This is a genomic window from Pseudoalteromonas sp. S408 (assembly GCF_005886645.1).
GTDB lineage: Bacteria > Pseudomonadota > Gammaproteobacteria > Enterobacterales > Alteromonadaceae > Pseudoalteromonas.
In genome coordinates, this window is the sequence record NZ_PNDY01000016.1 from 1 (window position 1) to 57,671 (window position 57,671).

The following is a 57,671-nucleotide window of genomic DNA, read 5'->3' on the forward strand; positions in this document are numbered from 1 at the left end:
AAGTGTTTTGGCTATCGAATGGATTGGCCATGATAGTACCCCATTCCACTGTGACCTTCCAACGCGGTGAGCCCTATGGCATTGCAAAGCTCCAAATAAGAAAAACCCGTTACAACAATGTGATGGGTCTTTGGCTGTTTGGACTAAAGTAGATAGATTAAACCAAGCCATATTCGCTCATCTATTTCATCATAACTACTAAATACATAACATAATTAGATGTAGAGTATTGCCCTAGTTAACTCCATATTTCTCAATTGGACTAAATGCAGCAAGGTAATAACGTGTATGGTATTAAAAATAGAGCGCCTGTTTTAGATGCTCTAATTTAGATTTCAACACGTTCCTTATATCTATCATCGACTCTTAATAGTTATTGATTTAAGCTAATTAAAATTTAATCGTGCGTACTACGTTTTAAGAGTATGCCTAATATAAAAATAACAAAGGCTTCAATATGGACAATTATCCACAAGGTATTTTTTGCTGGTCAGAGCTATGTACACATAACTGGAAAGAGGGTAAGGCTTTTTATATGTCTTTATTTGACTGGGGTAATGATGATCAACCTATAGGCGATGATCTATTTTATACTATGTTACAAAAAGAGAATGACGACATTGCCGCTATGTACGAAATGCCAAAAGAGCAAATTCAAGAGGGTATTCCAAGCAGTTGGTTAACATATATTGCGGTAGACGATGTGGATGAATGCGCATTAAAAGCGAAACAATTTGGAGCTGAAATAATTGCGGGCCCGCACAATGTTATGAATGCTGGCCGGATGTTAATGCTTACTGATCCGGGTGGAGCAACAGTTGCTTTGTGGCAAGGTAGAGAACATAAAGGATGCAAGCGTCTCTCAGAGCTATCAACGCCTTATTGGCATGAGTTAGCTACACGCAACAGTAAAATTAGTAACGAGTTTTATTGTGCTTTACTGGGATGGAAAAGTGAAATAAAACCAATGGATGGTATGGAGTACACATTATTCATGCTGGATGGTAAGCCTGTTGCTGGAATGCTTGAAATGAATAATGAATGGCCTGAGGAGGTTCCTCCTCATTGGATGATTTATTTTTTAGTTGATAACTGCGATTCAACAGCCAACAAGGCACAGGAACTGGGAGCTCAATTATGTGTACCTTCTACTACAGTACCTGAAGTTGGTCGGTTTGCCGTTCTTTGCGATCCTCAAGGTGCTGTTTTTTCGGTGATCCAAACGAAAGATTAAAGCGTTTACAATATGTTGATAAGTGCATGAGAGGATTGTCTTGCACTTAGCTACTTTGGGTATTGGCATTAACGTTTTATTTTTTGTTATTTTGTTATAATGCCAGTTATATAAATTATGCATGTTGAGTAGACAATGGAATTTGAACAAGATAGCAATTTAACCCTTCCTTTATTTCTATTAAATGAGTCTTTAAGTGATAGAGATTTAGAACAGCCTGATTTTGAAATATTAATACCACTTGATGATGATTTACTTGCTCAAATTTGCCAAAACCCTTCAGAGGATAGCAGCATAGCTATTACAGTGACAGATTATGAATTATTGATTACAGACCCTGCTTATACTCCTGTGTTAGATCATCCGCACAGTGCGCAAATAACATTAATTCATGGTCCTGTTCTTAGTGTTGTACTCAATACTGAGAACCAAGATGTATTTATATCTCCGCAAATGGATATGATGCCGACCTTCGATCTGGGTGATGAAGACGAATGAACAAACTCATAGGTATCGTTATATTAGTTATTCTCAGTGGTTGTGCATACTTAGGTAATGCCCACTACAATGAGATATTTGGCAATGAACAATCTCAGCAGCGTATCGTATCTCATACTACTGGCGAAGGGGCTAATTTTTTACAGAATGTAAAACCTGTGCTCGATACTCGGTGTGTTGTTTGTCATGGTTGTTACGATGCACCTTGTCAGTTAAAGCTATCATCCCCTGAAGGAATAGATAGAGGGGTAAGCAAAGACCTTGTCTACGACGGAACTCGTTTACTTGCTACAACGCCGAGTAGATTGTTATTTGATGCTACAACGACAGAGCAATGGCGTGAAAAGAACTTCACCCCTGTTTTAAATGAGCGAGTACAAACTGAGGAAGCTAACTTAGCTGGTAGCGTCTTGTTTAATAGTTTAGTACTGAAACAAAGTCATGAATTACCTGCAAATGAAATATTAGGTGATGAGTTTGATTTTTCGCTGAGCCGCTCTCAAACCTGTGCCACTATGGGAGAGTTTGATCAATTAGCGAGTGAACAACCTCATGCTGGTATGCCTTATGGATTACCGGGTGTATCTCGTGATGAGTTTAATCATTTGCAGAAATGGCTCAAAGCAGGCGGAAAGATGGCGCACATTGACCCGCCAACTGAGTTTGAGCTTGAGCAGGTTAAGCGTTGGGAAGCTTTTTTAAACCAAGATGCTTTGAAGTATCAGTTATCGGCTCGCTATATATACGAGCATTGGTTTTTAGCTCACATATATTTTGACCAAAAGACCCCAGATAACTTTTTTAAGCTTGTTCGCTCGAGCACGCCACCCGGTGAAAAAATAAAATTAATAAGCACACGCCGACCTTATGACGATCCTAAGGTTAACCGTGTTTACTACCGATTACTGCATGATCGCAGCACTATTTTATCTAAAACTCACTTACCGCTTAAGCTAAATGATGAAAAGTTGGCCCGTTTATACCAACAGTTCATTGCACCAGAGTATACGGTTAAAAGCATGCCAAGCTACAAGGCAGAGTCTGCATCAAATCCGTTTAAAACGTTTGAAGTGATCCCTATTGATTCTAAATATCAATTTATGCTTGATGAAGCTGAGTTAATTATTATGGGCTTTATAAAAGGGCCAGTTTGCCGTGGTCAAATTGCGTTAAATGTGATTAACGACCACTTTTGGGTTGCTTTTGCTGATCCCAAAAAAGTAGCAACCCCAGCGGTTGGACAAATGATAATGCAGCATGAAGACGCACTTGAATTACCCGCCGCAGAGGAAAGTAATGCATTTCCCATTGCTAACTGGGTTAAATACTCAGCTCTGGAGCAAAAATATTTAAAAGCAAAGGTCAATTTAGCTAATGAGATGTTTAAAGGTGGCGAGCATTTAACAACAGATCTATTGTGGAAAGGAGATGGCCACAATAAAAATGCAGCATTGACTATATTTCGTCATTTTGACAGCGCCACCGTGGTGAAAGGTTTTATTGGCCAAGAGCCAAAAACAACTTGGATTTTGGATTATGCCTTATTTGAGCGAATTCATTATTTGCTGGTTGCTGGTTTTGATGTTTACGGCAATATTGGGCACCAACTGGTAACGCGTTTGTATATGGATTTTTTACGCTTAGAAGGAGAGCAAAACTTCTTAGCATTATTACCTGAAAGTAAACGAGATAAAATTAAAGGCCAGTGGTATCGAAAATCACCCCCAAGCCTTGCTGAGTTTTTTAAAAATAACCGTGAGTTTAGTCAGCCAAGCGGTATAACTTATAAAACAAACAATCCTCAAAAAGAGTTATATGCACTAATTAAAGAGGCGCTAAGCCCAGTGCTAAGCGAGCACTACGATTATAAACAAGTACCTAAACCACTAAGTGCCATTAATGCTATGCCTGCAAAAGCAGTAAACTTACTACCGCAGTTATCGTTTGTGTTAGTAAAGCAAGATGACGATAGCCATAAGGCTTATACGATTATTCATCATAACGCGCATTACAATATTTCGAGCTTATTAAATGAAGACGGTCAACGAGCTTTTGACGAAGACACGGCAACAATCGTCCCCGGTTTTATAGGTGACTACCCAGCTTCCATTTGGTATTTGAATAATGAACAACAGGTTGAGGCTTTTGCTGAACAGTTACCTATGATGCAAGTTGAAGCTGACTACGCAGCTTTAAAAACTAAGTTTGGTATTAGACGTTCTCATCCCCAGTTTTGGCAATACAGCGATATTTTGCACGCTACAGCAAAAAAATACCGTGGTATTGAATACGGGATGTTCGATTACAATCGTTTAGAAAATAGATAGTAAATCCTCTTATATAGCCCAGCTTTGAGTTGGGCTTTTTTATATTTATAGATTAAGCATAGATATTGATGTAATTGGACTACACTTAAACCAAAAAGTTAGGCTAACTATGTTTGAAGTTGTTGCAAATATTCGCCTACGTAATCGGTGGGCATTAATCGCTATTGCGCTATTAATTAGTGTTTCTGTATCACTAATGCAGTACTTTTTTTCAGTACAAAAAAATGATGCAAACATTATTAACATTGTTGGTAAACAGCGAATGCTGTCGCAAAAAATTGCATGGCATGGTGATAAGTTATTAACCTCGCAAGTCCCTAGTACTGATCATCAGCAGTCTTTAGATGCATCGCTCAGCCTATTTAAAGCAAACCATCAATATTTATTGTTAAAAAACGATAATGGTCAATATAAATATCTCAGCCCTGAGCTTATCAACTTATATATGCAATCACCTATTGAGCTAGATTTGCGCGTGCAAAAATTTATCCAACAGGTAGAAGGGCTACTGTATAAACAGGAAAAAATAGACCCCAATGTGTTTTCTGTTAAGCGCATGGAAGAGTTACTAAAGTATTTAGATCAAGCTGTTGGTTTATTTGAAAAAGAGTCCGTTAAAAAAGTGGCGTGGGTGTCTTCAGCCGAGCTATTTTTTTGGTTGCTAACTATGTTATTGCTTATTGGTGTATTACGCTTTGTGTTCATACCGATGGAAAAGCAGATCACTAAGGCGTTATCCAAGTATCAACAGCAAAAAGATTTTGCGCAGCAAGTGAGCAAAAATAAAGAACACTTTATAGCTCGAGCAAGTCATGAGTTTAGAACGCCACTACAAGGCTTTATTGCCTCGATTGATTCGTTAGAGGTCAGTAATAGCCAAAAATCGATTAAAACACAGGCCTCTTATTGCGCATCAAGAATAATAGCAATGCTTGACGAGCTACAAGATTTACAGGCACTTAGTTTAGGTCGTTGGGCATTGAAACCGTCAAATGAAAACTTACTTCAGTCATTCAATAAAGTGCTTTTAGGGTATGAATTTGGTTACAGCCAAAAAGGCATTACCTTAGTTACAACACTTGATTCGACAATTGATCAAGCTATAAAACTAGATCATCAACGCTTTCAGCAAGTGTTAGCTGAGTTAGTTGGCAACGCTTTAAAGTTTACAGAAGAGGGGGCTGTTACTGTTAAGGCTTGTGTTAGCAATAAGCAATTAACAGTAACAATCGCGGATACAGGTTCAGGGTTAACCAAGCCAGTCAGCAGGTTAACCTTTGATTCATCTAATCAAAATAATCACTTTCAAGGGTTAAGAACAGGCCTTGCAAGGGTGCAGTACATTGTTGATGCTTTTGACGGAAATATTGTGTTTGAAAATACATCGCCAAATGGGGTGCGCGTTACGCTGAAAATGCCCGTTGTGATTGATGAAAGTGCACCTTCGTTAAGTGCGCTGTTACCTAAAAATCTGCATTGTTTAGTTGTTGAAGATAACCCGTTAAACATGCACTTATTAACGCGAATTCTTTCACAACTTAACTACAGCTATGAATGTGCAGAAAACGGAAAGGTCGCCTGTGAGATGGCCACTAAAAACGAATACCAGGTTATTTTTATGGATTTAAATATGCCAATAATGGATGGCTTTAAAGCTATTAAAAAAATACGCATTTTTGACGCTAATACGCCTATTATTGTGGTTACCGCTAATACATCAGAAAGTGATATTGCAATTACTACTCAATTAGGTGCAAATGGGCATGTTTTTAAACCTATCAGCATGCAAGCGTTGGCTGAAGTGTTAATAGGTAGCTTAAACCCTAAATAATAAATTGATCATATAGCGTTATTTTCAGCGTTAATTTAGTAAAAATTATTTGCAATAGGTAATCTAAAACGCTCAATGGGTCTTTTTCAAAGAAAGGTTATATTTGAGAAAATGACATGTATTTTTTCTGTAAGTGGGATACTAATCCGCAATCATACTTAATCATCAAACGTGTCGCTATCTGCGTTATAAAACGCTTATTTAGAAAAATTAAACAACGAAAATTAAACTTGTTATCAACAATGTTTTTTAAATCAAAATCGATTTCTTAATTAGTATTTGTTGAACTTAGCGCATTGATTTACGCTTTTTAATAGAGTTTAGACTAATAGTATTAGCAACCCTTAGGGCAATTAATATCACCCTAAGTATAACAATGAGGTTAGAGTCGAGTAACACTAAAACCTTTGTCTTTTAGCTGCTTAATTAAGCCATGTTGCTCTGGTAAGTGCAGTGCACCTACCGCAATAAATAGTTTTTCGTTATTTAAGCGAGGCACTAATTGCTCAACCCAGTTATTATTGCGATTAACCAGCATGACTTGCTCGCTTATTTCACCGTAATTACTATCGTCAAAGCTCATATTGTAGTACTCGGTAAGCGTATCCATATCGCCATTTTTCCACGCGTTTACTAGCTTAATAAAGTAAGTATTAATGTCGGCAAGTTGCTCGAAGGTTTCTTCAATCATTTCGTTACTTAATAGCGCCATACCATCAAACATTTGTAACTGCTGCTCTAAGGTTTCTAGTTCGCTTATTTTTATATTTTGCTCTTTAGCGTAAGCAAGTACTTGCTTGTCTATGCCTGTTTGATCAGAAAATCCTGCATTTTGAAATTCAATTTGCATCATAGTTACCATTACAGCCCACGGTTTGAAGGTGTTAAACATGGCAATATCAATCGACTTTTTTGCAAAGTAATCTTTAAGCTTTTTGTAGTTTTGTTTTGATAGTTCTGTTTGTAATGTTTTGCCATTTTTTAGCATCATTAATGGCATAGAGCGCTGTTGCATCTCAAATGGAGTAAGTTTACTAATATCCACTTCCACAACCACTTCATTACTTTGTTCAATGGCTTGAGTTATATTTTCAGGCAAGCCTTTCATACTGGCATCACCTACGTGAACAGTGCCAAATAAATAAGATGTTGTGCCGTTTTTTTCTATTTTATATAAAGCTGGTGTTGCAAGGCTATTAAAGCTTAGTACTGTAAGCAGCACCATAATGAAAAAGTAACTAATACGAGGTATCGGTTTCATGATTTGTCCTTCAAATCCTGTTGTTGAGTTAAACAAATACTAACCTAAATTTGCCTATACAGCAGTGCTAAATTCAGTATTTATCAAACGTCTTTTGTGAGGGTATTGGTACTAATGTGCGCTGAGTGGAGTGTTTGTTCTATTTACGTTTTTTGATTTTGTACAGTCGCAAGCCATAATCATTAAAACTATTCGGAAGAGCTAAATACTATCTGTATAAAAAAATTAATTTAATTTTTACTAAAACTCAAAAATTAATCAAACCATAAATGGGGAATATAAGAATAGTGAATTTCTATACTTTAAATTAAAACATAAAAATTCCTTTATGGTTGTATTTAGTGAATTTTAAAACCACTTAATTTGGGTTTTAGTGCTTTTTTTGAATTGAGTTTGGTGTTGACTTAAGCCGCTCAGCGCGGTACTAATACATAACAGAGCGAAAGATGAACTTTCGCAACAGATTATTTAAATTTGGTGTTAATTACATGCTTACAACTGCACTTAAACTAGTCCTGATTATTATCGTGGTGATTATTCCCGCGAGGGCTTTGTAGTGCTGTAAACTTGAGCATTAAAAAGCCCTCCGCACTTAACAGTTCGGAGGGCTTTTTAGTTTTAAGGGTAAAAATTAATTAGGTTGTCACTGAAGAATGAGGATTTATTAATGACAGGCGCAGAACTCACAATCGACTTATTAGCCAAACACGGCGTAAAAGAGGTATTTGGCTACCCTGGTGGGGCCATTATGCCAATTTACGATGCGCTGTATGGTGCGCCAGTCAAGCATTACCTCACTCGCCACGAGCAAGGTGCTGGTTTTGCTGCTGTAGGTTATGCCCGCAGCACAGGTAAATTAGGCGTATGTTTAGCAACATCAGGCCCTGGGGCAACTAATTTAATAACAGCACTTGCCGATGCAATGATGGACTCAGTACCATTATTAGCAATTACTGGCCAAGTACCTACTGCAGCCATTGGCTCAGATGCATTTCAAGAAGTAGATGTACTAGGTATGTCACTTTCGTGCACAAAACACAGTTACATGGTAGAGCGTCCAGAAGATTTAGCCGAAATACTACAAGAGGCCATGCACTTAGCCCAAAGTGGTCGCCCTGGTCCTGTGCTTGTGGATATCCCCAAAGATATTCAAATGGCGCAAGTGCCTTTTAAGCCGTGGTTAGCCGCTGATGAATACTTACCGCAACTTGATTTAAACCAAGTTGCTATTGCAAATCAGTTATTAAGTGAAGCAAAGCAGCCAGTCGCATATGTTGGCGGCGGTGTGCAAGCGGCTGATGCGCAAAATGAGTTAATGCAGTTTTTAAATAAAACGCAGATGCCAGCAGTATCAACACTTAAGGCATTAGGCAGCGTATTACCAGATTATGAACATTACTTAGGTATGCTAGGCATGCACGGTACACAAGCCGCTAATATAGCAGTACAAGAGTGCGATGTATTAGTGTGTATAGGCGCTCGCTTTGATGACCGCGTAACGGGTAACTTAGCTAAATTTGCCGCTAAAGCAAAAGTAATTCACTTAGATATAGATGCGGCTGAAGTCGGTAAACGTAAACCAGCTAAGGCCTCATTAATTGCTGATTTAAAAACGTCATTACCGGCGCTTGAATGTGTTGTAACCCCTAAAGCATGGTGCGATACAAATAAGCAGTTAAGCGTAAAACATGCGTGGCGCTACGACTACCCAGGCGAAAAAGTATTTGCCCCGTATTTATTGAACCAATTAAGCCAGCGTATGCCAAAAACAGGCGTGGTGTGCTGCGATGTTGGTCAGCATCAAATGTGGGTAGCGCAACACATGAAGTTTAGCCACCCAAGCAACCATTTAAGTAGTGGTGGTGCAGGCACAATGGGCTTTGGTTTACCAGCAGCCATAGGTGCACAAGTAGCGCGCCCGGATGATTTTGTAATAACGGTCTCGGGTGATGGCTCAATCATGATGAACATTCAAGAGCTTGCGACTATTCGCCGTAACAACTTACCAGTAAAAATACTGATACTAGATAACCAACGCTTAGGTATGGTTCGTCAATGGCAGGAGCTATTTTTTGAAGGACGTTACTCTGAAACAAACCTTTCAGATAACCCTGATTTTGTTCAATTAGCCGCTGTATTTGGTATTCCTGGGCAAACAATTACACAAGCAAACGAAGTTGACGATGCAATAACTGCATTAGTTAACAGCAAAGGGCCGTACATATTACATGCCTGCATAGACGATAAAGAAAACGTATGGCCACTTGTACCACCAGGGGCTGCAAATGACGAAATGATTACGGAGAAAGCACAATGAAACACAGCCTAACTATTGCATTAAAGAGCCAAAGTATAGCGGTCGAGCGTTTTTTGCGTGTAGTGCGTCACCGTGGTTTTGATCTTACGCATTTTCAGCTCAATATGGATGATGGCCACTATAATGTAGCGATGACAGTTGATAGCGATAAGCCAATCCACTTGTTAACAAGCCAGTTAAATAAGCTGGTGGACGTTAAAGAAATCACTTTACAAAATTTACAGCAGCAAGCTGTGTAATTACTAACAACACCAATTTACGAGTAATTGAATAACAGTTACTCACCAATTTTTAGAATGAGGAATGCCCGCTTACAGAGCGGCAAAACAGAGGTAACTATGGCTAAATTAAGAAGTGCAACAACAACTGAAGGACGTAAACGCGCAGGTGCACGTGCATTGTGGCGCGCAACAGGCATGACCGACACAGACTTTGGTAAACCAATTATTGCTGTAGTTAACTCGTTTACGCAATTTGTACCAGGGCATGTTCACCTTAATCAGCTTAGTGAGCTAATGGCTGAAACAATAACTCAAGCGGGTGGTGTACCAAAAGAATTTAATACCATCGCTATTGATGACGGTATCGCTATGGGCCACGGTGGCATGCTTTACTCACTCCCATCACGCGACCTAATTGCCGACTCGGTTGAGTACATGGTTAACGGCCACTGCGCCGATGCGATGATCTGTATTTCTAACTGCGACAAAATTACTCCTGGGATGATGCTTGCAGCGCTACGCTTAAACATACCGGTTATTTTTGTATCGGGCGGACCAATGGAAGCGGGTAAAACAAAACTTGCTAACATTGATATTAAACTTGATTTAGTCGATGCCATGGTTAAAGGCGCTGATGAGTCAGTAAGTGATGCAGATTCAGAGCAAGTAGAGCGCTCTGCATGTCCTACTTGTGGGTCGTGTTCAGGCATGTTCACTGCAAACTCAATGAACTGCTTATTAGAGGCTATTGGCCTTGCACTACCGGGTAACGGTACAACGCTTGCAACTCATAAAGATCGTAAGCAACTATATATAGAAGCGGGTGCGCGTATTGTTGATTTATGCCGTGAGTACTACCAAAAAGATAACCAAGACGTACTGCCTCGCGCTATCGCTAACAAAACAGCGTTTATGAACTCTATGGTTGTTGATATTGCCATGGGTGGGTCATCTAATACGGTATTGCATTTATTAGCTGCGGCACAAGAAGCCGGCGTCGATTTTGACATGTCGCACATTGATGAGTTATCTCGTAAAACCCCATTTTTATGTAAAGTTGCTCCAGCAACAGCGCAGTACCACATTGAAGATGTGCATCGCGCTGGTGGCATGATGGCTATTATCCGTGAGTTGGGTAAAGCCGGTTTAGTCGATTTATCGGTAAACCACGTGGCGGGTATGACCATGGGGGAGCTTGTTAAAAAGTGGGATGCGACAGATCCAACAAACGAAGCCGCACAAAAGTTTTACCGCGCAGGCCCTGCTGGTATTCGTACTACAAAAGCAATGAGCCAAGAATGCCGTTGGGATGAAGGCGATAACGACCGTGAAAACGGTTGTATCCGCAGTGTTGAGCACGCTTTTCGTCAAGATGGCGGCTTAGCTGTGCTCTCAGGTAACTTAGCGGTTGACGGTTGTATTGTTAAAAGCGCAGGCGTAGTTGACGAAATGCTACATTTTGAAGGCACTGCAGTGGTGTACGAATCACAAGATGATTCAGTAGAAGGCATTTTAAACGACGAAGTAAAAGCCGGTGACATTGTTGTTATCCGTTACGAAGGCCCTAAAGGCGGCCCAGGTATGCAAGAAATGCTGTACCCAACGAGCTACTTAAAATCAAAAGGCTTAGCTGAAAAGTGTGCATTGATCACCGATGGACGTTTCTCAGGTGGTACATCAGGCTTATCTATTGGCCACGTATCGCCAGAAGCGGCAAGCGGCGGTGCCATTGCGTATGTTGAAAATGGCGACAAAATTATTATTGATATTGCAACGCGTGAGATTACGCTTGCATTAAGCGATGAAGAACTTGAAGCGCGTAAGCAAAAGCAACTAGCACGTGGCAAGCTGGCGTACAAACCGGTTGATCGTGAGCGCTATGTATCGTCGGCATTAAAAGCGTATGCATTACTTGCAACCAGTGCGGACAAGGGTGCAGTGCGTGACTTAGAAAAGTTGGAGGAGCTTAGCTAATTATGGTTTCTCAAGAGCTCGATTATTTTCGTGCAATTATTCAAGCAAATATGGAGCCCTTGGCTAAAGTCACTGAGGTCAGTAAAATGCCCGACCTCAGTGCGAAGTTAGGTAATCATGTTTGGTTAAAGCGTGAAGATCAGCAGCCGGTGTATTCGTTTAAACTACGGGGCGCTTTCAATAAACTTAATAAGTTGCCCAAAGGCTCGGTTGTCATTACGGCATCGGCGGGTAACCATGCTCAGGGTGTTGCATTAAGCGCTTCGCATTTAGGGCACAAGGCAACGATTGTGATGCCTGTTACAACGCCAGAGATAAAAGTTAACGCCGTACGTGCTTTAGGCGCAGAGGTGGTATTACATGGTCATCAGTTTGATGTAGCTAAAGCTCATGCGCTTGAACTTACAGAGCAGCGTAATGGCATTTTTGTTCCACCATTTGACGACCCCGACGTGATTGTTGGCCAAGGCACTGTAGCACGAGAGTTAATGCAACAACTCAACGAGCTTGATGCGGTATTTATACCTGTTGGCGGTGGTGGTTTACTTGCTGGTATGGCTGTTTATATCAAGTCGTTACGCCCTGATATCAAAGTCATTGGCGTTGAAGCCGATGAGAGCGCATGTTTACAAGCTGCACTTAAAGCAGGAGAGCCGGTAGAGCTTGACCGAGTTGGCAGTTTTGCCGATGGTGTTGCGGTAAAAATTATCGGCAGTGAAACATTTCGCTTAGCGCAAAAATTTTGTGACGAAGTAATCACTGTGAGTAGCGATGAAATTTGTGCTGCTATGCAAGATATTTTTGTCTCTACCCGCGCAATTGCAGAGCCCTCTGGTGCCCTTGCAACGGCAGGGCTTAAAAAGTGGAGCCAACAATCGGGCTTAAAGGGGCTTCATTTAGCGGCTGTGCTTTCGGGTGCTAATTTAAACTTTGATCGTCTTCGTTATGTAGCAGAGCGCACTGCGCTAGGTGAAAAAAACGAAGCGTTATTAGCGGTTACCATTAAAGAAGAGAAGGGTAGTTTTAAGCAGTTTTGTGCGTCTTTAGGTGGCCGTGCTATTACTGAGTTTAACTACCGCTACGCAGGCCCAGGTGAAGCGCAAATATTTGTAGGTATTGCACTGCGTCAAGGAGAGCAGGAACTCAATGAGCTTAAACAAGATCTAACTAAAAATGATTACGCATTCTGCGACTTATCAGACAATGAACTCGCTAAATTGCACGTACGGTATATGGTTGGTGGTAAAGCACCTGAAAAACTGCATGAACGTTTGTTACGTTTTGAGTTTCCCGAATATCCCGGTGCATTAGCGCGTTTTTTAGATACACTTGGTAACGATTGGAATATCACGTTATTTCATTATCGGAGTCAAGGAGGCTCAATGGGCTATGTTTTAGCTGGCTTTGCTATTGAGCCTAATCAATTTGAGACCTTTAACGAGCATCTAAATGACTTAGGCTATAGCGTGCAAGATGAAACGCATAACCCGTGTTTTACACAATTTTTAACGACGCAATCTCTCTCAGACAAAACCGCAAAGCTCGCTTCAGTTTAACAGCGACTCACCAGTAAGCCCCTTACAAGGGGGCTTGCTTTATCATTTGTTTTACATATAGTTACAGGTAACCACTATATTTTTGAGGAAACTTGGTTGCTACTTAAAGGATTAATACTTGGATTGTGTTGTTTTTGTGGCCAAATCGCGGCGCAAGAATCGGTCACTTTACAATTAAAATGGACACATCAGTTTCAGTTTGCTGGTTACTACATGGCCAAAGAAAAAGGGTTTTATAAAGATGTGGGTCTTGATGTAACCATAAAGCCCGCAGATCTAACAATACCTGATGCGTTTAGTGCTGTGGCTAATGGCAAAGCAGAGTTTGGTGTAGGTCACTCGGGTATTTTAAAAGAACGTATAAACGGCCAACCTTTCGTAGCAATGGCGCCTATCTTGCAATATTCACCTTATTGTTGGATGGTAAGAGACACTTCTGATATTTTTCATCCTCGTGATTTTGTAAATAAGCGCATTAGTAAAGTGAGCCACAACGATAGCAATGAGTTAATGGCTATGCTTACTCGCAGCGGAGTAAATACGCGCTTGCTTAGCGTATATAACGGTGACAACCCAAGCCAAGCCTGGATTGAAAATAGGCTTGATGCAATGCAAGTTTATTTATCTACTGAGCCCTACAATATGACTCAGAGAGGTATATCACATCGCCTAATATGTCCTCAGCGTTACGGCATAGACGTCTATGCAGATATCTTATACACCACCAGGAAAATGTTAAACACATCCCCAGAAACGGTCGAAAGATTTTATCAAGCCAGCCTAAAGGGGTGGCGCTACGCAATGATGAATATGGACGAGGCCATTGCGGTAACCCAAATACTTTACGCACCTAACAAAAGTTTCCATGAATTAGCATACGAGGCTGAAATGCTAAAAGAGTATATTATGCCAGCAACAACCAGTTTGGGGCATATGTCTATTCCAAAGTGGCGCCTAATTGCAGACTTGTACGGTATTCACCAAACTGAGTTTGACAAGGTTAAAGCCAGTTTTATTTATAAATATCAGCGGCCGGAACAAATGGAGCTATCATGGATGTTAATTGCAGCGATGATTGTGAGTGTTATTTCTATACCTCTGTATTTGCGTTTAATGTTTAGTAAAAAAATAACCGTTTAATGGCTGTTAATGTTACTGATACAATTGGCCGCCTTTTAATAAATTAAGCTGTTATGACGTTAGCCGAGCAATTTACTTCACTTGATTCTATTTTAAAGCGGACTCGCGCCTATTGGCAGTGCACCGCTTTTGACTTTGATGCGATCCCTTGGCCTGAACTGCAAGGCATATTAAACAGCCTAACCGATGAGCAAGTAGCGACACTTGATACCAAGCAGAATGAATTAATAGATTTTTTTAATCCGCATATTAAGTTACTTGATGAATTACAGCTATTATGTGAATTACCCCAAGCAGATACCCGCCGATATGATTACCCTTTTTGGATTAGTAATGGCATAAAAGGGCGTAAGTTCGAACAACTTCAAGACTTTGTGTCTGCGTTGCCAAACACAAAATTACCGGTATTAGAATGGTGTGCGGGTAAAGGGCATTTAGGTCGCATGCTGGCATTCAACGGTGCTATACATATTAATAGCCTTGAGCTGCAGGCAAATTTATGCGAACAGGGTCAAAAAAGCGCAAAGCAACAAGGCTTGGCGATACAATTTAGCCAAGTGGATGTATTACATGATGACACTACATTATTCTTTAATACTGATATGCATGCTGTGGCGCTTCATGCATGCGGCGCTTTACATCAAGCTATGATACACAAAGCAATAGCTGCAAACGTACAGCAAATTAGCTTCTCACCGTGTTGCTATCATTTATTCACACCGAACGATTACTTGCCAATGAGCGAGCTTGCCAAGCAAAGTCAGCTTAGGTTAACTCACCGTGATTTAAAACTGGCTCTGCAAGAAACAGTAACAGCACCATCTCGAGTTGATAAAATACGAAAAACAGAACTTGAGTGGCGATTGGGCTTTGATGCGCTGAGGAGGTCAATTACCAATGAGCCGTACTACGTTAGTGTCCCCTCAGTTAATAAGGCGGTGTTCTCAGGTTCATTTAAATCATTTTGTGAGTGGGCGGGGGATAAAAAAGCATTAAAAATACCGCAAACCATTGATTATGTTCGCTTTTTATCTGAAGGCGTCGCTCGAAAAAAGGTGACTGACAGAATTGAACTGGTTCGACATGTGTTCAGAAGAGCAATTGAGGTTTGGCTTGTGCTCGATCGTGCTTTATATTTGCAACAGCATGGCTATCAAGTAAGTCTTAAAACCTTTTGTGAAAAGCAGTTAACGCCTCGGAATATTTTAATTCTTGCCAATAATAACCCTTCCACCCAATAAATAGTCGTTTTGGCTTAATAAGAGATGCAATGAGAAAATTAAAAAATTTGTTCGATAATAATAAAAATTGGGCTGCGCGGACAAGCGAAGCGAACCCAGAGTTTTTTAAAATTTTGTCTATGCAGCAAAACCCAGAGTACTTATGGATTGGTTGTTCAGACTCTCGTGTACCAGCTAATCAAATAGTTGATTTATTACCGGGTGAGCTATTTGTACACCGCAATGTCGCCAATGTAGTTGTACATACTGACCACAATTGCTTATCAGTGATGCAATACGCAGTCGAAGTTTTAAAAGTTAAACACATTATGGTCGTTGGTCATTATGGGTGTGGTGGTGTTCAAGCGGTCCTGAACGATGCAAAGTTTGGCTTTATTGATAATTGGCTTCGTCATGTTGGCGATGTAAAAGAAAAGCACATAGAGCAACTCAACAGTATAAATGAAGAACAGCGATTAAGCCGCTTGATAGAACTTAACGTAATAGAGCAAGTTCGTAATGTATGTCGAACCAATATTGTGCAAGATGCATGGGAGCGAGGCCAAGACTTAACGATTCATGGATGGGTTTATGGTTTAGAAAACGGCCATTTACATGACTTAGAAGCGGTTGTAACGTGTGCAGAGGAAGAGTCAGACAGTTACAAACGTGCAATCCAACATGTATTTAAAAAAGCAGGTTGTGAGTAAATAAATGACGAAAACGGCGGTTGTTATTGGCGCAACAGGTTTAGTAGGATCTGAGCTTTTGACGGCATTACTCAGCTGTGCTGAGTATAGTAAAGTTGTTGCTATAACACGCCGAGCGTTACCACTTTCCGATAAAAAGTTAACTAACCATATTATTGATTTTGAAAAGCTGACTCAATACAGTGAGTTATTTAAAGGTGATGTGTTTTTTTCATGTTTAGGTACGACACTTAAACAAGCAGGCTCTGTTGAGGCACAGCGTAAAGTCGACTTTGATTATCAATTTATTGCCGCGCAACTTGCTTCATGTAATGGTATGAAACACTATTGCTTAGTGTCATCAAGTGGTGCAAATGCAAACAGCAGCAGTGCTTATTTAAAAATGAAGGGGCAGTTAGAGCAAGCGGTTATGCCTTTGGCGTTTAATAAAACGAGTGTTTTTCAACCGTCACTGTTATTAGGGGCGCGGGATCACTTTAGGCTAGCTGAAAAAATAGGCAGTGTTATTTTACCATTGCTTACAAAAGTTGGCGTTTTAAAGCGTTATAAACCCATAACAGGCAAGCAAGTTGCTGTAAAAATGTTATTGGTGAGTTTAAAGCAAGAAGAGGCGCATAAATATTATGTGCTTGATGAGCTATTTGAATAGATATTAATTTCATGTATACATAATAATGTAAAAAAAGCAGCTTAGGCTGCTTTTTTATGCGTTAAATTAATTATTCAACGTCTGTTTTTTCGCTTAGTTGCTGTTCAAGAACTGCCACTTTAGCTTCTAGCTCAGTTAGTTTTTCGCGTGTACGGATAAGTACTTGGCTTTGGATATCAAATTCTTCTCGGCTAACAAAGTCCATCTCAGCAAGCTTGTTTTGTAAAACTTGCTTTGTTTTACCTTCTAGCGTGTTTGCTAAATTTTTTACACCTTGTGGCATATTACTCGTAATTTGCTTAGCAATTTCTTCTAGTTTTGCTGGGTTGATCATAATTGTCCCTTCGGCATTGCCTAAAATGATAATGACTAATATTACCTTATACCCACTTCATTTAACACATGATCATGTTTGCGTAATTAATTATGGCAATCGCTATGCCTGTAGTAATGGTTACGTTAAAATTGCGCGTCTTTTAAATCATTCTGGTCGTTATGAAACTTAATCCAAAACAAGATGAAGCGGTAAAATATATCAGTGGCCCATGCTTAGTTCTTGCTGGTGCTGGCTCTGGAAAAACCCGCGTTATTACAAATAAAATTGCTTATTTGGTACAAAAGTGCGAGTACAAAGCACGTAATATTGCGGCTGTTACCTTTACTAATAAAGCGGCTAAAGAAATGCGTGAGCGCGTATTACAAACGCTTAGTAAGCAAGAGGCTAAAGGGTTATGGGTATCGACGTTTCATACACTGGGTTTAGAAATAATAAAAAAAGAATTGAGCACACTCGGCTTTAAACCTGGTTTTTCGTTATTTGACGATCAAGATACCAATCAGCTGTTATCGGAACTCACCGAAGATGAATTAAAAAAAGACAAAGATTTACTTAAGCTGCTAAAGATGGAAATTGGTAGCTGGAAAAACGAGCTAGTGCTGCCAGAGCAAGCAATACGTGAAGCGCGTGACGCGCAAAAAGCGTTATTTGCACAGCTTTATGCCCGTTATCAAACCCAATTGCGTGCCTATAATGCATTAGATTTTGACGATCTGATTATGATCCCCACATTACTACTGACTAGTAACGCAACATCTCGTGAGCGCTGGCAGCAACGCTTTAAATACTTGCTGGTGGATGAATATCAAGATACCAATACCAGCCAGTATCAGCTTGTAAAGCTACTCGTGGGCGAGAGAGCGCGTTTTACTGTGGTGGGCGATGATGATCAATCTATTTACTCTTGGCGTGGTGCGCGTCCGCAAAATCTTGTTCTTTTAAGTAAAGATTACCCCGGACTTAGGCTTATAAAACTTGAACAAAACTACCGAAGTGCACAGCGAATACTTAAATCTGCCAATATACTCATTGCCAATAACCCGCACGATATAGAAAAAAAGCTATTTAGTGAGTTAGGTTATGGTGAGCCGATAAAAGTGATTGGTTGTCGCGACGAAGAGCATGAGTCAGAGCGTGTAGTTGCTGAAATTATTTCGCATAAATTTATGAAGCGCACAAGCTACAAAGACTACGCTATTTTGTATCGTGGAAATCACCAAGCACGCGGCTTTGAAAAGTCATTAATGAGCAACCGTATCCCTTATAAAATAAGTGGCGGCATGTCGTTTTTCGCGCGTTCAGAAATTAAAGACATAATGGCGTACTTGCGCTTACTCGTGAATCAAGATGATGACAATGCTTTTTTAAGAATTGTGAATACCCCTCGTCGTGAAATAGGTACGGTCACGCTTGAAAAGCTTGGCACCTTAGCTAATGAAAAACATCAAAGTTTGTTTGCTACCTGTTTTGATAACGACCTAGGCTACAGATTAAAAGGGCGAGGTTTTAACGCTTTAGCTGGGTTTGCTCGATGGATTGTCGAATTGTCAGACAATGCGGTACGCAGTGATACGTTAGAGGCGGTGAAAGATTTAGTGCGTAATATTAATTACGAAGCTTACCTTTACGAAACATCGCCTAGTGCTAAAGCAGCCGAAATGAGAATGAAAAATGTCTCTGAATTGTATCGTTGGATCACAGACATGCTAACTGGAGACGCTGATAACGAACCGATGACGCTTGCCGAAGTGGTTAGTAAACTGACACTGCGCGATATGTTAGAGCGTAATGAGGAAGAAGATGAATCCGATGCTGTTCAGTTACTTACATTGCATGCCTCTAAAGGTTTAGAGTATCCGTATGTGTTTATGGTTGGTATGGAAGAGGGGTTGCTACCTCACCAGGTTAGTATTGACGAGGATAACGTAGACGAAGAGCGTCGACTCGCTTACGTTGGTATCACTCGTGCGCAGCAAGAGTTAACACTTACATACGCAAAGATACGCCGTCAGTTTGGTGAAACCTCTGAAACAGAGTTAAGTCGATTTGTGCAAGAGTTGCCGCAAGATGATTTGGCATTTGAAAACAAAAAAGCGCCAAGTTCTCAGGCAGAGCGAATGGAAAAAGGGCAGGCCAGAGTCGCAAACTTACGAGCTATGTTTAAAAAACCTGAGTGAAATCAGGCTTTTTTATAACCAAAGCTGGGCTTAAACTGATTGACTGACGTGTTCTGGCTGTGACTCAGGGCAAGCTAATGTGTGTTGTTTACCAACAAAAAATGACAAACCATGTTTATCTAATAAAGCTCTAAAATTAAGTATAGAAGGCCCTTTCGCTATTACCTTTATTTTTTTGAGCTTAGTGATAGGAAGCACACCTTGCAGTTGCAGATCGTAGCTTTCTTGCTGCAGTATACGTTTACTGAAGGTGGAGCTAAGTAGTAGATAGTCAAAGTTAACATCGGTTAATAAATTCAGTTCACATCTGTCTTTAGCAAAATTATTTAGGCCGACTGAGTACCCTAACAACGATAATTGCTTAAGGTTTTCTAGCTGGGTAGCGCATGCATGGCGAATCTCTTGCTCATCAAAAAGTAAACAAAGCTGGCTTGGGCCACGTTGTTTGTTTAATACATCAATAAATAAAGTAAATTCGTGTTTTTCGAGTAATAAGGCAGAGCAGGGTACTAGTGCCATTGCCACATTGGCGTTTATGGCCTGCGCGTAAGCACACTCTAGCAGTTGTAACTCGACTTTGAGGTGCTGCTCTTTGTCGGTGGCAAATTTTTTCAAAACGTCAAAACTGGTAAACCCTAAAATAGGGTGTTCACCAAATGCTTCAAATAGCGATTCAGATTGTTGTTGCTCATTTAAAGTAATAATTTCTGAGCTTCTAAAATTCATCGGCATTACATCAAGATGATGCAATGCTTTTTGCCTTACATCAGCAATCGATTGAGTGAGTAGCGGGTGAAATAACTCGTAACGATTTTTCCCTGAATTTTTTGCATGGTACATTGCGGCATCGGCATCACGAATAATTTCATCTGTGTGTTTATAGCTTTGTTTAGAGTAATTTATACCTATGCTCGCACCGCTTTGCAGTAAAGTACCTTTAATATTAAAAGGCTTTTTCATTAAATCGATAATACGATTAGCCACATCTTCGGCTTGTTGTGGTTCGGTTAAATGCGTTAGTAAAATAACGAATTCATCTCCACCCAAACGGGCTAATAAATCGTGCTCACGAATACATTGTGAAAAAAGCTCACTCACATTAATTAAGAACTGATCGCCAGCCTGATGGCCGAGTTGGTCGTTAATATCTTTAAATTTATCCAAGTCGATAAATAGCACAGCAAAGTGGCGGTCTGGGAAACGTTGAAAGTGCTGAAGTGTTTTTTCTAACTGAGTCAAAAATAAACTGCGGTTTGGCAAGCTTGTTAACGAGTCGTGATGAGCGTCGTGATAAAGCTGTTGCTCTATTTTTTTACGTTCTTCAATTTGCATTTGCAAATGCATATTGGTTTGTTGCAGTTCTTTTGTTTTTTCGTTTACTCTAAACTCAAGCTCTTGATGGCTTTTTGCAATGGCCTGATTAGCTAGTTTAGTTTGCAAAACAGCCGCTATTTGGTGCGATACAAAGGTAATTAATTCGTTATCGTCTTGGCTGAAAATATGCTTATTATTATATGCCTGGCACACAATAAGACCAATAACACCCTGCGATGTTTTTAAAGGTGCGCCTAGCCAGCTTGTGGCTTTTTGTTTGTTAGGAACGGGGGCTGAACGTTGTACTACGCCACTGTTTAATAGCGCTTGTGCTTTTTCTGGGTTAATAAGCTGCGTTTCTTCTGTGCTTATAACTAATTCGCTATAGCCTTTGGCAAATTGACGGGGCTCAGTGTTTTCTTTGTATTCGTCAACACAGTAAGGGAATGTTATCCAACCTGAGTCTCTGTCATATAAAGCAATGTAGAGGTTTTCTGCGTAGGTAATTGTTTTTATTATGTCATGTATTTTAACGTAAGCGTCATCAAGGTTTTTAGCTTGGGTAGCAATTTCAGATACTTTAAATAAAATTTGCTGACGTTGTAGTGCACGTTTGCGATTGGCAACTTCAAGGTTGAGTGCATCGTTACTTTGAGTGAGTGCGCGTGTACGAATTTTTACTTCTGACTCTAAATATTCACGTTTTTTTACACGCTCTATTGCCGTCGCTAAATAAAGTGACATAACTTCAAGAAGTTGTATTTGCTGAGAGTTATAACTTTGATTTACATCATAGCTTTGCGCGGCTAACACACCAATAATATTTTTTTCTTGGTACACAGGTACACCCACCCAATGCTCAGCGGGTGTCCCTAAAGCTTTGAATAAACCATCAGCGGCAGCGTCTTGCATTTGTTGTTTTGTAAAGTAAGTGGTTTTACCTTCTTTAAAAACGTAACCGGTGGCGCCTTCATCAAAGCTATTAGAGTGATTTAGTGGTACTGCAATGCCATCTTTTTCGTCAGAAAAATAAGAAAGCTCTAACGATTGGCATTGTTGGTTTTGTAAAACAACATAAAAGCTTTTACTAGGCACATACTTTTGTAAAATATCGTGTATAGCGGGATATAATAAGGTTAGCTCTGCAACGGTGCTCGCGCGCTCAGATAATTGGATAAGCGCATTTTGCAAATGGTGTGATTGCTTGTACTTTTCGAGTAGCGTTTTGAGGCGTTTATTTTGGTACGCTAATTTACTCAATGCAGGGAGTTTATCTTCCAATGATGTAACCGATATTATTATTGTATAGTTATTAGACTTATACTTTCACTTTTAGTGCTTAGCGTCAAGCTGATATTCCAATAAAAATAATGGTTAAAGCCGTATTTTAGGTATAAAAAAAGGCTTAACAAGTTAAGCCTTTTTTTATGTATAACGGATAATTATTCTGCTGTCATGAAATCGATTGCTGCGCTTATTTCATCGTCAGAACAATCCATACATGTGCCTTTAGCAGGCATTGCATTAAAGCCGTTAATAGCATGCTCAAGTAGTGTATCTTTGCCTTTGGCAATACGCGGTGCCCAATCGTCTGCAGATTTAGGTGCTCCTAAAGCTCCTGTACCATGACATGCAAAGCACGCAGCCTGATAAACTTGCTCGCCAGAACGAGGCCCTGTAGGCGCAGCAGCTACTGCAGCTTTATCACCTTCAAGGTATACAGCACCAACGGGTGCGAGACGTTTTTTGATTGCATCTTCAGTCATAGAGTTATCATATGGCTGTGCGTATGCTGTAGTTGCTAACACTAATACTGATAATGCTGTTAATTTTTTCATTTTGCCTTGCTCACTTCGATTTGAACGTGATCAATCACGATATAGATGACGGAAATTACGCCGATTATAACTCTCTGAGGCAATTTATAAAATGCTAAGAGGTATTTTTATTACTAAAAACTGACTACTTTTTGCGTTAGCTCAATAAATACCAGTGGCTTAGCGCAATTTTATTACCCTTTGAGCTTGTTCAAATAGTAAGTAAATGCCCATCACAACTATAGTCAGTTTATTTCTAATACGCGATTAACGAGCTTAGCGATCCCGGCATCGGCTTCAATAATTGATTGAGCAAGCATATAAGCAGGTGTAGTCACAATTTTATTGTGCTGGTCAATCACAACGTCATCAACGTCACAGTTTAAATGTGTTGCGCCAAGCGAAGTGAGTGCGGCAGCCGTGTCATTATCATTGCCAATAGTGAGCTTTGCATTATCGTAAATAAATGGAATTAACGCAGGCGCAATACACATATAGCCAGCTGGTTTATTAGCAGTAGCGAATTTTTTACACGCGTTTAATACGTCACTATTAATAGTTGCTTGCGCACCTTTTACAGCAAAGTCACATAAGTTTTTTGCAGCGCCAAAACCACCTGGAACTATTAACGCATCAAACTCATCAATATTGAGGTGGTTAAGCGCTTTTATATCGCCTCGGGCAATACGTGCAGCCTCAACTAATACGTTGCGTTTTTCATTCATTTCCTCACCCGTTAGGTGATTAATAGTGTGAAGTTGCTCTACATCTGGTGCAAAGCACTGGTAGGTTGCGCCGTTTTTAGCTATGTGTAAAAGCGTTAAAATAGCTTCATTAATTTCAGCACCATCGTAAACACCATTTCCAGCTAATAACACTGCTACTTTTTTCATGCTTTTGTGCTCCTTGATTAAATTTATTCAGTCTATAGTTTGAAGTTTAACACGAGCTAAATTGTCTCTTTAAATTAATTTTTGTGTGAAAATTATCCGCGAAGTAAGTTGCAATGCGGCATATACCATTTCACAATTAATACCAATAAAAAAAAGTATAAAGGATCGCTATGATCTTCGATCCATTATGCTAGAATACTCCTCCGGTTATTTAAATGGACGAGAATAACTAAAGTAGGTGATGGCATCAGCAGCCATAAAAAAACCTTTTTCCACATTGGTTTAAAAATAATAAAAAAAGAACTTCGTATTATCTTTTTTAAATTAAAACATATAGTTAATTATTTTTCTAGGCGTTTAAATATGCTTTGGAAGGATTGTTTGTGTCTGTTATCTACATACTTATCCACAGCTTGCTCTTACTTAAATAAAATACCTAGCATTAATTGATAGTCGTTTTATTTTAACCCTTGTGGCATGCTTACAATTATCATAATTTTTAGCATTTAGGATCCAATTTCACCATGGCTCAGATCCCCGAAAACCCACTTATTTTAGTTGATGGTTCGTCGTATTTATTCCGTGCTTATCATTCTCCTCCGCATCTAACTAATTCTAAGGGTGAGGCTACGGGCGCTATTTATGGCGTTATTAATATGCTTAAAAGCCTGATCAGACAATATGATCCTTCGCATATGGTGGTTGTGTTTGACGCGAAAGGTAAAACATTCCGTAATGACATGTACAGCGAATACAAGGCTAATCGTCCTCCTATGCCTGATGATTTACGCACGCAAATAGCACCTATTCACAGTATTATTAAAGCAATGGGTTTTCCGCTTATTAGTATTGAAGGGGTTGAAGCCGACGATGTCATTGGGACCTTTGCGCGAATTGCATCTGAACAAAAACGCCATGTACTGGTTTCGACCGGTGATAAAGACATGGCTCAGCTTGTGAATGAGCATGTGACACTTATTAATACCATGACTGACAGTATTTCAGATCCTGACACTGTGGTTGAAAAGTTTGGTGTTGGTCCTGAACTGATCATTGATTACCTGGCTCTTATGGGCGATAAAGTTGATAACATTCCAGGCGTTGAAGGCTGTGGCCCCAAAACAGCCGTAAAATGGTTGCAAAAATATGGATCTCTGCAAGGTGTAATGGATAACGCAGGCGAAATTAAAGGCAAAATTGGTGAAAAATTAGCAAATGCATTAGATCATTTACCTTTAAGTTATGAGTTGGCGACCATTAAGTGTGACGTTGAGGTTGAATCAGATCTTGATACGTTTAAATTACAAGAGCCAAATAAAGACGAGTTAATTGCGTTATATGGTGAATGCGAATTTCGTCGTTGGTTAGCTGAGCTGCTAGATAACCCAAGTGATGCACAAACTCATTTAGCGGTTCCATCTGATGAGACAGAATTACCAAAAGTTGAAGAGGCTCATTACGAGACTATTCTAACAGAGGCGCAGTTTAATACGCTAATAGAGCAGCTCAATAGCGCTGAGCTTTTTGCATTTGATACAGAAACAACTAGCCTCGATTACATGCAAGCTCAACTAGTAGGCATGAGCTTTAGCGTTAAAGCAGGCGAGGCGGCATATTTACCGGTCGCGCACGATTATCCTGATGCGCCAGAACAACTAAGCCTTGAATTTGTGATGCAAAAGCTTGGACCAATTTTAGCTGACCCTAATAAAGCAAAAGTAGGACAGAATCTTAAATACGACAAAAGCGTATTAGCCAATGCTGGCTATGAACTTAATGGTATTAAATTTGACACTATGCTTGAGTCTTATGTTTTTAACAGCGTAGGTACGCGTCATGATATGGATTCGTTAGCACTAAAATACCTAGGCCATAAAAATATTAGCTTTGAAGATATTGCAGGTAAGGGTAAAAAGCAGCTAACATTTAATCAAGTTGAACTCGAAAAAGCAGCGCCTTATGCAGCTGAAGATGCAGACATAACACTTCGCTTACACGAAGTGCTATGGCCTAAAATTGAGGCGGATGAAAAGCTTAAATCAGTATTTGAAGATATTGAAATGCCATTGGTAAGCGTCATTTCAGATATTGAGCGAACAGGGGTTGCGATTGATAGCAACATGCTTGGCGCGCATAGCCAACGCTTAGGTGAGCGCTTAATTGAACTTGAAAAAGAGGCGTTTGAAATTGCAGGTGAACCTTTCAATTTGAGTTCACCAAAACAGTTACAAGTATTATTGTTTGAAAAACTAGAGCTGCCAATAATTAAAAAAACGCCTAAAGGTGCACCTTCAACAGCTGAAGAAGTACTTCAAGAGCTCGCTCATGATTATCCGTTACCTAAAGTGATTATTGAGCACCGTGGTTTATCAAAACTTAAATCAACATATACCGATAAACTACCCCTTATGGTTAATGAGAAAACGCAACGTGTGCATACGTCATATCATCAGGCTGTAACAGCAACAGGGCGTTTAAGTTCTACCGATCCTAACCTGCAAAATATTCCAATTCGTTCAGAAGAAGGTCGCCGTATTCGAGAAGCCTTTATTGCAGCCGATGGGTATAAGATAGTTGCAGCAGATTATAGCCAAATTGAACTGCGTATAATGGCGCATCTTTCACAAGATAAAGGTTTACTTAATGCTTTTGCGAATGGCCTAGATGTTCATAGTGCGACCGCCGCAGAAGTGTTTGGTGTTGATTTAGATGACGTAACAACAGATATGCGCCGTAAAGCAAAAGCCGTAAACTTTGGTCTTATTTATGGTATGTCGGCTTTTGGTTTAGCCCGTCAGTTAGATGTTCCACGCCATGAAGCTCAACATTATATTGATAAATACTTTGAACGTTTTCCTGGCGTATTAGAGTACATGGAAACAACACGCGAAAAAGCAGCAGAAAATGGTTATGTTGAAACAATATTTGGACGCCGACTACATTTACCTGAAATAAATGCGCGTAACGGAGCCCGTCGTAAAGGCGCAGAGCGCGCAGCTATTAATGCGCCAATGCAAGGCACCGCTGCTGATATAATTAAAAAGGCCATGTTAAGTGTTAATAAGTGGGTGTATGAGCAATCTCCAAATACTGTTAAGTTACTCATGCAAGTGCATGATGAATTGGTATTTGAAATCAAAACTGATTGTGCAGAGACTTATACTGCAAAAATTTGTGAGCTAATGTCACAAGCTGCTTCACTCGATGTACCGCTAATAGTAGAGGCTGACGAAGGTGAAAATTGGGAACAAGCCCACTAAATTCTATAAACAATAAAAGCGCCGATAGGCGCTTTTTTTATGTGTATTAAAAATATGAGTAACTTATTCTTCAATTTTTTATAAACAGAATTTAGTTAAAAATAGGTTAAAATAGGTAATTATTTATGCTAAATGGTTACATGTTCGTCAATTCTAACTATTAATGCAGAATATGATTGTATTTTTATGCGTGCTTTTGTTAAAGTCCCGCCCGTCCTACTCTGTGGGACATCCTGTTGATGATGCGTCTGTAAAGATGCAACAAATTGTTAGCAACTCCCCAGTTTGCTATATCGGCCTAATAACCTTTTATTAGGCCGTTTTTTATTATGCGCTTTTCAGTTTTCTTGCTTCATTCTAATGTGATCATTCTTATGCTCAAATGTCGTAGTTATATCGGGTATTAATTGCGATATTGTAATCTCATGTTTTAGTATGGTTTAAGCTATTTCTAAATGATAGTATCCAATGAGATTTCTCTTGATTTATATATTTAAAGGAGTGCGTTATGTTTAAAGCGTTAGCTATTACAGGCCTTTCGTTATCAAGTTTATTTATGTCTAATTTTACCTGTGCCAATTGGCAGTTAGACAACGATAAAAGCCAGATAAGCTTTGTTTCTATAAAAAAAGACACCATTGCTGAAGCTCATCACTTCACTGCGATCGAAGGCAAGCTTAGCGACGAGGGTGAGTTTAATATTCATATAGATTTAGCATCGGCAGAGACGTTTATACCTATCCGTAATCAACGGCTTACAAGCCTGTTATTTGAAGTAAATACTTTTCCAGAAGCCGTACTAACAGCTAATTTGAAACAGTCGTTATCAACAATTAAAAAACCGGGCAGTTACGTGCTAAAAGGAATTAGTGCTGAGCTTAATTTTCATGGCAACAAAAAATCACTCGTAATTGATGTGCTCGTAAATAGCAACAAAAGTGGTGATTTGACGCTGGCTTCATTTACGCCAGTTATTATAAATAGTGGCGACTTTGGTGTGACAGAGGGGGTTAAACAATTACAAGAACTTGCTGGTTTACCTTCTATTGCAACCGCTATCCCCGTTTCATTTGCATTAACACTTAAAAAACAGTGATTTCGCTTAATGAGCTCAGTAAACAGTTAAGTGAGCCGAGTAAGCCCTTTGATAGCTGGCAACCCTCGCATTGTGGTGAGTTGCCAATAGTTATAAACGACCAAGGTGAGTGGTTTTACGGTGGTAGTAAAATAACAAGGGCGCCTATGGTTAAGTTGTTTGCTTCTGTGTTGTGCAAAGAAGATGAATATTTTTATTTAAAAACACCTATCGAAAAAATTAAAATTACAGTAGTAGATGCGCCATTTATTATTGTTGACTGGTTTTTAGAACAGACATCTGAAGGCGAGGCATTATGTTGTATTGATAATTTAGCCAGGCAGTGGGTTGTTAGTCAGCAGCAGCCTCTGCAGGTAAAAAGTTATAAAGGCGCTAAAGTGCCTTATTTAATTTTACCTTTTGGCTGTAGTGCACGCATTTCAAGAAGTGTATTTTATCAGTGGGCTGAAAAAGCCGAGTCTGATGAGCTCGGCTATTTTATTCGATCTTCGGGTGAGGCGTTTTACTTAACTTAGCTTGCGGTACTGGTGTCTGAACTACTTTCGTCAGATGCTTTGTCTGCTGGCGGTACTGCGATCACGGGGCCTAAAAACCACTCGTCTAGTTTTTTCGCAACTTCTGGTAATCCAGTGCCTTTTAAAGACGAAAAAGCATGAACAGTAATATCGCCATCAAGTGCGCTTAGTTCACGTCGTACCTGAAGTACTTGGGCTTTGCGCGCACCTTGTTTTAGTTTGTCTGCTTTAGTTAATAAAGCTAATACAGGAATCTCACTGCCTATTGCCCAGTTAATTAAGTCTCGGTCTAAATCTTTTAACGGATGACGAATATCCATTAAAACAACAATCCCTTTTAAGCTTTGGCGCTTTTGAAGATATTCACCTAGTGACTTTTGCCACTTTTTTTTCATTTCAATTGGTACTTTAGCAAAGCCGTAACCGGGTAAATCTATTAACCGCATGTTATCAACGTCGGCTAACTCAAACGTATTAATTAATTGAGTTCGGCCAGGGGTTTTACTTGTACGTGCTAATTTTTGATCGGTTAATGCATTTAGCGCACTTGATTTACCTGCATTAGAACGACCCGCAAACGCAACTTCAATTCCCGTATCAGCAGGTAATTTAGTGATGTCTGGAGCGCTTGTAACGAAAGACGCGGTATTATATTTGATACGAGATTTGAGCACAGGCTCTCCTAAAACTTTAAAAGTAACGTTAAGTAAACCAAATTTACTTAGGGTGCGTATTTTATACTATAAAGTATGTATTAAAAAGCGTATTTGAGTACCTAAAAGCACTGGCTGTGGTACATTTAAAGCATATTAAAGCTTCACCTTAGTCAAAACCCTGTAAATTATAAGCTTAATATGTGTAGAAAACGTGCCAGAGAATTTATTATCGTGTAGAATATATGTATTGCAACATCATGATTGTAGATGATACAGGGTCGGGAACAGAGAATTCACCATGAAAAAAATAGCACTATCTTTAACAATACTGCTTGGTGCGTTGTCAGCAAGCAACGCAACAGCATTTGATGGCGATGTAAACGCAGGTAAACAAAAATCAGCAACGTGTGCGGCATGTCACGGCCCAGACGGCAATGCGCCGGTTAATATTTACCCTAAAATTGCAGGCCAACACCCAGATTATATCCTCAAGCAATTGCAGGAATTTAAACTAGGTATGACTTCAGGCGGAAAAGAGGGCCGTATGGATCCTGTTATGAGCGCAATGGCAATGCCATTAAGCGAACAAGACATGAAAGATCTGTCAGCTTATTTTTCGTCATTAAACATGTCAGAAGGTTCAACACCTAAAGACGTCGTTGAAGTAGGCGCAATGCTTTACAAAGCGGGTGATGCAGAGCGAGGAATTCCTTCATGTGCTTCATGTCATGGTCCTCGTGGTAACGGTTCATCGTTAGCTAAGTTTCCAAAAGTATCTTTTCAGCACCCAGAGTACATCAAGTCTCAGCTTGAAAAGTTTCGTAATGGTACTCGTAATAATGACCTTAACGGTATGATGGGTGATATAGCTAAAAAGCTAACAGACAAAGACATTGAAGTGCTTTCTAAGTACTTAGGTGGTTTACACTAAAGTCGTATATATCTAAATTTAGATACCAACTACAGTGTAATATGAAAAAAAAAGCAACCTCGGTTGCTTTTTTGTGTCTGAAATTGGCGATATTGTCTTTTACTTTGTGAGACATTGACCATGCCGGTGTATGGTAAAAGTCTTATTTTAAACGTCTTTTTTTTGTTAAGTTATTGTTATTTAAATAGGCTTTTATTTGAACATAGGTGCAATGTAAGAAAAAAGATATAAACCAGTTGTAACAAAATTATTAACGAGTAAATTAACACCTGTCGCAAAAAACAATAAAAAAATGGAAACAGCTATAAGGACAGTAGCGCGGCACGACTACATAGCACAATGATAGTGCTACTAAAGGAAATACTACAAAAGTGTCAGGATGACCGAAAATAATAAAATAACTCATGGAAGTTTAATAATAAAAACAAAATGGAATGAAACAAGGAACGTAAAAATAATAACAATACGGACAGATAATAATAAAAATAACAAAGACTAAAAAGTCGAAGGGAGAAGTGTCCATTCAATGGCGCTCAGATTAGTAGGCGGTAGAGATGTTTTCTCTACCGCCTTTTTATTTGTCCTGTTACAATACCCACCGTTTAGCAATTTGCTAGTGCGTAATTTTAAAGAGTAGCCCAACCTCTTAAGCGCAAACTGAATTCTTCTGGCTTTGCCAGCATTGCGATGCCTATTAATTTGCGCCTCGCTCAAAACCTCTTAAGTGAGATGATCAAGATATGAGTAGAAAGAAAAAGTCACGTAAAATCCCATCAAATGGACCTGTTCGCTTAAGCCAAGATAAGCTTAAAGAAATGCGTGCGTTAAAAGAGCAGCGTGTTAAAAAAACCAAAGGTGCTAAGCCAGGTTCGCGTAATGCGCCAGATTTGCTTGAAGAACAAAGCCAAGCATCGCATTCAAGTTCAAGAGATAAGCGCATTGGTAGTAAAAAGCCGGTGTCTTTAGTGCCTGTTGCTGCTGAACCAAAAGTAGAAATGAAACGTAACTTAAAACCAGCTGTTGAACTTAAGAAAGTTATTCAACCAGAGCTTTCGCCAGAGCAAGAGCTTGAAGAGCTTGAAAATGATGTGCGTTTACTCAAGCTAGTGGAGCGTCATGAAGGCGGTGAGATGCTGACTGGTAAAGATGCGAAGTACTTCAATAGCCGCATTGCTCGTCATCAGGTTCTATGTAAGTTATTAGGCCTTGAAGACGAAGATGAGTTTGATGATGAAGATGATTTTGGCGAAGAGAGCAATTCAGACTTCGACCAGTATTTATCAAATGATCTTGCCAGTGAATGGTTAGACGATGATGAAGACGAAGATAAGTAATTAAGGGTATTTAATGAGTACTGCAGTTATCGTGGCTTTATGTTTAGGCGCTATCATTATAGCTGGTTTGGCATTTTATGCGGGTCAGTTGTTATATAAGTTAAGTGCGCAAAAAAAGTTAATAGCTAAAACACAAGCTGAGCAAAAGCAAAAGCTTGCAGCGTCTCGTTTAAAGCGAAATGCTAAGCTTGCCGACAGTATTCATTTAATAGCGCGTGCAATGAATGAAGAGCAGTGTGAGTTTTCAGAGGGATGTTTGCGCGTTTGGGTGCTTATGTCGCAATACGGTTTTGAAGACGAACGAGATTTAACCACACAGTATCCTGGTATTTATAAAATGTACCAAGTGGTAAAAGAAATGCCTACACACGACGCACGTAAAAAATATTCTAAAAAAGAAATTTTTAAGCAAGACACTGCGCGCTGGCGTGCAGAGGAAAGCTACAGTGATGAGATTAAGGCCGATTGCGTTAAAATTATTTCTGAGTTCAAAGCTGCCCCAGGTAGTGAAAACGTGGTATTTAATTAAAGTAGCGTAAAAAACATAAAAAAGCATACCTAGGTATGCTTTTTTTGTGCCCATATTATACCAATCCGCAATAATACTTAATCATTTTACGGGGCTAAACGTGTCGTTAAATGCGGTAAATAATTCTTATTTATAACAACTAAATAGCGAGTTTTTTGCCTAGCTATCAATACGTTTTTCCAGCCTCAAAATAGATCGCTTAATTAAGCGAATTAGTATCATTTGATGAGTGGATTAAATCACCCGGGAAAAACGCGTTGCGTTGATTTGATTTTGTAAGTGAGCATCAAAGCACATGCAAATGATACGAATAAATAAGTTCCCCCGTGGTGTGACACGTATGTGGTTGTTTTCAATAATCACCATTTTATCGTCTATAAGTGGTTTAAGTGAAGTCAATGCGCCTGCAAAGTAGCTATCAAACTCAATATGATACTTCTTAGCAAACTCATCTATATTTAGTTCAAACTGACAAATAAGCTGCTTAATAGCATCAGCTCGAATAACATCATCATGGATTAAATGCATGCCTTTACTAAGTGCGCAGCCGCTTTGCGTTTCAATACTATGGTAGTAATGCTTCAGCTCCTTTTTATTTTGCAAAATAGCCGTGCCAATTTGTGAAATAGACGATGCACCTAACCCTAATAAATCACAATTACCATGTGTGGTATAACCTTGAAAATTTCGATGCAATTTGCCTTCATTTTGTGCGACAGCCAGCTCATTGTCTACTTTCGCGAAGTGATCCATACCAATAAACTGATAACCCGCTTTTGTCATCTGCTCTAAGGTATTTTTAAACATAGTTAGCTTATCGTGCGCATCTGGTAAGTCATGCTCTTTAATTTTGCGTTGTGCGGCAAATCGCTCTGGTAAGTGAGCATAATTAAATACCGACACACGATCAGGACTAAGCTCAATGAGTTGCTCTATTGTTTGTTTAAAGCTGTCGGGTGTTTGCAGTGGTAGGCCGTAAATCATATCGGCGTTAATTGATTTAAAGCCCAATTCACGTGCCTGAGTAATTAACTGTTTAACGTTATCTGCATCTTGAGGACGATTAACTGCAAGCTGCACGTCGTCATTAAAGTCTTGAATCCCAAACGACACTCGGTTAAAGCCAAGCATTCTTAAATCAACCAGCATATTTTCAGCAAGCGAGCGTGGGTCGACTTCAATACCGCGCTCAGTTGTGCTGGTAAAGTTAAAATGCTGTTCAAGTAGCGTAATTAAGCGCTTCATTTGTTGGGGTGTTAAAAAAGTCGGGGTACCTCCACCTAAATGCAGTTGCTCAACGCTGTAGTGCTTAAATAAAGGTGCGTGTGCGGCAATTTCTTTTGCTAAAAAGTCTATATAAGTATCGGCTTTTGATTGGTGGCGAGTAATAATTTTATTACAACCACAGTAGTAACAAAGCTGACTACAAAATGGAATATGGATATATAAAGAAAGCGAACGAGATTGAGATGACTCTACGGCGCTGATTAAATCGTGTTTATCGTATCCTTCACTCAGAGATAAAGCGGTAGGATAGGATGTATACCGCGGACCAGATACATTGTATTTATTAATGAGAGCTTGGTCCCATTGAGGAAGTTTTATCATCACGCACACCTGAGTTTTAAGTAGAGCCGTGATTATAAAAAAGTAACTGAGGGGGGATGTTGATCTATAACAAAAAAGGTGCCAAAGCACCTTTCAATCACAACGTATTACACTTTAATACGTGACAGTATGCGCATCTTTTAAATACTGAAAAAGCTCTTTATAGCCTTTACCTGGCTTTTCAGCTTTTACTTCTTTTGCAGCATTGCGCACTAATTGACGCATTTTTTGACGATCTAGCGAAGGGAACTGCTCAATAGTTTCGTTTATCAGGCTGTCGCCTTGTTCTATTAAGTCTGAGCGCAGTTGCTCTATTTTTTTAACCAATACTTCAGCTTGGTTATTTTTATTAAGCATTACATCGATAATAGCTTTTATATCTTCAATGTTTTCTACTGTGCGAAGCGTTTTTGCGATGTAATTTAAGTGACGGCGGTATGCATCACTTTTATTGCTAATTTTATCAGCAACAACCATTGCTTCTTTTAAATCGTCATTTAATGGTAGGCGCTCACGCTGCTTTTTACCCATTTTGGCAATTTCAGAACCTAACTGATGAAACTCTTGCGCTTCGCGCTTGAGCTCTGTTCTTGATACGTATTCAATTTCTTCTTCAATTTCAGCAGGCTTGCCTTTTTTCTTCGCCATGGGGTGCTCTTAAATAAAAATAACTGGCGCCATTATACGCGATTCTTTTAGTGATTAATATTAGCTGATGTGGTGCAGTGAGTGTGTTAGCATTTAACTATAAGAAATGCATGCATTATGCCTCTAAGGCTCAGGACTTAATTTATGAAAAGCCAACAAAACGATCCAATTTATTCTCAAATATCGCAGGTTAAAGATGCGGTAGCCGAAGTACTCGAACATGCTAAAAAATTAGGAGCTACAGCAGCTGAAGCTGCAATGTCTAGCACGTCGGGTTTATCGGTGAGTACACGAATGGGTGAAGTAGAAACCATTGAGTTTAACCAAGATGGTGGCCTGGGCATTAGTGTTTATGTTGGCAATAATAAAGGCTCTGCCTCAACGGCTGATTTAAATCCTAAAACATTGCGCACAGTAGTAGAAAAGGCCATTGATATTGCAAAGTTCACATCAGACGATCCATTTAATGGGGTTGCCGATAAAGAGCTACTTGAGTTTAATCCACAAGATCTTGATTTATACCATCCGTGGGATGTTAGCCCAGAACAAGGTATTGAGCTTTGCCATACTGCCGAGCAAGCAGCTTTAAATGCTGATGAACGTATTGTAAATTCTGATGGCGCCAGTTTTTCATCGCATCAAGGGCTTCGTGTTTATGGAAACAGCCATGGTTTAATTGCTGGCTTTCCGCGTACTCGTCACAGTATCAGCACCATGGTGATTGGTAAAGATGGCGAACAAATGCAACGCGATTCAGCATACACGGTTGCCCGCGATCAAGCAGGTTTAACTGATGCTGCGGCAGTCGGGCTTGAAGCTGCATCAGAAACATTGGCTAAACTAAACAGCCAAAAATTAGGAACAATGAAAGTCCCTGTTGTATTTAGGGCTGATATTGCAAACTCATTATTTGGCCATTTAGTGTCAGCGATTGGTGGTGGCGCACTTTATCGTAAGTCGAGCTTTTTACTCGATAGTTTAGGAACACACGTATTTAGTCATTGTGTAAATATTGCTGAACGTCCACACATGTTAAAAGGGTTAGCTTCATCACCGTTTGACAGCGAAGGTGTTAAAACGGTTGATCGTGAAATAATCCAAGGTGGTGAGTTACAAACTTATTTATTAGCAAGTTACGCCGCGCGTAAAATGAACATGACCCCTACAGGTCATGCAGGCGGAATTCATAATTGGTTAGTAGAACAAACGCATAACGATTTAAAAGCAGTGTTAAAAACAATGGGTACCGGCTTGTTAGTTACCGAGCTTATGGGGCAAGGTGTAAACACAGTAACAGGTGATTACTCTCGCGGTGCTGGTGGTTTTTGGGTTGAAAACGGAGAGATTCAACATCCCGTTAGTGAAATTACGATTGCCGGCAATTTAAAAGATATGTTCAAAGGTATTTCTGCTATTGGTGGCGATATTGAGCGCAGAGGTGGTATTCAAACTGGCTCTGTTTTAATTGAGCAAATGCAAATAGCAGGTGCTTAATACCTAATTTACGCTTACTTATGGGCACACTTATATTTACTGCAATGCCGCTAAATTTAAGTGTGTGAATAAGTACGATTTGAGATGTTTAATGGCTAAAGATAGATACGCACCAAAACCACTCACCGATATTATGGCGGGCCTAAACAACCGTCTGTCGGCTTATGCTGGTAAAAGCCAAGCTCTCGATACTCAGCAAACTTTACTTAAAGACTTTTTAGGCCCTAAATTAGGAGATAAATGTCGCGTAAGTAATTATCGCGATGGCACGTTGATGATTGAAGCGGTATCGGCCCCGATAGCGCTTAGGCTTAATTATTTAAAAATGGATATGCTATCGCACTTTAGGGCCGCAGGTATGGCTGAACTGGGGCAAATTAAAATTACAGCTAATCCTCAGGCCACTCAGCGATTAAGTACGTCAAACAAAACAGCTTCAGCCGCCGTCACCAACTCGCGTAAAATGAGCGAACAAACAGCCGATTATTTAAATGCGATTGCCGACTCAGCACCTCCTTCATTAAAAGAGAAGTTACAACGTTTGGCCTTACACGGTAAAAATAAGAGCTAATTACCAACTGCTTTATTAAGCTATTGATAGGGTAATTTAGAGTGCTCATCTCATTCAAAATACTTTGTTACATATTCTATTTCAATGTTCTCAAAATCAGGTTTATTATAGCGCTATTGCACTCAATGATAAGTGTAAGTTGATGCCCATTCCATTAAGTAAAAGCTGACTGCTATCTTGTTAAAGAGCTTAATGGAGTTGGTATGAGCAATTTATAAAATTGACTAACAAATGGATTAATTATGAATAAAGTAACAATGGCCGCTGCGAGTATTGCACTTGCGCTTGGCTTAGTAGGTTGTGGCGAAAAACAACAAGAAACTCAAGTAGCCGACACTCAAGCAGCAACAGCACCAGCAGAGAAACCGTTAGAGCTAGGTATTGAATTGGCTAATATGGACAGCTCAGTTCGTCCGCAGGATGACTTTTACTATCATGTAAATGGAACTTGGTTAGCAACAACTGAAATCCCAGGTGATAAGTCTAACTATGGGTCTTTTTCGCAATTATACGATGAGTCGCAAAAAGCGATGAAAACGGCGCTTGAAAACGCAGCTGCCAATAAGTCGGCTGAAAAAGGCAGCGACGAGTATAAAATTGGCGCGTTTTATAAAAGCTATATGAATAAAAACGCCCGTAATGAGCTTGGAATTACCCCGTTACAACCGTCGCTAGATAGTATTGATAGCATTGAGTCTAAATCTGATTTAATTAGCCTTATGGCGTCTATTCAACAGCAAGGTGGTACTTTACCGTTTGGTTGGTTTATTAACAACGATGCTAAAAATTCAAGCGAATATGCATTGTACTTATCGCAATCAGGTCTTGGTTTACCTGATCGCGATTACTACTTAAAAGACGATGAGAAGTTTACTAAAATTCGCGCCTCTTACGAGCAATACATGACTGATGTGTTGGCTAAAGCGGGTGTAAAAGAGGCCGCACAAGCTGCAGTAAATGTACTTGCCTTTGAAAAAGCCATTGCTGATGCGCAGTGGAGCCGTGTACAAAGCCGTGATGCAACTAAGTCGTATAATAAAATGACTGTAGCCGAGGCGAATAAATTAGCCGGTGAGCTTGATTTAGCTGCATTTTTTAAAAATGCAGGTGTAAACACCGCTGATATTATTGTGCGTCAGCCTAGTTATTTCGAAGCGCTGGGTAGTATTTATCAAAACACGGACTTAGAAACGTGGAAAAACTACCTTAAGTTTCATTTTGTAAGTGGCTATGCTCAGTTGCTAAATGATGATTTAGTTGATCTTAAATTTAACTTTTATAGCACCACTTTACGTGGCGTAGAAGAGCAAGCGCCACTTTGGAAAAAAGCCGTTGATGCCTCTAATAGTGTGCTAGGTGAAATTTTAGGTAAAGTATACGTTAAAGACAACTTTCCGCCTGAAGCTAAAGCGCGTATGGAAGAGCTGGTTGATAACGTAATTAAAGGTTACAGCGTTGCAATTGAAGGTCTTGAGTGGATGGGACCTGAAACAAAAATTGCAGCACAAGAAAAACTAGACAAATTTATTCCTAAAATTGGTTACCCTGATAAGTGGAAAGACTACTCTGAACTAGAAATTAATTCAGACGAACTGGTAGGTAACTACATTCGTTACAGTCAATGGGCATATAAAGATATGATTGCCAAATTAGGCAAACCTGTTGACCGTTCAGAGTGGTACATGACACCGCAAACAGTGAATGCCTACTACAACCCGGTAAACAACGAAATTGTATTCCCTGCTGCCATTTTACAACCGCCATTCTTTAATTTAGAAGCCGATGATGCTGTCAATTACGGTGCAATTGGCGCCGTGATCGGCCACGAGCTAGGCCATGGTTTTGACGACCAAGGTTCTAAATACGACGGCGATGGTAATTTACGTAACTGGTGGACTGAAAGCGACCTTAAGCAGTTTGAAGAGCGTTCAGGTGCGTTAGTTGAGCAATTTAACAAATACAAACCGTTTGACGATGCGAATGTAAACGGCGAGCTTACGCTTGGCGAAAATATCGGTGATTTAGGTGGGTTAACTGTCGCGTATAAAGCATATCAGCTATCATTAGGTGACAATAAAGCACCAGTTATTGATGGTTACACTGGTGATCAACGCTTCTTTATGGGGTGGTCGCAAATTTGGCGTCGTAACTACCGCGATGAAGAATTACGTAACCGCTTAATGACCGACTCGCATTCACCAAGTCATTACCGTGTAATTGGTATTTTGTCTAATATGCCAGAGTTTTACGAAGCGTTTGATGTAAAAGAAGGCGACAAAATGTATATCAAACCAGAAGACCGCGTAAAAATTTGGTAATTGATATTCTTTTGGCTAACTTAGTAAAAACCAGCAAGTGTTTAGCTTGCTGGTTTTTTATACTAATAACATTGCTGCTATTGCATGAGGATTTTATACATCCAGCTTTCATTACTTAAAATGTTTTTATATAAAGCCAGTTGGTTTTGAGCCCGCTCTAAATTATGCTCTGCATGAGTGGTTTTAAAGTACACATCGTTATTTAAGTAATCTGTTAAAAACCGCACACTAAGCATTAAAGGCATAATTTTAGCACCAAGCAATAAGCTTGATTGCTCTGTATTACTCATAAGAGGCTGAAGGGGAGCGAGGTAACCCTTAACGAGCGCCTCAAAAATCTCTTTTCGAATAATAACCTTATCAAGGTTCGTCGAATCCTCTGTTTCTGCAGAGCAAAATGTACGTACCATATCGCCAAAATCATACAGTAAAAAACCAGGCATGCAGGTGTCTAAATCAATAACAGCTTTCGCTTTATGGGTTTTACTGCAGTACAGCATATTATTTATTTTAGTGTCGTTGTGGCAAACGCGAACGGGTAAATGTTGAGTTATGGTTTTAAGTTCGTTCACTAAGTGCTGCTGCGATAAGCAATATTCTATGTCGTTTTTACAGCGGTTAAGCCTTCTTTTATTACTATTCGTCATTGCTGTATTTAGCTGCTCAAAGCGCATTGTCAGATTATGAAAATCATCAATAACAGTATGTAGTGTGGCTGTATCAAAGTCGTGTAAGGCGCTTGCAAAAGTACCAAAGGCTAAAGCGGCTTGATGTGCTTGCGCTGGATTTTTAACCACATCTTCACTGTAACTGTGCTCAATAAAGTTAAGTACACGATACGGCTCTTCATTAAGCATGGTTAAATATTCGTTGTTGCATGTATTGATGTGCTTAACAATATCGAGTGGATAGTTATTTTGCTGCTGCTTAGTATTCAGATGTTGCTCAATAAGTTGTGCGTTACTGACAAGTTGAGCAGGGTGTTTAAATACATGGGTGTTAAGCTTTTGCACAATAAATCGCTGATCAAAATGTGTTAGTAGCCATGTGCTGTTGATATGGCCGCTACTTATGGTACTCAACTGAGTTGATTCAGGGTTGAGTTTTAGCAGTTTACTTAACGTATTTTGTACAGTGGTATTCATTGTAACTCACTTAATCAGGCGTATCGAGATTGCAGTTTTTCAATTATTTCAGCATTAGCTGCGGGGAAGTCATAGTTAGTTAACTCACTAATATTTACCCATTCACTAGGTTGCCCTTCAGCGCCATGTGCTTGACCGCTAAAGTTACTGACAACGTGGATATCGAGTCTCACGCATTTGTCGCCATAATCGTGTTCAATTACCATGAGTTGGCTAGAGCTGTGGATAGTAATACCTACTTCTTCAATTAACTCACGTTTTAGCGCTGCAAATACACTTTCACTTGCTTCAACTTTACCACCAGGAAACTCCCATAAGCCACCTTGATGCTGCTCGTTTGCACGTTTACAGATAAATATTGCATTATTTTTTTTAATTACACCAACGGCTACATTTACTATTTTTGTTGTCATATTTTTATCCCATAAAAAAAGCGACGCAAGCGCCGCTTTTTAATTACTTACAATGCGTCGTTATTTTAATTTACCACAACATTGCTTGAATTTTTGACCCGAACCACAAGGACACGGATCGTTGCGGCCAACTTTTGGCTCTGTTCTTGCCATAACCGTAGCACTTGGAGGTGCTTCGCCGCCTACGTGCTCAGCTTCTTCGTGTTGGTACTCGCGAGGTGCATTTTCACTCTTACGGTGTTGCTCTTCTACTTTTTCAACATCTTCTTCAGCGCGCACTTGTACTTTACTTAAAATACTCACTACATCAACTTTTAAGTTTTCAAGCATTTCAGAGAACAGTTCAAACGATTCGCGCTTGTATTCTTGCTTAGGGTTCTTTTGTGCGTAACCACGTAAGTGAATACCTTGACGTAAGTGATCCATCGCCGCAAGGTGATCTTTCCAGTGTTGATCAAGACTTTGCAGCATAATTGCTTTTTCGAATTGACGTAGAACTGAGTCACCAACCTGCTGCTCTTTTTGCTTGTAAGCTTGATCAACGGCTTCTTCAATACGCTCACGAAGCTTTTCTTCGTATAGCTTATTGTCGTCTGCTAACCATTGAGTGATAGGCAGCTCAATTAAGAAATCTTGTTTTAAGCGCTCTTCAAGACCCGGTACATCCCACATTTCAGCAAGGCTTTGTGGAGCAATGTATTGATCTATTGTATTGCTGAGTACGTCACCACGAATTGCAGTGATAGTTTCTGAAATATCACCTTCTTCAAGTAACTCGTTACGCTGAGAGTAAACAACACGACGTTGATCGTTTGCTACGTCATCGTACTCAAGTAGTTGCTTACGAACATCAAAGTTACGCGCTTCTACTTTACGCTGTGCGTTTTCAATTGCGCGGTTAACCCATGGGTGTTCAATTGCTTCACCGCGTTGCATGCCTAGTTTACGCATCATGTTAGTCATGCGCTCGCCGGCAAATATACGCATTAGCGCATCGTCCATCGATAAGTAAAAACGGCTAGAGCCTGCATCACCCTGACGACCAGAACGACCACGTAATTGGTTATCTATACGGCGCGATTCATGGCGCTCAGTGCCAATAATATGCAAACCGCCAGCGTCAATAACAGCATCATGACGAAGTTTCCATGCTGCTTTAATTTCAGCAATTTTTTCATCAGTTGGGTTATCAAGTTTTTCAACTTCGCTATTCCAGTTACCACCAAGCACAATATCGGTACCACGACCGGCCATGTTAGTTGCAATAGTTACTGTACCAGGTAGGCCAGCATCTGAAACGATATCGGCTTCTTGTGCGTGGAATTTAGCATTAAGCACGTTATGCTTAATTTTCTCTTTGCGTAAAAACTGCGATAAGTACTCAGAGCTTTCGATTGATATAGTACCTACAAGTACAGGCTGCCCGCGTTCTTGGCAGTCTTTAATATCAACTAAAATAGCTTCGTATTTTTCTTCTTGCGTTAGGTACACTAAATCAGCGCGATCATCACGGATCATTGGTTTATTAGTTGGCATAACAACGGTATCTAAGCCGTATATTGACTGAAATTCAAATGCTTCAGTGTCGGCTGTACCAGTCATACCCGCTAATGTTTCGTACAAACGGAAATAGTTTTGGAACGTAATAGAGGCCAATGTTTGGTTTTCGTTTTGAATTTTTACACCTTCTTTAGCTTCAACAGCTTGGTGTAAACCTTCAGACCAACGGCGACCTTCCATTGAGCGACCGGTATGTTCATCAATGATGATAACTTCGTTTTCTTTAACAACGTAATCAACATCTTTTTGATATAATTTGTGCGCGCGAAGGGCAGCATAAACATGGCTTAATAACGTGATGCTGGCGGCAGAATAAAGCGAATCGCCTTCTTCAATTAAACCACGTTCACTAAGTAATTCTTCTACTTTAACTTGGCCACGTTCAGTTAAGTGAACTTGCTTAGATTTTTCATCAATGGTGTAGTCGCCATCGCCTTCTATACCTTCCTCGTCTTCTTTATCTTGTAGTTCAAGTAAAGGAACGATGGTATTTATTTCAGTGTATAGTTCTGAACTGTCTTCAGCAGGGCCTGAAATAATAAGCGGCGTACGAGCTTCATCAATTAGGATTGAATCTACTTCATCGACGACGGCGTAAAATAACGGACGCTGAACGCGCTCATCAATACTAAATGCCATGTTGTCGCGAAGGTAATCAAAACCAAACTCGTTGTTTGTACCGTAGGTAATGTCAGCAGCATACGCTTGCTTTTTTTGTTGTGGCATCATGCCAGGAACATTACAGCCCACCGTGAGGCCTAAAAATTCAAATAACGGACGGTTAGTTTCAGCATCACGCTTTGCAAGGTAATCATTCACAGTAATAACGTGAACCCCTTTGCCTGTTAAGCCGTTTAAGTAAGCTGGCAGTGTTGCTGTGAGTGTTTTACCTTCACCAGTGCGCATTTCTGCAATACGGCCTTCGTGTAAAACCATGCCGCCTAGTAGCTGCACGTCAAAGTGGCGCATGCCATTAACGCGCTTAGATGCTTCACGAACTACTGCAAATGCTTCAGGTAAAATATCGTCAAGGCTTTGTCCGTTATCGTAACGTTCTCTGAATTCTGCTGTTTTAGCGCGTAAGTCTTCATCAGAAAGCGCTTCTAGCTGCGTTTCAAGCGCATTGATTAGCGCGACCGTCTTTCTAAAGTTTTTAATAGTGCGGTCATTGCGACTACCAAAAATCTTGGTAAATAAATTAGATATCATGATAAAACCGTTACAATCAATTCTTTGTTAGCCGCGTATCGGCTAACCCATTTTTAACAATTGGTAATTAATATGTGCTTTTAAGTAACACTTAGTACATATTAATTAGCAATTTTGTATTAAACCGTTCAAAAAGCACTGTTTATTACGTGCGCTACTATACCAGACTCTGCCAAACAACAAACTACCTCAGCCAAAAGATCTGTATATAAAATAGAAAAATTTGATCTGCATTCTAAAAAAGCTGTGGTACTGACTGGTTGCTACAAAATTAGTAGCAAGCTGTAGATATATGGTGCTTAAAAAATTAAAAACAAGGGGGGCGTTACATTTGTGAACTTTGGCTATTTATGCTCAGATAATAACATTGAGTAACGATGTGTTTAACATGAAGGTGTGTGTCAACATGCAAAATAAAGTGAATAAATTAGTGGTATTAGGTGCTGGCTGGTTAGGTCATGCGCTATGTGTGAATGCACTGCAGGCAGGTTGGCAGGTGCAAGGCACTCGTCGGTCCGATACGCAGGAGTTTGATTTTGAACGCCAGTTTATAGTAGAGAATAATCAGCTAACCCATCAGCTTGATTTAGAGGGAGCGTATTGGGTGTGTGCCATTCCACCACGAAGTAGGCACAGTGAAAGCAACTACCCAGAAACACTTACCGCGGCCTTGACGTTGTCTAAAAAGTTAAATGCAAAAGGATTTGTATTGTGTTCATCTACAGGGGTTTATGACCAAGAACCCGGTGTATACAGTGAAAGTAGCGATATTGCTTGCGCCAACCCAAGGCAAACAAAGTTGTATCAGGCTGAAGAGCAGGTTCTTGAGCAAAATGGTAAAGTACTTCGTTTAGCAGGATTACTTGGCCCAAATAGAGAGCCAGGTAAGTTTGTTGCGGGAAAAGAGCTAAACACTTCAAGCCAGCAAGTAGTTAATATGGTGCACCAGCAAGATGTAATAAATGCTATTTTTGCGGTAATAGCACATTGGCAAGTTGGACAAAATATTTACAATGTAGTCAACCCTGACCACCCAACAAAAGCCGATTACTATGCGTTAAAGTGTAAGCAGCATGGTGGTGAAATGCCAAAATTTACAAGTGATGAAAAAGCTGAGCGCAAGGTTATTGGCTCAGCTATAGAGGCGTTAGGCTTTATTTACCAATACGGTATTTAAGGCATGTTTTTAATAAGATGGTAGAGGGTTGCGCTCAATAAAGTTGCACAATTTACCTTCGCTCAATAGCGCGTTAGTTTGCTCTATATCGGGGGCAAAATAGCGATCTTTATCGTAATAGGTTACGTGTTCGCGTAATAAATTTTTTGCCTTTAAGACTTTTTCACACGGGTTTAGCGGTTTTCTAAACTCTAAGCCCTGTACCGATGCAAGCCACTCTATAGCCAAAACACCTTGTGTATTATCGGCCATTTCTTGTAATCGCCTCGCAGCGAACGTGGCCATTGAAACGTGATCTTCTTGGTTGGCAGATGTTGGTAAGCTATCTACAGACGCGGGATGTGCAAGCGACTTATTTTCAGATGCCAATGCAGCTGCTGTCACTTGAGCAATCATAAAGCCAGAGTTTACTCCACCATTTTCCACCAAAAAGGGTGGTAATTTTGATAAGTTAGAATCAATAAGCAGGGCTATTCTGCGCTCTGCTAAAGCGCCAATTTCTGCAATTGCAATAGCGAGGTTGTCGGCCGCCATAGCGACAGGCTCAGCGTGAAAGTTTCCGCCAGAAATAATATCGCCCACATCGGCAAATACGAGTGGGTTGTCGGTTACCCCATTTGATTCGCACAGTAATACTTCTGCTGCTTGACGTATTTGTGTTAAACACGCGCCCAATACCTGAGGTTGGCAGCGCAAGCAATAAGGGTCTTGTACTTTTTCACAGTTAACATGAGAGTCGCTAATTTGTGATTGAGTATCAAGTAAATCTCTAAACACTTGCGCGGTATCTATTTGACCACGTTGTCCACGAATTTCGTGAATACGTGAGTCAAAAGGTGCGCGGCTGCCCATTGCTGCCTCAATACTTACCGCGCCAATTACACAGCTTTGTGCATATAAATCTTCTGCTCTGAATAATCCCTGTAGTGCAAAAGCGGTAGACGCTTGGGTACCGTTAAGCAATGCTAAACCTTCTTTTGCTGCTAGCGTAAGCGGTTCAAGCCCTGCTACTTTTAAGCCTTCAGCCGCACTGATTATTTTACCCTGATGACGCATTTGGCCTTCACTCAGTAAGGGTAAGCACATATGTGCAAGTGGGGCTAAGTCACCCGAAGCACCAACAGAGCCTTTTTTAGGAACGCATGGGTATACTTCACTATTGAGCAAGTGCATAAAAAACTCGATAACTTGTAAACGAATGCCTGAAAAACCACGAGAAAGCGAGTTGATTTTTAGTGTAATCATCAGTCTTACTGTGCTGTCGTCCATGTATTCGCCAATGCCAGCGGCATGAGAAAGTACAATTGAACGCTGAAGTAGTTCAAGCTCGTCATCGGCAATTTTGGTATTAGCGAGCAGGCCAAATCCGGTGTTAATCCCATACACTGTGCGTTGCTCATTAATGACATTTTGAACGGTTTGTGCGCTGGCAGCGATTTGTGATTCGGCATTTTTTTCAAGGTTTATTTTTACACTTGATGCATTAATCTTTCTTAATATGTTTAAATCAAGCGAGCCGGGTGTGAGAGTTAGTTCGACCATGATTATTCCTCGTTCAGCATTGGTAAGTCTAAGTTTTGCTCTTTGGCACAATTTTTTGCGATGTCGTAACCGGCATCTGCATGGCGCATCACACCGGTAGCAGGGTCATTCCAAAGCACGCGACCAACACGTGCTTTTGCTTCGTCTGTACCATCGGCAACAATAACAACACCTGAGTGTTGGCTAAAGCCCATTCCTACACCCCCACCATGGTGAAGTGATACCCACGTAGCGCCGCTTGCCGTGTTAAGCAGGGCGTTAAGTAACGGCCAATCAGAGACGGCATCTGAACCATCTTTCATGCTTTCTGTTTCACGATTAGGACTTGCTACTGAGCCAGAATCAAGATGATCACGGCCAATAACAATGGGGGCTTTAAGCTCGCCATTTTTTACCATTTCATTAAATGCAAGTGCTAAGCGTGCTCTATCTTTTAACCCCACCCAGCATATGCGAGCCGGCAAGCCTTGAAATTGAATGCGTTCGCGCGCCATATCAAGCCAGTTGTGCAAATGTGCATCATCAGGAATTAACTCTTTTACTTTAGCATCTGTTTTATATATATCTTCTGGATCGCCCGATAAAGCGACCCATCTAAACGGACCAATACCTTGGCAAAATAATGGGCGAATATAAGCAGGAACAAACCCAGGGAAATCAAATGCGTTTGTAACACCTTCTTCAAATGCCATTTGGCGAATATTATTACCGTAGTCAGTGGTTGCCGCGCCGGCTTTTTGTAATGCTAGCATGGCATTAACTTGCACTGCCATTGATTGCTTGGCTGCTTTTACAACCGCTTTTGGGTCTTGTTCACGCATTTTTGCGGCGTGTTTCATAGTCCAACCTTGTGGTAAGTAACCATTAAGTGGATCGTGTGCTGAAGTTTGATCGGTCACTACATCGGGTGTAATACCACTGTTTACAAGTGTGCTAAATATATCTGCGGCGTTGCCAAGCAATCCAACTGAAATTGCTTTTTCATTAACACATGCGTCAGTAATTAACTGCAATGCATGTTCAAGGTTTGTGGCTTTAACATCAACGTAGCCCGTTTTAATGCGAAAATCGATGCGGCTTTCGTCACACTCTACAACTAAGGCACAAAAGCCCGCCATAGTTGCCGCAAGTGGCTGCGCGCCACCCATACCACCAAGGCCACCGGTTAATACCCATTTACCTTTGGCTTGACCATTAAAGTGTTGTTTAGCCATGGCTACAAATGTTTCGTATGTGCCTTGTACAATTCCTTGAGAGCCAATATAAATCCAAGAGCCAGCCGTCATTTGGCCGTACATCATTAACCCTTTTTTATCCAGCTCGTTAAAGTGCTCCCAGTTAGCCCAATGGGGTACCAAGTTTGAATTTGCAATTAAAACGCGAGGAGCATTACTGTGTGTTTTAAATACGCCAACAGGTTTACCCGACTGAACTAACAATGTTTCATCATCATCTAATCGGTCGAGGGTTTCTATAATTTTATCGAAACTTGGCCAATCACGTGCTGCTCTGCCAATGCCACCATAAACAACTAATGCGTGTGGGTGTTCTGCAACCTCAGGGTCTAAATTGTTCATGAGCATGCGTTTTGCCGCTTCAGTTTGCCAGCTTTTAGCGCTTATCATATCGCCATGCGGTGCACGTATTACGCGACTTGTGTCGAGTCGATTTGTCATGTGTTTCTCCTGTTGTATATACAAGGTGATTCGTCACAAAAAAAGCGCATTATGCGCAATTTTGTTTATCTTATTTTTTAAACGTTAAGTGCCCGCCTAAGCGGTATTTGCTGCCAGGTGATACAAGGCGTGCAAAACTTACAATACCGTTAACAGACCATGTTCTGCGAATAACTTGCAGGCAAGGCTCTTCGTTGTATAGGTTTAACCATTGGCACATTTCGCTGTTGGGCATAATGGCTTCTACTGTGTGTCTCGCTTGAGTGAGAGGTGCAACACTTGAAAGATACTCATGAGGAGTCGTTGCACTAAAATTTTGTTGCAAATAGCCGCTGGCAAGCGCTGGGTTTACAAAACGTTCCTCAAGCTGCAATGGGCTGTCGTTTTCGTTATGAACTAGTACGCTTCGGTACACGACGCTATCTACTTCTACTCCTAATGCGATAGCAATGGGGGCAACCGCGTTTATTGATTCAAGTATAAGCACGCTACAGGTGTAATTACCGTTGCGCTCTTTAACCTCATCGGCAATATTTTTAATTTCAAGTAATGAAGACTGTGACTTAAAAGAGGCAACAAACGTTCCTAGTCCTTGGCTACGCGTTAGTATTCCTGCTTCTGTTAATTCGCTAAGTGCACGGCGAGCGGTCATTCTGCTAACGCTAAATTGTGTGCTGAGCTCGTTTTCAGAGGGAACGCGTTGGTTTTCTTGCCACATACCGCTGCGAATTTTATCGACGATAAATTGTTTTATTTGCGCAAATTTAGGTGTTGTCATTAACTAGATAGCTGCGTTAGGAGTAATTTATATTAAATAAGATGACATAATCCTCTTGTATATACAAGGTGTGTTGTTAGACTATATTTCAATCATGTCAGGGTATGTATGGACTGTAATATGCAAAACGCTCAGCAAAATAATAACTTAGAAAATATTGATTTACTTTTAACGGATGCAAATATTGCCACAATGGATCCCACTAGGGATACACCTTATGGGATCATCGAAAATGCAGCCTTAGCGATTAAAAACGGAGAAATCGTGTGGCTGGGTGAGCAAGCGTCGCTGCCGTCATTTGACGCTTTCGCAACGCCAACCTTGAGCATAAAAGGCCAATGGTTAACACCTGGGTTAATAGATTGTCATACCCATTTGGTGTTTGCAGGGTCTCGTGCGCAAGAATTTGAGCAGCGTTTACAAGGCGTAAGCTATGAACAAATTGCAGCCCAAGGTGGGGGGATTGCAAGCACAGTAAAAGCAACGAGAGCCGCAGATAGAGAACAACTATTTGTTGATGCCAAAGACAGGCTAAATACACTGTTAAAAGAAGGTGTAACAACGGTTGAAATTAAGTCGGGTTATGGGCTCGATACCGAGAACGAAATTAAAATATTAGAAGTGGCACGATTGCTGGGTGAACATCATCCCATTGATATTAAAACAACATTTTTAGGCGCTCATGCATTACCTAATGAATACAAAGGCCGAGCAGATGAATATATTGATTTAGTGTGCAACGAGATGCTTGAACGAGTCGTTGCTGGCGATCTTGCCGATGCCGTTGATGTGTTTTGTGAAAATGTAGGTTTTAGTCATGAGCAAACTAAACGTGTATTCACTGCGGCAACAAAACATAATTTACCAATAAAGTGCCATGCAGAGCAGTTATCTAATCAGTATGGTGCTGAGCTGGTGGCCGAATTTAATGGATTATCGGCAGATCATATAGAATACCTTGATGAGCAAGGTGTAAAAGCTATGGCAAAGGCTGGCACTGTGGCTGTGCTGTTACCGGGGGCATTTTATTTTTTAAGAGAGACAAAACAGCCACCTATCGCGTTATTAAACCAATACAAAGTGCCAATAGCCATTGCTAGCGACTTCAATCCGGGTACTTCACCGCTGTGCTCGGTACAATTAATGATGAATATGGCATGTACTCTATTTAAGTTAACACCAGAACAAGCGTTAGCAGGTGTTACCAGCAACGCAGCTAAGGCTCTGGGTTTAAACGATAGAGGGGTGTTAAAAGTGGGAGCCAGAGCCGACATTGCACACTGGCAAATAAGCCATCCATCGCAATTAAGTTACCAATTCGGCGTAAATAAACTGTCAAATTTATGGATTTTGGGTAGACTTAATTAGTTTGTATTATTTTTGTTCATATTTAACAAGTTGTTGTTAAAGTTTTTTTACGAATACGAGTGCCGTTAACTTGAATATATTAACCGACAGTAATTTTCCGATTTTTTTCAGTGGTGCGCTTTTAATGGCGATGATCACTACTTTATTTTCGGTTAAAAATACCAATATTAAATTTAGTTATTTATGCACAGGTGTTGTAGGTTTAGCTATTTTAAGTAGCGGTGAAGCGTGGCTAGCTATTTTATTGGCGTTTGGTTTTTGCTTTCATTTATGGCAATCATTTGAGCGTAATAATTGGAGTATGATTATTATCAGCTCCGCTGCTGGGTTGTTATTTGTGGTGCTGTTTTCAGCGCATCTATTATTAGACGTACCATTATTTTGGGTTGTATTAGCTATATTGTTATGCGCTGTTGTGGGGTTGTTAAACGATGAAAGCGACGATCCCAAAGTGACCATAGAGCCCAAACAGCTTGATGACGCGTTTGTTGAAGAGTCACCGCTTTCGGTATTTGCCAGCAAAAAAGAGTTACGCCAAGGGTATTACACATGGTGTGATAATACCCAAGTTGAAGCCGTGCTCATCATTATTAGGCTTGAAGGTTTTGAGCAAGTGAATCAGCATATTGGCCGTGGGTTTGGTGATGTTTTATTAGCGCAATCAGCAAATAGAATACAAGAACAATTAGAAAGCGAAGAAGTGGTTACTATAGTTGGCCACGAAAAGCTTGCTCATTTAGGCGGGTTAAATTTTGCATTTATTTGCAGCTTAGCCAATCACAAGCACTTACATGAACAAATTATTGATAAAATACTCGGAGCAACACTTAAGCCTTTTAATGTGGCTAATTGCACTGTAGAGGTAAAAGCGCGAGCAAGCTATGTGGCATGTGATGAGCAAGAAACTAATTTTGATGATTTAATTTCGTATGCCTATTTAGCGCTTGATAGCCAACCAAAGCAAAGAGTTGTGCCTTATCATCAGCAAATGATGGTTGAACAGCTAGAGCAGCAAGCGCGTTTAAAAGAGCTTGCTAATATTGACTTTGCAAGTGAACTCGAACTGTATTTTCAACCCATTATTTGTAATAAAAATGGTCAAATTGAGTTTTTAGAATTATTACTTCGTTGGCAGCACCCTAAGCAGGGAATTTTGTCTGCTAATCGTTTTATTGATGATATTAGAATTGCAGGGCTTGGTTATCCGTTGGCTAAGTTTGTTATAGAACGTGCTGCCGAACTTGCGATGGCGCTAAGAATAGAAGGTATAGCCATACCGCTGAGTATTAACGTTTTTGGTCCAGAAATGCTTAATGAGGAGTTTGTAGAATTTGTTGATAGTGTAATCACAGAGCATAATCTTCAAGTGGGCGATTTAATTGTTGAGTGCCCTCTGCACATATTTACGGGGCTTGATGATAAAGGCAGAGCAATGATTGCCAGACTTAATAATATTGGCTTAAAGTTATGTGTTGATGGTTTAGGTGATAACCCTGTGCTGCTTTCAAAGTTACCTAGCTTAGCGGTTGAATATATAAAAGTAGCGCCGTCATTAACTGCTGATTTTAGCAACCAAAATAATATTCGTAGCTTAGTTGGCGGTATGGTTGAAATGCACAACCAGCAAAAAACAAAAGTTATTTTTGAAGGGGTAGAAACCCTTGAGCAACTTAAATTTGTTAAAAGTTTAAATGCGTATGCCGCACAAGGTTATTATTTTGGGCATCCGCTGAGCAGTATCGGTTTAATGAGCTGGTTAAAAGAGTGGCGACAAGCGCAAGAATAATCAAAACAAAAATTGAGTAAGTAAGCTTTGCCCGACCTTTCACCACTCTTAAATGACTTTAAGTTATAAAAAGAACGCAAGGGCGTTTTTAACTCAGAGTATAAACTCGCCTACTAAAATAAACCTCAAGATGAAAGGCTAAGGTGCCTTCGCTTCTCTTGCGAGTATAAAACTATTTACCAATGCGCTGATCACTTGTCCTACATGCGCAGTTCCTGCTATAGGCCCGTTTGGATGTTGGCTTGGTGATGCTTCACATAAATGTAAGTATTTAGCGTTTCGGCTGCTGGCTGCTGTATATACAAAATGCTCAGTGTCGCCGACACTAAACCCGCAGCATGTATAAGCACTTACAGGCATAAACGTAATGCTATCTAAGTCTACCTCAACACCAAGCGGTAATGAGTCAAAACTATTAATTGCGTTATTTATAGATTGAGTAAGGTTTATATCGCGTTTTACATTGAGAGACTGATAACTATCAAACGTAAAGTTTGCTTGTGTCATTGCATCAACAATTGCTTGGTTATTTTTTTGTTCGTGTAGACCAATAACGTGGTAATTATTGAGAAGCGTCTCGTTATAAGCATATCGAAAGCCATTACCACTGTGACGCCCTTCGCATTCTCTAAAATCAGCATGAGGGTCAAAGTTTATGGCATTAACAGGCGTGTGCTGTGTTTTACTGAGCGCTCGAATAATTCCTAAGCAGTTATTGTGCCCACCGCCAATCACTATGGGTTCAAGACCGGCTTTAAATATTAGGTTTAATGCGCTTTCTACGCGCTCGTCCAACTGTTGGCATAGCAAACGCAATTGCTGAAGTTGTTCAGGGTTTTTGTTGTTTAATTGGCTACTTTGCGCCATTAAATCATCAACGTTTACTTCGCCAAGTAATAACACTTTTTGAGTTGCGATAAATTGGTTATGAGGTTGGTTTAAAAACTTTGCTAAAAAAGCATGCCAGGCTTCATTTGCTCCGCCATTCCCCAAGTTTGCTTTGGGGCCAATGTCTTCACATATACCTAGTAGTACATAGCGCATACCAAACTCAGCGGCATCGACTAGGGCTTGTTGAACATCTACGTGAGTATCAAGCAAAGACATAGCTTGCCATGCTTTTTTTTCGTTTGCGCGGGTAAAGCATAAAGCTTTAACCGCACTTTCATCATATACTTTTAAGTGATTGGACACGTTATACTTCTACAACTTCCAACTCAAGTTCTTCAGCAGATAACACAATACCCGTGCTGTCGGCATAGATAAAGTCGTCGTCAAAAAACGACACACCCGCAAAGTTAACACCAATGCCATTTTCGCCAGCACCTTCGCTGTCGGCAGCCACAGGAATTGAGGCTATGGCTTGAATGCCCACATCAAGTTCTTCTAGCTCATCTACATGGCGGACAGCACCGTATACAACAATGCCATTCCAGTTGTTTTCAAAAGCAAGTTCAGCAAGCTCAATATCAATAAGTGCACGGCGAGTAGAGCCACCACCGTCAATTAATAGCACCTGGTCTGTACCGTCTTGAGATAGTATTTCGCGGATCAGTTCATTATTTTCAAAACATTTAACCGTTTTAATGCGGCCACCAAAACTGTGTCGACCACCAAAGTTGATGAACATTGGCTCTAGCACGTCAACCACATCAGCAAAGTGGTCACATAAATCAGAAGTGCTGTAATCCATTATTTTATCCTCAAAAGGTACATTAATTTATAACTCAGTATACCTGCCTTATATCCAATAACAACGACTTAATAGTAGTAAATTTAAGCAAAACAAGGAGTAAATCAATAATAGCAACAATAGTGTCTTAAAAGCGTCACTCAATTGTTATTTACACCACCTAAGCTAATTCAGTGTTCATATATTATGCAATGGGGAATAAGCAATGAGTGATAATAATATACTAAAAAAAGTAGCGCAGTTTGATGAGCGACTATTTTTAACGTTGTTTAATTGCAACTCACCTAAATGGCTAAAAAAATTGGCGTTTGGGTTATCTAAAAGTGGCGATGGCGGATTGTATTTAGTTATCTGTGCAGGCGTGTGGTGGCTTAGTAAAAACGAGCAGTACCAGTTACTCCCTATTGCCATAATGCTTGGGTTTATTATTGAACGCCCCATTTACTTTCTAGCTAAAAAATATTTTGCACGAATAAGACCATGCGATTGTTTAGTCACCAATGCCTACATAGTACCGAGTGACAAATTTAGCTTACCTTCAGGTCACAGTGCTGCCGCTTTTTTAGTTGCTATTATTCTGTGCCATTTTTTCCCTCAATATGTATGGATATTCTTAGCATGGGCTGGTGGCGTGGCAATATCGAGGGTGGTATTGGGGGTCCATTATCCGGCTGATATTATCATTGGTGCGCTCATAGGCAGTTCATGTGGTTTGTTTGCGTTAGCGGTGGTGGTGCCAGCATGAAAATATTATATGGTATTCAAGGCACAGGAAATGGCCACATAACACGAGCCCGTGTAATGGCAAGTTGCTTTAAAAAGTTGAATATTGAAGTGGATTATGTTTTTTCAGGACGAGCAAATAAAGACTACTTTGATATGCAAGACTTTGCGAACTACACAAGCTTTAGAGGACTATCGTTTAATACTAAAAATGGACAAGTGAAAAGCCTGCAAACAGTAAAAAATGCACGTATTTGTAGATTAATAAAAGACATAAAAACACTCGATGTTAAACAGTATGATTTTGTACTTAACGACTTTGAGCCTATTACGGCTTGGGCGGCTAAACGCGCCGCTATACCGGTGGTTGGTATTAGTCACCAGGCGGCATTTTTATCAAGCAGTGTGCCTATGTTTAGCCGGGGAATTTTACGTAAATCATTAATTAAAAATTATGCCCCTGCCGATACCTATTTAGGGGTTCATTGGCAGCCGTTTGCTGAAAATATCATTCCGCCTTTTATTGCCCACCACGATCACGGCAACCCTGTTGCAGTTATGAACAAAGTGTTGGTGTATTTACCGTTTGAGAGTCTAGAGAGTATTGTTGACTATTTAAAAGATTTTCCTGAAAAAGAGTTTTATTGCTATCACCCAGATGCAAAAAATAAGTCGATGGGAAATATACATTTACGGCCACCATCGAGAACACATTTCTTAAATGACTTAGCCAACACCAGTGGTGTGATTGGTAATGCAGGGTTTGAGCTTGCCAGTGAAGCGCTTAAATTGGGGAAAAAATTATTACTCAAACCTTTAAATGGGCAGTTTGAGCAGGGTGAGAACGCACAAACTTTACGCTCTATGGGAATGGCCCATGTAATGAATTATTTAAACCCTCAAGCATTAGATGATTGGAATAATGCCCCTCAAAATAAGCAAATTAATTTTCCAAGTGACCCAGAACCGCTTGTGAATTGGTTATTACAAAAGCAATGGGACAAAACGCAATTACTTCACAAGGGGTTATGGGGAAGTGTTAACTTATAATATTAGGTTCTGGTCAGGTATGACCAGTTTATCAAAAGCTAAAAAAACTGAAGCAGTTTAAGACATTAGTCTATAATAAGATTGCATATTAACCAAAGGTGTTTGAAATGAGTTTTTTAGAAAATTTAACGATTAAGAGGCGACTGCAACTTAATGCTTTGGTAGTTGGTTTAGCAATGGTTATTCTATTATGTGTAATTATTTTTGAGGGAAGGGAAAATCTTAAGTTAAATCAGACTATACAGTTAGCGAAAGAGCTGAACATTCAGCAATTAGAATTGAGAAAGCACGAGAAAAACTTTTTGTTTTACAAAACTGAGAGTTCTTTAGAATTGTTCGAAAAAGAGTATGCAGTATTGGATACAAAGCTAGCTGAATTACAGACTTTAATGGCCAGTTTAAATATTGATACTCAAAAAGCAGCGCAGTTAAAAAGCTTAGTTGCTAAGTATAATAGCGATTTTAATAACGTAGTCTCTCTTCAAAGAAAAATAGGCTTAAACCCCAAAGACGCCCTTTATGGTGAACTAAGAAGTGCAGTGCATAAAGTAGAAACATTGCTTAACGAGCAAGAAAGCGATGAGTTGCTGGTGCTTATGTTGCAATTAAGACGTGCTGAAAAAGATTTTATGTTGCGCTTAGATACCAAGTATCTCCCCCGTTTTGACGACACTATTACGAAGCTTGAACAAAGCCTTTCTCGTTCAACAATAAACTCAAGCACCAAATCAGAACTCAATAGTTTAATTGTTACTTATCAAAATTCTTTTCAGGCGCTGGTAAAAGCTCAAGTTGAATTAGGCGTTAACTTAGAGTCAGGAGCCCTTGGTAAAATGCGGGAAAGTGTGTCGAAAAGTGACACAGTGGTTGGCCAAATTGTTGAAGAAACAGTGATTCATGTTAAAAACAGCGTAAGTGAGGCACAGTTTTTGGCAATTACTATTTTTGTTATTGCTGGTGTTATTGTTTTATTACTTGTTTACTTTACTAGCCATTCAATCATTGTTCCTATTGAACGCGTTTATCACAGCATAAATGACATTAGGCGCAATAACGACTTAAGCGTAATGATAGAGCAAACGGGTAAAGATGAAATTACTATCATGACGACAGACTTTAATAGCTTAATAGGTGACTTTAAAAACCTGATTTACGAAGTTAATGGCGCATTAAATACGCTCAATGTGGCAACAGATCATTTATCTGAAAGCACGGCAGCAACAAGCTCCGGTATGCAAGAGCAATTACACGAAGCTGACATGGTTGCTACCGCAGCGACAGAAATGCAAGCCACGATTCAAGATATTTCGCACAACACTGAGGCGGCAGCTAAAAAAGCGGAGTCTACAAACTTGAGCGCTCAACAAGGCCGTAGCGAAGTTGAATCAACCGTTAACCATATCAGGGAGTTGTCAGGCTCTTTAGGGAGTGCATCTGATGTGGTGTCTCAACTAGAAAAAGACGGTGAAACGATTGGCTCGGTACTTGACGTTATTCGTGGTATTGCTGAACAAACTAATTTACTTGCGCTTAATGCTGCAATTGAAGCAGCTCGTGCTGGTGAACAAGGCCGCGGCTTTGCGGTGGTTGCTGATGAAGTGCGCTCGTTAGCTCAGCGTACGCAAGAATCGACAAGTGAAATTGAAGGGATTATTAATACCCTGCAGCAACGCACTCAAGAAGTAGTAAGTATTATGCACCAATGTCGTTCACAAGGTGATGAAAGTGCATCTCAAGCTATTAAAGCCGGTGAGTTGTTAGGTGCTATTACTGAAGATGTACAAACCATTATGGAAATGAGCACGCAAATAGCCGTTGCCATCGATGAGCAAAGCCAGGTTGCATCAGAGGTTAATAAAAACGTGGTACGTATTAGAGATATAGCGCAAGATGCATCAGAGCATGCATCACGCAACGCGCAGACCAGTGAAGAGGTATCGGAGCAAGGTCGCGTACTATACGCCGCAATTGATAAATTTAAAGTGTAAATTTATTAGGGGCGGTTTAATCGCGGTTCGAGGTTTATAACCTAGTGGGCTCGATAACTGCTCCTGCTTTATTCTACTGGCTTACATCCATGTAAGAATAAGTTAAAACTGAATAAAGCGTCCGCGGCTTGCTCACGGCCTTGGTTAAATATCAAATAGGCGGCTGCAAATTTAACCTTGAATGGTTAACACACCCTAAAGAGCCAATAAGGTTTAAGGAATAAACTTTATTGGTACACTATCTTTGTTTTTTGTATTTTCGCTTACACGCTCTAAATACTCATCCCATAACTGAGTCTGCTGTTCTTGCAGCTTAGCTAAATAGTTCCAACTAAATAATCCGCTATTATGGCCATCGTCAAACTCTAGGCGTAATGCATAATGGCCCACTGGGACTATATTTTTTATTGCAACAGACTCTTTGTTTAAAACAAGCTTCATAGGACCAGAGCCATGACCTTGCACTTCTGCAGATGGAGAATGAACACGTAAAAACTCACAGCTAAATACGGCTTTACTATCATCGTCAAAGTACACGTCTAAGTTTTTACTCACACTATGGTAATGCACTTTTGTTACGTGTTTCATGTTTTATATCCCATTAAAAAGCCCCCAATATGGAGGCTTTTAGTATAACTACTTATAGTGCCAATTAAAGAATAAAGCGGCTTAAATCTTCATCTTCAACCAGTGCGCCTAAATGTTTTTCAACATAATCAGCATCAATTACAACCGATGATCCAGCTTGCTCAGATGCATCGTATGAAATTTCTTCCATTAGCTTCTCCATCACGGTATGAAGACGACGTGCACCGATGTTTTCGGTTTTCTCGTTAACTTGCCATGCCGCTTTTGCAATGCGCTCGATAGCATCATCACTGTATTGAACATCAACTTGCTCTGTTTTAAGTAGCTCGCGCTGTTGTTCTGTCAGTGAAGCATGAGGCTCTGTAAGTATGCGTTTAAAGTCATTTGCAGTGAGTGCTTCAAGCTCTACGCGAATAGGTAAACGGCCTTGTAGTTCAGGGATCATGTCTGATGGTTTAGCCATTTGGAATGCGCCAGAGGCGATAAATAGCATATGGTCAGTTTTAACCATACCGTGCTTAGTATTGACAGTCGAGCCT

General features: G+C 40.1%; 46 protein-coding genes (1 of these 46 running past the window's edge). 28 read left to right on the top strand and 18 right to left on the bottom strand.

Features of this window, described 5'->3' with window-relative positions; all coding sequences use genetic code 11:
* Nucleotides 1–457 precede the first annotated feature (457 nt).
* The 4 genes from CWB62_RS13215 (at nt 458) to CWB62_RS13230 (ending at nt 5,890) form a co-directional block, all read left to right on the top strand.
* Nucleotides 458–1,234, top strand: a complete 777-nt coding sequence (locus tag CWB62_RS13215; protein ID WP_138530852.1) for a VOC family protein — start codon at nt 458–460, stop codon at nt 1,232–1,234.
* Nucleotides 1,235–1,369: 135 nt separating this feature from the next.
* Complete coding sequence (locus tag CWB62_RS13220) at nt 1,370–1,732, top strand: hypothetical protein (RefSeq protein WP_138530850.1); 363 nt, start codon at nt 1,370–1,372, stop codon at nt 1,730–1,732.
* On the top strand, nt 1,729–4,059 hold the full coding sequence (locus CWB62_RS13225) for a fatty acid cis/trans isomerase (RefSeq protein WP_138530848.1): 2,331 nt from the start codon (nt 1,729–1,731) through the stop codon (nt 4,057–4,059). Before CWB62_RS13220 ends, CWB62_RS13225 begins: the two co-directional genes overlap by 4 nt.
* Before the next feature lie 109 nt (nt 4,060–4,168).
* Nucleotides 4,169–5,890, top strand: a complete 1,722-nt coding sequence (locus CWB62_RS13230) for a response regulator (RefSeq protein WP_138530846.1) — start codon at nt 4,169–4,171, stop codon at nt 5,888–5,890.
* 382 nt (nt 5,891–6,272) lie between these two features.
* Here the strand turns inward: CWB62_RS13230 and CWB62_RS13235 are convergent, their stop codons facing one another.
* Nucleotides 6,273–7,151, bottom strand: a complete 879-nt coding sequence (locus CWB62_RS13235) for a TraB/GumN family protein (RefSeq protein WP_138530844.1) — start codon at nt 7,149–7,151, stop codon at nt 6,273–6,275.
* Nucleotides 7,152–7,818: 667 nt separating this feature from the next.
* Here CWB62_RS13235 and ilvG point away from each other — a divergent pair.
* From ilvG to CWB62_RS13275, 8 genes are all read left to right on the top strand, one after another.
* Nucleotides 7,819–9,468, top strand: coding sequence for an acetolactate synthase 2 catalytic subunit (ilvG, locus tag CWB62_RS13240; protein WP_138530842.1), 1,650 nt, complete (start codon nt 7,819–7,821; stop codon nt 9,466–9,468).
* Nucleotides 9,465–9,707 (top strand): acetolactate synthase 2 small subunit, encoded by a 243-nt coding sequence (gene ilvM, locus CWB62_RS13245; RefSeq protein ID WP_006793049.1) that lies wholly within the window; start codon nt 9,465–9,467, stop codon nt 9,705–9,707. Before ilvG ends, ilvM begins: the two co-directional genes overlap by 4 nt.
* Nucleotides 9,708–9,806: 99 nt before the next feature.
* Nucleotides 9,807–11,663: a dihydroxy-acid dehydratase gene (gene ilvD / locus CWB62_RS13250; protein ID WP_138530840.1), complete on the top strand. Its 1,857-nt coding sequence runs from the start codon at nt 9,807–9,809 to the stop codon at nt 11,661–11,663.
* 2 nt (nt 11,664–11,665) lie between these two features.
* On the top strand, nt 11,666–13,219 hold the full coding sequence (gene ilvA, locus CWB62_RS13255; protein ID WP_138530838.1) for a threonine ammonia-lyase, biosynthetic: 1,554 nt from the start codon (nt 11,666–11,668) through the stop codon (nt 13,217–13,219).
* 96 nt (nt 13,220–13,315) lie between these two features.
* Nucleotides 13,316–14,359 carry an ABC transporter substrate-binding protein gene (locus tag CWB62_RS13260; RefSeq protein WP_138530836.1) on the top strand — a complete coding sequence of 348 codons (1,044 nt, stop codon included), beginning with the start codon at nt 13,316–13,318 and terminating at the stop codon, nt 14,357–14,359.
* Nucleotides 14,360–14,412: 53 nt separating this feature from the next.
* On the top strand, nt 14,413–15,600 hold the full coding sequence (locus CWB62_RS13265; RefSeq protein WP_138530834.1) for a methyltransferase: 1,188 nt from the start codon (nt 14,413–14,415) through the stop codon (nt 15,598–15,600).
* 29 nt (nt 15,601–15,629) lie between these two features.
* Entirely contained in the window at nt 15,630–16,289 is a 660-nt protein-coding gene (can, locus tag CWB62_RS13270; protein ID WP_058403890.1) for a carbonate dehydratase, read from the top strand.
* Between the two features lie 4 nt (nt 16,290–16,293).
* The gene (locus CWB62_RS13275; protein WP_138530832.1) at nt 16,294–16,938 is read left to right on the top strand and encodes a Rossmann-fold NAD(P)-binding domain-containing protein; all 645 of its coding nucleotides are present in this window, start codon (nt 16,294–16,296) and stop codon (nt 16,936–16,938) included.
* Nucleotides 16,939–17,008: 70 nt separating this feature from the next.
* Here the strand turns inward: CWB62_RS13275 and ubiK are convergent, their stop codons facing one another.
* On the bottom strand, nt 17,009–17,272 hold the full coding sequence (gene ubiK / locus CWB62_RS13280) for a ubiquinone biosynthesis accessory factor UbiK (protein WP_138530830.1): 264 nt from the start codon (nt 17,270–17,272) through the stop codon (nt 17,009–17,011).
* 161 nt (nt 17,273–17,433) lie between these two features.
* Between ubiK and rep the strand changes: the two genes are divergently transcribed.
* Complete coding sequence (rep, locus tag CWB62_RS13285) at nt 17,434–19,452, top strand: DNA helicase Rep (RefSeq protein ID WP_138530828.1); 2,019 nt, start codon at nt 17,434–17,436, stop codon at nt 19,450–19,452.
* Between the two features lie 30 nt (nt 19,453–19,482).
* Here the strand turns inward: rep and CWB62_RS13290 are convergent, their stop codons facing one another.
* From CWB62_RS13290 to elbB, 3 genes are all read right to left on the bottom strand, one after another.
* Entirely contained in the window at nt 19,483–22,047 is a 2,565-nt protein-coding gene (locus CWB62_RS13290) for a bifunctional diguanylate cyclase/phosphodiesterase (RefSeq protein WP_138530826.1), read from the bottom strand.
* Nucleotides 22,048–22,208: 161 nt separating this feature from the next.
* On the bottom strand, nt 22,209–22,604 hold the full coding sequence (locus CWB62_RS13295) for a c-type cytochrome (RefSeq protein ID WP_138530824.1): 396 nt from the start codon (nt 22,602–22,604) through the stop codon (nt 22,209–22,211).
* 224 nt (nt 22,605–22,828) lie between these two features.
* Nucleotides 22,829–23,476, bottom strand: coding sequence for an isoprenoid biosynthesis glyoxalase ElbB (elbB, locus tag CWB62_RS13300; protein ID WP_138530822.1), 648 nt, complete (start codon nt 23,474–23,476; stop codon nt 22,829–22,831).
* A gap of 524 nt (nt 23,477–24,000) precedes the next feature.
* Between elbB and polA the strand changes: the two genes are divergently transcribed.
* From polA to CWB62_RS13315, 3 genes are all read left to right on the top strand, one after another.
* Nucleotides 24,001–26,736 carry a DNA polymerase I gene (gene polA, locus CWB62_RS13305; RefSeq protein WP_138530820.1) on the top strand — a complete coding sequence of 912 codons (2,736 nt, stop codon included), beginning with the start codon at nt 24,001–24,003 and terminating at the stop codon, nt 26,734–26,736.
* A gap of 508 nt (nt 26,737–27,244) precedes the next feature.
* The gene (locus CWB62_RS13310; RefSeq protein ID WP_138530818.1) at nt 27,245–27,832 is read left to right on the top strand and encodes a YceI family protein; all 588 of its coding nucleotides are present in this window, start codon (nt 27,245–27,247) and stop codon (nt 27,830–27,832) included.
* The gene (locus CWB62_RS13315; protein ID WP_138530816.1) at nt 27,829–28,347 is read left to right on the top strand and encodes a DUF1285 domain-containing protein; all 519 of its coding nucleotides are present in this window, start codon (nt 27,829–27,831) and stop codon (nt 28,345–28,347) included. Before CWB62_RS13310 ends, CWB62_RS13315 begins: the two co-directional genes overlap by 4 nt.
* On the opposite strand, the gene yihA is transcribed toward CWB62_RS13315, so the two are convergent.
* On the bottom strand, nt 28,344–29,021 hold the full coding sequence (gene yihA, locus CWB62_RS13320; RefSeq protein WP_138530814.1) for a ribosome biogenesis GTP-binding protein YihA/YsxC: 678 nt from the start codon (nt 29,019–29,021) through the stop codon (nt 28,344–28,346). The genes CWB62_RS13315 and yihA overlap by 4 nt on opposite strands.
* A 280-nt stretch (nt 29,022–29,301) precedes the next feature.
* On the opposite strand from yihA, the gene CWB62_RS13325 reads away from it, so the two are divergent.
* The 3 genes from CWB62_RS13325 to CWB62_RS13335 all read left to right on the top strand — a co-directional run bounded on the left by CWB62_RS13325 (nt 29,302) and on the right by CWB62_RS13335 (nt 31,797).
* Nucleotides 29,302–29,934: a c-type cytochrome gene (locus CWB62_RS13325; protein ID WP_058403879.1), complete on the top strand. Its 633-nt coding sequence runs from the start codon at nt 29,302–29,304 to the stop codon at nt 29,932–29,934.
* Between the two features lie 740 nt (nt 29,935–30,674).
* A complete protein-coding gene (gene yihI, locus CWB62_RS13330) occupies nt 30,675–31,268 on the top strand; it encodes a Der GTPase-activating protein YihI (protein ID WP_058550566.1) in 594 nt (197 codons plus the stop codon).
* A 13-nt stretch (nt 31,269–31,281) separates the two neighbouring features.
* A complete protein-coding gene (locus CWB62_RS13335; RefSeq protein WP_058403877.1) occupies nt 31,282–31,797 on the top strand; it encodes a DUF2489 domain-containing protein in 516 nt (171 codons plus the stop codon).
* 234 nt (nt 31,798–32,031) lie between these two features.
* On the opposite strand, the gene hemN is transcribed toward CWB62_RS13335, so the two are convergent.
* Together hemN and yjgA are read right to left on the bottom strand one after the other, a co-directional pair.
* The gene (gene hemN, locus CWB62_RS13340) at nt 32,032–33,405 is read right to left on the bottom strand and encodes an oxygen-independent coproporphyrinogen III oxidase (protein ID WP_138530812.1); all 1,374 of its coding nucleotides are present in this window, start codon (nt 33,403–33,405) and stop codon (nt 32,032–32,034) included.
* Between the two features lie 114 nt (nt 33,406–33,519).
* Nucleotides 33,520–34,053: a ribosome biogenesis factor YjgA gene (gene yjgA, locus CWB62_RS13345; protein ID WP_006793069.1), complete on the bottom strand. Its 534-nt coding sequence runs from the start codon at nt 34,051–34,053 to the stop codon at nt 33,520–33,522.
* A 144-nt stretch (nt 34,054–34,197) separates the two neighbouring features.
* On the opposite strand from yjgA, the gene pmbA reads away from it, so the two are divergent.
* From pmbA to CWB62_RS13360, 3 genes are all read left to right on the top strand, one after another.
* Nucleotides 34,198–35,547, top strand: a complete 1,350-nt coding sequence (gene pmbA / locus CWB62_RS13350; protein WP_058403875.1) for a metalloprotease PmbA — start codon at nt 34,198–34,200, stop codon at nt 35,545–35,547.
* Nucleotides 35,548–35,638: 91 nt separating this feature from the next.
* Complete coding sequence (locus CWB62_RS13355) at nt 35,639–36,118, top strand: DUF721 domain-containing protein (RefSeq protein ID WP_058403874.1); 480 nt, start codon at nt 35,639–35,641, stop codon at nt 36,116–36,118.
* Between the two features lie 242 nt (nt 36,119–36,360).
* Nucleotides 36,361–38,436: a M13 family metallopeptidase gene (locus CWB62_RS13360; RefSeq protein ID WP_138530810.1), complete on the top strand. Its 2,076-nt coding sequence runs from the start codon at nt 36,361–36,363 to the stop codon at nt 38,434–38,436.
* A gap of 77 nt (nt 38,437–38,513) precedes the next feature.
* Here the strand turns inward: CWB62_RS13360 and CWB62_RS13365 are convergent, their stop codons facing one another.
* From CWB62_RS13365 to secA, 3 genes are read right to left on the bottom strand one after another with little or no spacing between them, the layout of a single operon-like run.
* Nucleotides 38,514–39,581 carry a phosphotransferase enzyme family protein gene (locus tag CWB62_RS13365; RefSeq protein WP_138530808.1) on the bottom strand — a complete coding sequence of 356 codons (1,068 nt, stop codon included), beginning with the start codon at nt 39,579–39,581 and terminating at the stop codon, nt 38,514–38,516.
* A gap of 14 nt (nt 39,582–39,595) precedes the next feature.
* Nucleotides 39,596–39,994, bottom strand: coding sequence for an 8-oxo-dGTP diphosphatase MutT (gene mutT / locus CWB62_RS13370; protein WP_058550573.1), 399 nt, complete (start codon nt 39,992–39,994; stop codon nt 39,596–39,598).
* Between the two features lie 60 nt (nt 39,995–40,054).
* The gene (gene secA, locus CWB62_RS13375; RefSeq protein WP_058403870.1) at nt 40,055–42,763 is read right to left on the bottom strand and encodes a preprotein translocase subunit SecA; all 2,709 of its coding nucleotides are present in this window, start codon (nt 42,761–42,763) and stop codon (nt 40,055–40,057) included.
* Nucleotides 42,764–43,169: 406 nt separating this feature from the next.
* On the opposite strand from secA, the gene CWB62_RS13380 reads away from it, so the two are divergent.
* The gene (locus CWB62_RS13380; protein ID WP_138530806.1) at nt 43,170–43,940 is read left to right on the top strand and encodes a Rossmann-fold NAD(P)-binding domain-containing protein; all 771 of its coding nucleotides are present in this window, start codon (nt 43,170–43,172) and stop codon (nt 43,938–43,940) included.
* A 9-nt stretch (nt 43,941–43,949) separates the two neighbouring features.
* On the opposite strand, the gene hutH is transcribed toward CWB62_RS13380, so the two are convergent.
* From hutH to hutC, 3 genes are all read right to left on the bottom strand, one after another.
* The gene (hutH, locus tag CWB62_RS13385; protein ID WP_138530804.1) at nt 43,950–45,482 is read right to left on the bottom strand and encodes a histidine ammonia-lyase; all 1,533 of its coding nucleotides are present in this window, start codon (nt 45,480–45,482) and stop codon (nt 43,950–43,952) included.
* 2 nt (nt 45,483–45,484) lie between these two features.
* A complete protein-coding gene (hutU, locus tag CWB62_RS13390; RefSeq protein WP_058403868.1) occupies nt 45,485–47,158 on the bottom strand; it encodes a urocanate hydratase in 1,674 nt (557 codons plus the stop codon).
* A 70-nt stretch (nt 47,159–47,228) separates the two neighbouring features.
* Nucleotides 47,229–47,936: a histidine utilization transcriptional repressor HutC gene (gene hutC, locus CWB62_RS13395; RefSeq protein WP_058403867.1), complete on the bottom strand. Its 708-nt coding sequence runs from the start codon at nt 47,934–47,936 to the stop codon at nt 47,229–47,231.
* Nucleotides 47,937–48,056: 120 nt separating this feature from the next.
* Here hutC and hutI point away from each other — a divergent pair, with 120 nt between their 5' ends.
* The gene (gene hutI, locus CWB62_RS13400) at nt 48,057–49,304 is read left to right on the top strand and encodes an imidazolonepropionase (protein WP_138530802.1); all 1,248 of its coding nucleotides are present in this window, start codon (nt 48,057–48,059) and stop codon (nt 49,302–49,304) included.
* Nucleotides 49,305–49,428: 124 nt separating this feature from the next.
* Nucleotides 49,429–51,090: a GGDEF domain-containing phosphodiesterase gene (locus tag CWB62_RS13405; RefSeq protein WP_138530854.1), complete on the top strand. Its 1,662-nt coding sequence runs from the start codon at nt 49,429–49,431 to the stop codon at nt 51,088–51,090.
* A gap of 138 nt (nt 51,091–51,228) precedes the next feature.
* Here the strand turns inward: CWB62_RS13405 and CWB62_RS13410 are convergent, their stop codons facing one another.
* On the bottom strand, nt 51,229–52,284 hold the full coding sequence (locus tag CWB62_RS13410; protein ID WP_138530800.1) for a formimidoylglutamase: 1,056 nt from the start codon (nt 52,282–52,284) through the stop codon (nt 51,229–51,231).
* A 1-nt stretch (nt 52,285) separates the two neighbouring features.
* A complete protein-coding gene (gene rraA, locus CWB62_RS13415) occupies nt 52,286–52,783 on the bottom strand; it encodes a ribonuclease E activity regulator RraA (protein ID WP_058403865.1) in 498 nt (165 codons plus the stop codon).
* Nucleotides 52,784–52,988: 205 nt separating this feature from the next.
* On the opposite strand from rraA, the gene CWB62_RS13420 reads away from it, so the two are divergent.
* The 3 genes from CWB62_RS13420 to CWB62_RS13430 all read left to right on the top strand — a co-directional run bounded on the left by CWB62_RS13420 (nt 52,989) and on the right by CWB62_RS13430 (nt 56,544).
* Nucleotides 52,989–53,528 (top strand): phosphatase PAP2 family protein, encoded by a 540-nt coding sequence (locus tag CWB62_RS13420; RefSeq protein WP_138530798.1) that lies wholly within the window; start codon nt 52,989–52,991, stop codon nt 53,526–53,528.
* Nucleotides 53,525–54,556: an MJ1255/VC2487 family glycosyltransferase gene (locus CWB62_RS13425; RefSeq protein WP_138530796.1), complete on the top strand. Its 1,032-nt coding sequence runs from the start codon at nt 53,525–53,527 to the stop codon at nt 54,554–54,556. Before CWB62_RS13420 ends, CWB62_RS13425 begins: the two co-directional genes overlap by 4 nt.
* Before the next feature lie 107 nt (nt 54,557–54,663).
* Nucleotides 54,664–56,544: a methyl-accepting chemotaxis protein gene (locus CWB62_RS13430; protein ID WP_138530794.1), complete on the top strand. Its 1,881-nt coding sequence runs from the start codon at nt 54,664–54,666 to the stop codon at nt 56,542–56,544.
* A gap of 213 nt (nt 56,545–56,757) precedes the next feature.
* On the opposite strand, the gene CWB62_RS13435 is transcribed toward CWB62_RS13430, so the two are convergent.
* Together CWB62_RS13435 and hslU are read right to left on the bottom strand one after the other, a co-directional pair.
* Nucleotides 56,758–57,132 (bottom strand): gamma-butyrobetaine hydroxylase family protein, encoded by a 375-nt coding sequence (locus tag CWB62_RS13435; protein WP_138530792.1) that lies wholly within the window; start codon nt 57,130–57,132, stop codon nt 56,758–56,760.
* 64 nt (nt 57,133–57,196) lie between these two features.
* Nucleotides 57,197–57,671, bottom strand: partial view of an ATP-dependent protease ATPase subunit HslU gene (hslU, locus tag CWB62_RS13440; RefSeq protein ID WP_138530790.1) — the final stretch only. The gene runs 854 nt beyond the window's last position; the window shows 475 of its 1,329 coding nt (coding positions 855–1,329); the start codon falls outside the window, past its right edge; it ends in the stop codon at nt 57,197–57,199.

Coding starts and splice junctions, on each gene's coding strand:
- CWB62_RS13230 (WP_138530846.1), top strand. CDS start 4,169: ATGTTTGAAGTTGTTGCAAATATTCGCCTACGTAATCGGTGGGCATTA.
- can (WP_058403890.1), top strand. CDS start 15,630: ATGAGAAAATTAAAAAATTTGTTCGATAATAATAAAAATTGGGCTGCG.
- hutU (WP_058403868.1), bottom strand. CDS start 47,158: ATGACAAATCGACTCGACACAAGTCGCGTAATACGTGCACCGCATGGC.
- ilvA (WP_138530838.1), top strand. CDS start 11,666: ATGGTTTCTCAAGAGCTCGATTATTTTCGTGCAATTATTCAAGCAAAT.
- CWB62_RS13225 (WP_138530848.1), top strand. CDS start 1,729: ATGAACAAACTCATAGGTATCGTTATATTAGTTATTCTCAGTGGTTGT.
- CWB62_RS13215 (WP_138530852.1), top strand. CDS start 458: ATGGACAATTATCCACAAGGTATTTTTTGCTGGTCAGAGCTATGTACA.
- mutT (WP_058550573.1), bottom strand. CDS start 39,994: ATGACAACAAAAATAGTAAATGTAGCCGTTGGTGTAATTAAAAAAAAT.
- CWB62_RS13265 (WP_138530834.1), top strand. CDS start 14,413: ATGACGTTAGCCGAGCAATTTACTTCACTTGATTCTATTTTAAAGCGG.
- hutH (WP_138530804.1), bottom strand. CDS start 45,482: ATGGTCGAACTAACTCTCACACCCGGCTCGCTTGATTTAAACATATTA.
- CWB62_RS13420 (WP_138530798.1), top strand. CDS start 52,989: ATGAGTGATAATAATATACTAAAAAAAGTAGCGCAGTTTGATGAGCGA.
- hutI (WP_138530802.1), top strand. CDS start 48,057: ATGCAAAACGCTCAGCAAAATAATAACTTAGAAAATATTGATTTACTT.
- hemN (WP_138530812.1), bottom strand. CDS start 33,405: ATGATAAAACTTCCTCAATGGGACCAAGCTCTCATTAATAAATACAAT.
- CWB62_RS13325 (WP_058403879.1), top strand. CDS start 29,302: ATGAAAAAAATAGCACTATCTTTAACAATACTGCTTGGTGCGTTGTCA.
- CWB62_RS13380 (WP_138530806.1), top strand. CDS start 43,170: ATGCAAAATAAAGTGAATAAATTAGTGGTATTAGGTGCTGGCTGGTTA.
- CWB62_RS13335 (WP_058403877.1), top strand. CDS start 31,282: ATGAGTACTGCAGTTATCGTGGCTTTATGTTTAGGCGCTATCATTATA.
- CWB62_RS13220 (WP_138530850.1), top strand. CDS start 1,370: ATGGAATTTGAACAAGATAGCAATTTAACCCTTCCTTTATTTCTATTA.
- CWB62_RS13275 (WP_138530832.1), top strand. CDS start 16,294: ATGACGAAAACGGCGGTTGTTATTGGCGCAACAGGTTTAGTAGGATCT.
- CWB62_RS13310 (WP_138530818.1), top strand. CDS start 27,245: ATGTTTAAAGCGTTAGCTATTACAGGCCTTTCGTTATCAAGTTTATTT.
- secA (WP_058403870.1), bottom strand. CDS start 42,763: ATGATATCTAATTTATTTACCAAGATTTTTGGTAGTCGCAATGACCGC.
- CWB62_RS13355 (WP_058403874.1), top strand. CDS start 35,639: ATGGCTAAAGATAGATACGCACCAAAACCACTCACCGATATTATGGCG.
- CWB62_RS13425 (WP_138530796.1), top strand. CDS start 53,525: ATGAAAATATTATATGGTATTCAAGGCACAGGAAATGGCCACATAACA.
- yjgA (WP_006793069.1), bottom strand. CDS start 34,053: ATGGCGAAGAAAAAAGGCAAGCCTGCTGAAATTGAAGAAGAAATTGAA.
- CWB62_RS13360 (WP_138530810.1), top strand. CDS start 36,361: ATGAATAAAGTAACAATGGCCGCTGCGAGTATTGCACTTGCGCTTGGC.
- rraA (WP_058403865.1), bottom strand. CDS start 52,783: ATGGATTACAGCACTTCTGATTTATGTGACCACTTTGCTGATGTGGTT.
- pmbA (WP_058403875.1), top strand. CDS start 34,198: ATGAAAAGCCAACAAAACGATCCAATTTATTCTCAAATATCGCAGGTT.
- CWB62_RS13435 (WP_138530792.1), bottom strand. CDS start 57,132: ATGAAACACGTAACAAAAGTGCATTACCATAGTGTGAGTAAAAACTTA.
- CWB62_RS13405 (WP_138530854.1), top strand. CDS start 49,429: ATGGCGATGATCACTACTTTATTTTCGGTTAAAAATACCAATATTAAA.
- CWB62_RS13235 (WP_138530844.1), bottom strand. CDS start 7,151: ATGAAACCGATACCTCGTATTAGTTACTTTTTCATTATGGTGCTGCTT.
- yihI (WP_058550566.1), top strand. CDS start 30,675: ATGAGTAGAAAGAAAAAGTCACGTAAAATCCCATCAAATGGACCTGTT.
- CWB62_RS13295 (WP_138530824.1), bottom strand. CDS start 22,604: ATGAAAAAATTAACAGCATTATCAGTATTAGTGTTAGCAACTACAGCA.
- polA (WP_138530820.1), top strand. CDS start 24,001: ATGGCTCAGATCCCCGAAAACCCACTTATTTTAGTTGATGGTTCGTCG.
- elbB (WP_138530822.1), bottom strand. CDS start 23,476: ATGAAAAAAGTAGCAGTGTTATTAGCTGGAAATGGTGTTTACGATGGT.
- ilvD (WP_138530840.1), top strand. CDS start 9,807: ATGGCTAAATTAAGAAGTGCAACAACAACTGAAGGACGTAAACGCGCA.
- CWB62_RS13430 (WP_138530794.1), top strand. CDS start 54,664: ATGAGTTTTTTAGAAAATTTAACGATTAAGAGGCGACTGCAACTTAAT.
- ilvM (WP_006793049.1), top strand. CDS start 9,465: ATGAAACACAGCCTAACTATTGCATTAAAGAGCCAAAGTATAGCGGTC.
- hutC (WP_058403867.1), bottom strand. CDS start 47,936: ATGACAACACCTAAATTTGCGCAAATAAAACAATTTATCGTCGATAAA.
- ilvG (WP_138530842.1), top strand. CDS start 7,819: ATGACAGGCGCAGAACTCACAATCGACTTATTAGCCAAACACGGCGTA.
- CWB62_RS13365 (WP_138530808.1), bottom strand. CDS start 39,581: ATGAATACCACTGTACAAAATACGTTAAGTAAACTGCTAAAACTCAAC.
- ubiK (WP_138530830.1), bottom strand. CDS start 17,272: ATGATCAACCCAGCAAAACTAGAAGAAATTGCTAAGCAAATTACGAGT.
- rep (WP_138530828.1), top strand. CDS start 17,434: ATGAAACTTAATCCAAAACAAGATGAAGCGGTAAAATATATCAGTGGC.